Source organism: uncultured Roseibium sp., from assembly GCF_947496995.1.
Taxonomy (GTDB): domain Bacteria; phylum Pseudomonadota; class Alphaproteobacteria; order Rhizobiales; family Stappiaceae; genus Roseibium.
This window is the reverse complement of record NZ_CANMFD010000008.1, coordinates 57672-115342: the sequence shown is the minus strand read 5'-3', so window position 1 is coordinate 115342 and position 57671 is coordinate 57672. Positions and strand designations below refer to the sequence as shown.

The 57671-nt window shown below is 60.8% G+C and carries 53 protein-coding genes (2 of these 53 cut by a window edge); 26 read left to right on the top strand and 27 right to left on the bottom strand.

The genetic code is table 11. From position 1 onward, the window contains the following. The 8 genes from Q1B40_RS23580 to Q1B40_RS23545 form a co-directional block, all read right to left on the bottom strand. Positions 1-180: the 5' portion of a hypothetical protein gene (locus Q1B40_RS23580; RefSeq protein WP_299820614.1), read on the bottom strand. 360 nt of this gene lie to the left of the window's left edge; the window shows 180 of its 540 coding nt (coding positions 1-180); its start codon is at positions 178-180; its stop codon lies off the left edge, out of view. Between the two features lie 403 nt (positions 181-583). Beyond that, positions 584-1576 (bottom strand): Gfo/Idh/MocA family oxidoreductase, encoded by a 993-nt coding sequence (locus Q1B40_RS23575; protein WP_299820611.1) that lies wholly within the window; start codon positions 1574-1576, stop codon positions 584-586. After that, complete coding sequence (locus Q1B40_RS23570) at positions 1573-2484, bottom strand: sugar phosphate isomerase/epimerase (protein ID WP_299820608.1); 912 nt, start codon at positions 2482-2484, stop codon at positions 1573-1575. Before Q1B40_RS23570 ends, Q1B40_RS23575 begins: the two co-directional genes overlap by 4 nt. After that, positions 2481-3314: a carbohydrate ABC transporter permease gene (locus Q1B40_RS23565; protein ID WP_367279192.1), complete on the bottom strand. Its 834-nt coding sequence runs from the start codon at positions 3312-3314 to the stop codon at positions 2481-2483. The genes Q1B40_RS23570 and Q1B40_RS23565 overlap by 4 nt, the downstream gene beginning before the upstream one ends. After that, positions 3311-4228, bottom strand: a complete 918-nt coding sequence (locus tag Q1B40_RS23560) for a carbohydrate ABC transporter permease (RefSeq protein WP_103222915.1) — start codon at positions 4226-4228, stop codon at positions 3311-3313. Before Q1B40_RS23560 ends, Q1B40_RS23565 begins: the two co-directional genes overlap by 4 nt. A 152-nt stretch (positions 4229-4380) precedes the next feature. Then, positions 4381-5595: a sugar ABC transporter substrate-binding protein gene (locus tag Q1B40_RS23555; RefSeq protein WP_299820598.1), complete on the bottom strand. Its 1215-nt coding sequence runs from the start codon at positions 5593-5595 to the stop codon at positions 4381-4383. 29 nt (positions 5596-5624) lie between these two features. Continuing rightward, positions 5625-6596, bottom strand: coding sequence for an alpha/beta hydrolase (locus tag Q1B40_RS23550; RefSeq protein ID WP_299820595.1), 972 nt, complete (start codon positions 6594-6596; stop codon positions 5625-5627). Beyond that, entirely contained in the window at positions 6593-7333 is a 741-nt protein-coding gene (locus tag Q1B40_RS23545) for a GntR family transcriptional regulator (RefSeq protein ID WP_299820592.1), read from the bottom strand. Before Q1B40_RS23545 ends, Q1B40_RS23550 begins: the two co-directional genes overlap by 4 nt. Before the next feature lie 183 nt (positions 7334-7516). On the opposite strand from Q1B40_RS23545, the gene Q1B40_RS23540 reads away from it, so the two are divergent. Then, positions 7517-8584 carry an ABC transporter ATP-binding protein gene (locus Q1B40_RS23540; protein WP_299820589.1) on the top strand — a complete coding sequence of 356 codons (1068 nt, stop codon included), beginning with the start codon at positions 7517-7519 and terminating at the stop codon, positions 8582-8584. A 100-nt stretch (positions 8585-8684) separates the two neighbouring features. On the opposite strand, the gene Q1B40_RS23535 is transcribed toward Q1B40_RS23540, so the two are convergent. The 7 genes from Q1B40_RS23535 to Q1B40_RS23505 form a co-directional block, all read right to left on the bottom strand. Then, entirely contained in the window at positions 8685-10472 is a 1788-nt protein-coding gene (locus Q1B40_RS23535; RefSeq protein WP_299820587.1) for a gamma-glutamyltransferase family protein, read from the bottom strand. 30 nt (positions 10473-10502) lie between these two features. Beyond that, entirely contained in the window at positions 10503-11381 is an 879-nt protein-coding gene (locus Q1B40_RS23530; RefSeq protein ID WP_299820584.1) for an ABC transporter permease, read from the bottom strand. After that, positions 11378-12325, bottom strand: coding sequence for an ABC transporter permease (locus tag Q1B40_RS23525; protein WP_299820581.1), 948 nt, complete (start codon positions 12323-12325; stop codon positions 11378-11380). Before Q1B40_RS23525 ends, Q1B40_RS23530 begins: the two co-directional genes overlap by 4 nt. 62 nt (positions 12326-12387) lie before the next feature. Next, positions 12388-13893, bottom strand: coding sequence for an ABC transporter substrate-binding protein (locus Q1B40_RS23520; RefSeq protein WP_299820567.1), 1506 nt, complete (start codon positions 13891-13893; stop codon positions 12388-12390). Next, entirely contained in the window at positions 13886-15025 is a 1140-nt protein-coding gene (locus Q1B40_RS23515) for an ABC transporter ATP-binding protein (protein WP_299820564.1), read from the bottom strand. Before Q1B40_RS23515 ends, Q1B40_RS23520 begins: the two co-directional genes overlap by 8 nt. Next, on the bottom strand, positions 15022-16050 hold the full coding sequence (locus Q1B40_RS23510; protein WP_299820561.1) for an ABC transporter ATP-binding protein: 1029 nt from the start codon (positions 16048-16050) through the stop codon (positions 15022-15024). Before Q1B40_RS23510 ends, Q1B40_RS23515 begins: the two co-directional genes overlap by 4 nt. Further along, positions 16034-16756 (bottom strand): FadR/GntR family transcriptional regulator, encoded by a 723-nt coding sequence (locus Q1B40_RS23505; protein ID WP_299820558.1) that lies wholly within the window; start codon positions 16754-16756, stop codon positions 16034-16036. Before Q1B40_RS23505 ends, Q1B40_RS23510 begins: the two co-directional genes overlap by 17 nt. 689 nt (positions 16757-17445) lie before the next feature. On the opposite strand from Q1B40_RS23505, the gene Q1B40_RS23500 reads away from it, so the two are divergent. From Q1B40_RS23500 to Q1B40_RS23465, 8 genes are all read left to right on the top strand, one after another. Next, a complete protein-coding gene (locus Q1B40_RS23500; RefSeq protein WP_299820555.1) occupies positions 17446-18684 on the top strand; it encodes a transporter substrate-binding protein in 1239 nt (412 codons plus the stop codon). Further along, positions 18681-19283, top strand: a complete 603-nt coding sequence (locus Q1B40_RS23495) for an ANTAR domain-containing response regulator (protein WP_299820552.1) — start codon at positions 18681-18683, stop codon at positions 19281-19283. The genes Q1B40_RS23500 and Q1B40_RS23495 overlap by 4 nt, the downstream gene beginning before the upstream one ends. Continuing rightward, positions 19261-20163, top strand: coding sequence for an ABC transporter permease (locus Q1B40_RS23490; RefSeq protein ID WP_299820549.1), 903 nt, complete (start codon positions 19261-19263; stop codon positions 20161-20163). Before Q1B40_RS23495 ends, Q1B40_RS23490 begins: the two co-directional genes overlap by 23 nt. A 2-nt stretch (positions 20164-20165) precedes the next feature. Beyond that, entirely contained in the window at positions 20166-21086 is a 921-nt protein-coding gene (locus Q1B40_RS23485) for an ABC transporter permease (RefSeq protein WP_299820546.1), read from the top strand. 73 nt (positions 21087-21159) lie between these two features. Continuing rightward, a complete protein-coding gene (locus Q1B40_RS23480; protein WP_299820542.1) occupies positions 21160-22782 on the top strand; it encodes an ABC transporter substrate-binding protein in 1623 nt (540 codons plus the stop codon). Continuing rightward, entirely contained in the window at positions 22772-23722 is a 951-nt protein-coding gene (locus Q1B40_RS23475; protein WP_299820539.1) for an acetamidase/formamidase family protein, read from the top strand. The genes Q1B40_RS23480 and Q1B40_RS23475 overlap by 11 nt, the downstream gene beginning before the upstream one ends. Positions 23723-23789: 67 nt before the next feature. Then, on the top strand, positions 23790-25580 hold the full coding sequence (locus tag Q1B40_RS23470) for an ABC transporter ATP-binding protein (RefSeq protein ID WP_299820536.1): 1791 nt from the start codon (positions 23790-23792) through the stop codon (positions 25578-25580). A gap of 50 nt (positions 25581-25630) precedes the next feature. After that, positions 25631-26239: an HAD family phosphatase gene (locus tag Q1B40_RS23465; RefSeq protein WP_299820533.1), complete on the top strand. Its 609-nt coding sequence runs from the start codon at positions 25631-25633 to the stop codon at positions 26237-26239. A 101-nt stretch (positions 26240-26340) separates the two neighbouring features. Here the strand turns inward: Q1B40_RS23465 and Q1B40_RS23460 are convergent, their stop codons facing one another. Further along, entirely contained in the window at positions 26341-27780 is a 1440-nt protein-coding gene (locus tag Q1B40_RS23460; RefSeq protein ID WP_299820530.1) for a short-chain fatty acyl-CoA regulator family protein, read from the bottom strand. A 211-nt stretch (positions 27781-27991) separates the two neighbouring features. Here Q1B40_RS23460 and Q1B40_RS23455 point away from each other — a divergent pair, with 211 nt between their 5' ends. Next, positions 27992-28294 carry a helix-turn-helix transcriptional regulator gene (locus tag Q1B40_RS23455; protein ID WP_299820527.1) on the top strand — a complete coding sequence of 101 codons (303 nt, stop codon included), beginning with the start codon at positions 27992-27994 and terminating at the stop codon, positions 28292-28294. Between the two features lie 45 nt (positions 28295-28339). Here Q1B40_RS23455 and Q1B40_RS23450 read toward each other — a convergent pair whose 3' ends face one another. Both Q1B40_RS23450 and Q1B40_RS23445 read right to left on the bottom strand, forming a co-directional pair. Further along, a complete protein-coding gene (locus Q1B40_RS23450; protein ID WP_299820524.1) occupies positions 28340-29278 on the bottom strand; it encodes a LysR substrate-binding domain-containing protein in 939 nt (312 codons plus the stop codon). Positions 29279-29506: 228 nt separating this feature from the next. After that, positions 29507-30310, bottom strand: a complete 804-nt coding sequence (locus Q1B40_RS23445; RefSeq protein ID WP_299820519.1) for a creatininase family protein — start codon at positions 30308-30310, stop codon at positions 29507-29509. Between the two features lie 155 nt (positions 30311-30465). Here Q1B40_RS23445 and Q1B40_RS23440 point away from each other — a divergent pair, with 155 nt between their 5' ends. The 6 genes from Q1B40_RS23440 (at position 30466) to Q1B40_RS23415 (ending at position 37344) form a co-directional block, all read left to right on the top strand. Then, entirely contained in the window at positions 30466-31461 is a 996-nt protein-coding gene (locus tag Q1B40_RS23440) for a putative metalloprotease CJM1_0395 family protein (protein ID WP_299820515.1), read from the top strand. A 109-nt stretch (positions 31462-31570) separates the two neighbouring features. Continuing rightward, positions 31571-32719, top strand: coding sequence for an MFS transporter (locus Q1B40_RS23435; protein WP_299820512.1), 1149 nt, complete (start codon positions 31571-31573; stop codon positions 32717-32719). A gap of 292 nt (positions 32720-33011) precedes the next feature. Further along, on the top strand, positions 33012-33533 hold the full coding sequence (locus Q1B40_RS23430; RefSeq protein WP_299820509.1) for a MarR family transcriptional regulator: 522 nt from the start codon (positions 33012-33014) through the stop codon (positions 33531-33533). Between the two features lie 151 nt (positions 33534-33684). Continuing rightward, positions 33685-33960, top strand: coding sequence for a hypothetical protein (locus Q1B40_RS23425; RefSeq protein ID WP_299820506.1), 276 nt, complete (start codon positions 33685-33687; stop codon positions 33958-33960). 218 nt (positions 33961-34178) lie between these two features. Beyond that, entirely contained in the window at positions 34179-34733 is a 555-nt protein-coding gene (locus tag Q1B40_RS23420) for a hypothetical protein (RefSeq protein ID WP_299820503.1), read from the top strand. A gap of 13 nt (positions 34734-34746) precedes the next feature. Beyond that, entirely contained in the window at positions 34747-37344 is a 2598-nt protein-coding gene (locus Q1B40_RS23415) for an HWE histidine kinase domain-containing protein (protein WP_299820500.1), read from the top strand. Between the two features lie 46 nt (positions 37345-37390). On the opposite strand, the gene Q1B40_RS23410 is transcribed toward Q1B40_RS23415, so the two are convergent. Next, positions 37391-37735, bottom strand: coding sequence for a methylated-DNA--[protein]-cysteine S-methyltransferase (locus tag Q1B40_RS23410; RefSeq protein ID WP_299820497.1), 345 nt, complete (start codon positions 37733-37735; stop codon positions 37391-37393). A 242-nt stretch (positions 37736-37977) separates the two neighbouring features. Here Q1B40_RS23410 and Q1B40_RS23405 point away from each other — a divergent pair, with 242 nt between their 5' ends. The 4 genes from Q1B40_RS23405 (at position 37978) to Q1B40_RS23390 (ending at position 41714) form a co-directional block, all read left to right on the top strand. Further along, entirely contained in the window at positions 37978-38883 is a 906-nt protein-coding gene (locus tag Q1B40_RS23405; protein WP_299820494.1) for a DMT family transporter, read from the top strand. A gap of 264 nt (positions 38884-39147) precedes the next feature. Then, positions 39148-39792, top strand: coding sequence for a L,D-transpeptidase (locus Q1B40_RS23400; protein WP_299820491.1), 645 nt, complete (start codon positions 39148-39150; stop codon positions 39790-39792). Positions 39793-39844: 52 nt separating this feature from the next. Beyond that, complete coding sequence (locus Q1B40_RS23395) at positions 39845-40372, top strand: OmpA family protein (RefSeq protein ID WP_299820488.1); 528 nt, start codon at positions 39845-39847, stop codon at positions 40370-40372. Positions 40373-40622: 250 nt separating this feature from the next. After that, positions 40623-41714, top strand: coding sequence for a LacI family DNA-binding transcriptional regulator (locus Q1B40_RS23390; protein WP_299820485.1), 1092 nt, complete (start codon positions 40623-40625; stop codon positions 41712-41714). 77 nt (positions 41715-41791) lie between these two features. Here Q1B40_RS23390 and Q1B40_RS23385 read toward each other — a convergent pair whose 3' ends face one another. The 4 genes from Q1B40_RS23385 to Q1B40_RS23370 form a co-directional block, all read right to left on the bottom strand. Next, complete coding sequence (locus tag Q1B40_RS23385) at positions 41792-43429, bottom strand: BCCT family transporter (RefSeq protein ID WP_299820483.1); 1638 nt, start codon at positions 43427-43429, stop codon at positions 41792-41794. Positions 43430-43460: 31 nt separating this feature from the next. Next, entirely contained in the window at positions 43461-43874 is a 414-nt protein-coding gene (locus Q1B40_RS23380) for a universal stress protein (RefSeq protein WP_299820480.1), read from the bottom strand. A 244-nt stretch (positions 43875-44118) separates the two neighbouring features. Continuing rightward, a complete protein-coding gene (locus Q1B40_RS23375) occupies positions 44119-46287 on the bottom strand; it encodes a diguanylate cyclase (RefSeq protein ID WP_299820477.1) in 2169 nt (722 codons plus the stop codon). Positions 46288-46438: 151 nt separating this feature from the next. Beyond that, complete coding sequence (locus Q1B40_RS23370) at positions 46439-47617, bottom strand: pyridoxal phosphate-dependent aminotransferase (protein WP_299820474.1); 1179 nt, start codon at positions 47615-47617, stop codon at positions 46439-46441. A 230-nt stretch (positions 47618-47847) separates the two neighbouring features. Here Q1B40_RS23370 and Q1B40_RS23365 point away from each other — a divergent pair, with 230 nt between their 5' ends. The 5 genes from Q1B40_RS23365 to Q1B40_RS23345 all read left to right on the top strand — a co-directional run bounded on the left by Q1B40_RS23365 (position 47848) and on the right by Q1B40_RS23345 (position 52274). Next, on the top strand, positions 47848-48936 hold the full coding sequence (locus Q1B40_RS23365) for a GTP-binding protein (protein ID WP_299820740.1): 1089 nt from the start codon (positions 47848-47850) through the stop codon (positions 48934-48936). Between the two features lie 11 nt (positions 48937-48947). Continuing rightward, positions 48948-49925: a WD40 repeat domain-containing protein gene (locus tag Q1B40_RS23360; protein ID WP_299820471.1), complete on the top strand. Its 978-nt coding sequence runs from the start codon at positions 48948-48950 to the stop codon at positions 49923-49925. A gap of 38 nt (positions 49926-49963) precedes the next feature. After that, positions 49964-50464, top strand: a complete 501-nt coding sequence (locus Q1B40_RS23355) for a DUF2937 family protein (protein ID WP_299820468.1) — start codon at positions 49964-49966, stop codon at positions 50462-50464. Positions 50465-50613: 149 nt separating this feature from the next. Beyond that, the gene (locus Q1B40_RS23350; RefSeq protein WP_299820466.1) at positions 50614-51528 is read left to right on the top strand and encodes a LysR family transcriptional regulator; all 915 of its coding nucleotides are present in this window, start codon (positions 50614-50616) and stop codon (positions 51526-51528) included. Positions 51529-51734: 206 nt separating this feature from the next. Beyond that, positions 51735-52274: a TetR/AcrR family transcriptional regulator gene (locus tag Q1B40_RS23345; RefSeq protein WP_299820463.1), complete on the top strand. Its 540-nt coding sequence runs from the start codon at positions 51735-51737 to the stop codon at positions 52272-52274. A gap of 390 nt (positions 52275-52664) precedes the next feature. Here the strand turns inward: Q1B40_RS23345 and Q1B40_RS23340 are convergent, their stop codons facing one another. Beyond that, on the bottom strand, positions 52665-53738 hold the full coding sequence (locus Q1B40_RS23340) for a Glu/Leu/Phe/Val dehydrogenase dimerization domain-containing protein (RefSeq protein WP_299820460.1): 1074 nt from the start codon (positions 53736-53738) through the stop codon (positions 52665-52667). A gap of 230 nt (positions 53739-53968) precedes the next feature. Between Q1B40_RS23340 and Q1B40_RS23335 the strand changes: the two genes are divergently transcribed. After that, positions 53969-55897 (top strand): DUF1007 family protein, encoded by a 1929-nt coding sequence (locus Q1B40_RS23335; RefSeq protein WP_299820457.1) that lies wholly within the window; start codon positions 53969-53971, stop codon positions 55895-55897. A 177-nt stretch (positions 55898-56074) separates the two neighbouring features. Here Q1B40_RS23335 and Q1B40_RS23330 read toward each other — a convergent pair whose 3' ends face one another. The 3 genes from Q1B40_RS23330 to Q1B40_RS23320 form a co-directional block, all read right to left on the bottom strand. Then, positions 56075-56833, bottom strand: a complete 759-nt coding sequence (locus Q1B40_RS23330; protein ID WP_299820454.1) for a gamma-glutamyl-gamma-aminobutyrate hydrolase family protein — start codon at positions 56831-56833, stop codon at positions 56075-56077. A 71-nt stretch (positions 56834-56904) separates the two neighbouring features. Further along, positions 56905-57579: a response regulator transcription factor gene (locus Q1B40_RS23325; RefSeq protein ID WP_299820451.1), complete on the bottom strand. Its 675-nt coding sequence runs from the start codon at positions 57577-57579 to the stop codon at positions 56905-56907. A 7-nt stretch (positions 57580-57586) separates the two neighbouring features. Then, positions 57587-57671 carry the 3' end of a cache domain-containing protein gene (locus tag Q1B40_RS23320; protein ID WP_299820448.1) on the bottom strand. It continues 1277 nt past the right edge of the window, so the window shows 85 of its 1362 coding nt (coding positions 1278-1362); the start codon falls outside the window, past its right edge; its stop codon occupies positions 57587-57589.

Below are 57671 nucleotides of genomic sequence, written 5' to 3'. Positions count from 1 at the left end.
GCCCGGCCGCTTTCTGTCAGAAATTTGCACAAGCTCGGAATGAACCGAACTTGTATCCGGCGCAGCGGCATATATCGAGGAATGGGCAAGAGGAGCTGCCGTCATCGCGACGGACTGTCCGATCCCCGCGCCGAAGAGGCTCAAGGCCATCATTGTTGCAGTTATCTTAGAAAGCTGCATATTTTGAAAATCTCCTGTATTCAAATTTTCGCTTCATAAACCCGCATTGCCCCTTTGGAGAGTTAATAGCACCCAAAGCGGTTGGCAAAGCCTTTTGGCATTTTAGGTTAGCACTGGCCATCGTACATTGGCGCATTGCTTCCCAGGGCGGTCGTTTTGTCTCCCGAAGACGCGATCTGACCATGCGCCTGTCACCGTTTTTCTGTCGCCAGCCTATCGTTTGGCGGTCGGCCAGGGTGGGGTTTTGCCAGCCTGCGACTTGTTCGTGGAACTTCGGGTTTCTCTGGATGAGAGCGGTCTCGTCCCGGCCCGCCGCCTCCAGCACATCGAAGAACGCAGGGAGGGCGAATGCGGCGTCGGCGCGGAGCCGCCGCCGGGTGATCGAAGGCCGGGCCTCAACGGATCAAATCAGCGTGATCATCCGTTCCAGACTGGCCATCGCCCGCACACCGTCGTGAATGTCCGGAGCGGCGGAAGTTTCCTGCCGGAAGGCCGAGGCGACATCGGCAATGAGGGCATTGTAGCCCTTGTGGTCTTCATTGGCCGCTGCGGTAAAGTTTGGGGTCCAGGACAGAGTGTCGGAGGTTTCCGACAAGGTTGCAGCCGGGTCGTCGGCCTTGAACGGCGGGTCGCGGTAGCAGGCGACGTTGATGACGTTGTCGACTTCCAGGCGGATGTGGTCGCCCATGATCTGGATAGCTTCCATCGGCGTGCCCCGGGACTGGACCGTGCCCATGACGATGGTACCGATCGCCCCGTTGCGGCATTCGAAATTGAGATGAAACAGCAGGTGTCCCGGTTCCGGCTCGATCTTGCGAAGCGCCATGTCGGCAAAGTCATCGCCCGCGAACCAGGGGATGAGGTCCATGTAGTGGACGCAGTGGTGAAGATAGAAACCGGTGTAGTCGACTTCGCCGGCAAAATAGGTCGGCGCGGTCATATAGGTGCCGGTAATGCCGAGCACCTTGCCGAAGTCGCCCTTGCGCAGGACATTGCCAGCGATCCGGTTGCCGGTCGAATAGCGTTTCATGAAGCCGACCAGAACCGGCTTGCCGGTGCGCTCGGAGGCTAATGCGATCTCCTGCGCGGCGGCGGTGTTCTTCGCCGGGGGTTTTTCAAGGAACACCGGCAGGCCGCGCTCAAGGGCCGCGATGGAGGCCACGTGGTGCAGATCGGGACCGACGGCCATGCCGATGGCATCCAGGCCCTTGTGGGCGATCAGCTCGCGATAGTCGCTGTAGACGGCTTCCGCGCCATACTGCCAGGCGGCGTTGGCGGCGGCGTCCTGATTGACGTCGCAGACGGCGGCAACGTTGATGCCGTTGCGACCAAGCTGGGGCATGAGCATTTGCGTTGCGTGGCGGCCGCAGCCGATCCATCCGATATTCAATGTCATTGGGCGGCCTCCGCCATGGCGAGGCAGGAGCGGACCAGCGCGAGCCCTGCCTGCAGTTTTTCGGTTTCGTCCTCACGCGGCGCGCGCCAGTGGGCGATTGGCAGGCCGACGCGGTCGTCGTTCCTGCGGAACGGTTCCAGGGACACGGGTCCGGTGTATCCGATGTCGGCAAGCGCCTTCATGATCGCGGGCCAGTCGAGATGGCCGGTGCCCGGGAAACCGCGATGGTTTTCATTGGCCTGGAAATGCACCACGCGCGGCCCGGCGGCCCGGATGGCGTCGGGAATCGACCGCTCTTCCATGTTCATATGGAACGTGTCGAGCACGATGCCGAGGCCGGGGTTGTCGACCCTGTCGCAGACTTCGATGGCCTGACGGGTGGTAGATACGATATCGGTCTCGAACCGGTTCAAGGCTTCAAGCGCAAAGACGCAGCCTGCCTCGGCCGCAAGAGGCGCAACCGCCGCCAGGCCTTCGACGGTTCTGTCCGCCCGCGTCTGAATCTGCCCGTCGGACCACGGGACCGGGGGGCGGCCCGCGAACACCATCGGCTCACCATAGAGCGGGCCGCCGATGATCCGGGCTCCGAGTGCAGACGCCACCTCGACGCAGCGTTTCAGATAGTCGATGCCGCCTTGTCTGGAGGCCGCGTCCTCGCCGGCAATCGATCGTTGCAGATTGACCCGAGCCGCCAGCACGACGTCGAGATCCGCGTCCCGCAGGGCATCGGCGGTCTCGCGCAGATCCAGATCGTCGTCCGGCTCGGGGACCAGAAGCTCGACAAAATCGAAGCCGAGGTCGCGGATGTGGCGGAAGAGGCCCAGATCGGCGCGGGTAAAGGGCCGCACGAATTGCATGGAAATGATGCCGACGGGGTTTTTCACGTTGAGTGCCTTTAGTGTTGTCATCCCTTGACCGCGCCCTGGGTGAGGCCGCTGATCAGGCGCTTCTGGACGATCAGGAACAGGATGGTCGCGGGCATGGCGCCGATGATGCCGCCGGAGGTCAGCAGACCCCATTCGACTTCGTATTCGCCGATGAGGGTCTGGATGGCGACAGTGATCGGACGGACGTTCCGCCCGCCGAGGGTGAGGGCGTAGAGGTATTCGTTCCACGCGGTGATGAAGATGTAGATGCCGGTGGCGATGATGCCCGGTGTGCACAGCGGCAGGACAACGCGCCACAGTGCGCCGAGCCGGGTGCAGCCATCGGTCATCGCGGCCTCGTCGAGGCTTTTCGGGATGCCGTTCATGTAGCTGGTCATCATCCACACGGAGAAGGGAATGGCGACCGTCGCATTGGCGATGATGAGTGCCAGGTGGGTGTCGAGAATGCCCAGAACGCGCATCATTACGAAGAGCGGCAGGATCAGCAGCACCACCGGGAACATGTTGATGATCAGGAACTGCAGCAGCAGGTAACGCTTGCCGCGGAAGGAGAAGCGGGAAAAGGAATAGGCGGCCGTCACGCTCAGGCTGAGTCCGACGACAACGGTTCCTGCCGCGATGATGAAGGAGTGCATCAGGTTGGTCAGGAAGCCGACTGTCGCAAACAGCCGGACGTAGTTCTCGAGCGTCGCGCCGACCAGGCTCGGTCCTTCGGTGAACAGCCGGCTCTCCGACGTCAGCGAGGTAAGCAGCATCCAAAGGTAGGGACCGAGCGTGAAGGTCAGGATGAGCAGCATGGGCACATCGACGATCAGGATCCGTTTCAGAAGGGATTTGCGTCCAACCATCAGTTCACGGACCTCCCTGCACGGCGGAGATAGACGATCACGAGCCCAAGAAGCATGAGCGTGAACAGGACGGCCAGCGATGAACCGTAGCCGAAGTCCAGATTGGTGCGTGCCTTGATGAAGGCGTAGAGCGGCAGGGTGTAGGTGGCGTAGCCTGGTCCGCCGCCGGTCATGACGTAGATGACGTCGATCGAGTTGGCGACCCATATGGTTCTCAGCAGCACCGCGGTCACCAGCACGCCGGAAATGCCCGGTAGAGTGATGTGCCAGAACTGGCGCAGCGCACCGGCCCCGTCCAGGGAGGCCGCTTCATAGTAACTCTTGGGGATCGATTGCAGACCGGCAAGGATCATCACTGCGAAGAACGGAAAGCCTTGCCAGGTGAGCGTCAGGATGATGGCATAGAGCGCGGTGTCGGGATCGGCGAGCCAGGGAACCGAGGCCTTGATCAAACCCAGGCGGAGCATGAACTCGTTCAGGATTCCGTAGTTGGCGTCGTAGATCCATACCCACATGAGGGCGATCACGACGCTCGGCAGTGCCCAGGGAATGATGATCAGGGCGCGGGCGAGGGGGCGCCAGGGGAACTGCTGATTGAGAAGCAGCGCCGTGGCGAGGCCGAGCAGAAGCTGCGCGGGGATCGTCACGGCGATCCAGATGATCGTGTGCCGCAGGGAAATCCAGAAAACCTCATCCTGCAGGGCAGCGGTGAAGTTCTTCAGCCCGACAAAGGTGAAGTCCTTCGGCTTCCAGAGGATGTAGTCGTGCAGACTCATCCAGGCCGCCTGGATCATCGGGAAGAACACGATGGCCAGCGTTACAAGGACGGCGGGCGAGAGCAGTGCGTAAGGGAGCACCTTTCGCGCAAGAGCCGCCCGGCCTGGCAGTCTGTCCGCCGGTTCGTTCATGGTGAGCATGGTCGAATTTCCACTCGGTGCGGGAGGTGTCTCCCGCACGCATTTCAAGTTTTCCGTCTGCCGTTTTCAGGCAAGTTCTGTTTGTGTCCCGGCTCCAAAAAAATGGCGGGCCCGGCAAGACAACGTGCCCGGCAAGGCCCGCCTGGGAGGAGTCAGGGATTATAGAGCTTGTCGATTTCGGCGTTCATCTGCTCGGCGGTGATTTCACCGGTCAGGGCACGCTGCATGTTCACCGGCCAGACCGTGTTCACGAAGTCGGAGGTTTCCGGCACGTTCGGCAGCAGGTTGGCGAAGGGCAGTGACTGCACCGTCGCGTCCACGAAGCGCTTCTCATGCAGGGTCCAGCCTTCGCTGTCGGTCTTGGTCACCGGCAACTGGCCGGTGGCCTTGTTGAACTCCGTGTTGTTGCCGGCTGTCGACAGGAAAGAAATCCACTTCCAGGCAGCATCCTTGTTTTCCGCTGTAGAGAAGACGGCCGTGGATTCATCGCCGAAGGACGTCCAGTGGCCGCCGCCGCATTCGGGAACGGGGGTTGCGGAAACGGCGTCGCCGAGCGCTTCGACCATGCCGTTGGACGAGCCGATGTGGTGGATCGTCATCGCGGTTTTGCCGGCCTTGAACGCGCCGGTGACTTCCTTGAAGCCATCATTGGGCGCGGAGGGCGGGAAGACCTTGTCCTTTTCGAAGAGGTCGACAACCCACTGGGTACCGGCGACGCCGGCATCGCTGGTGAGGCTTCCGGCCGAGAAATCGACATTGCGGGAAAGCACGAAGCTGCCCCAGTGATCGTGACCGCCCTTGCCGCCCCGGAAGCCGAAGCCGTAGACATCCGGCTGACCGTCGCCATCGGTGTCGCGGGTCAGCTTCATGGCCACGTCGCGGAACTCGTCGCAGGTCTTCGGCACTTCAAGGCCGAGTTCCTCGATCATGTCCTGCCGGTAATAGAGGTAGAGCACCACATACTGAATGGGCAGGTAATAGGACTTGCCGTCGGAAGCCTTGGTGAGGTTGAGGAGGTTGTCCTGCAGGTCGGCCTTGCCGTCCCAGGCGTCGATGCGGTCGCCGATCGGCTCCAGGGCGCCCATTTCCACCAGGCGCGGCTGGGCAAACATCTTCACCATCGCCGCGTCCGGCGCGTTGCCGGCAACAATCGAGGTGTAGAGATTGTCGTAATAGGAATTCCAGGGAATGTTCTCGGCTTCGATCTTGATGCCGGGATTTTCCTTCTCGAACTTCGCGACCAGTTCCGACATGGGATTGTCCGCATTGTCGAAATGATACCAGAAACGGACGGTTTCATCCGCATAGGCGGTTGCCGTTCCGGCGAGCAGTCCAACGGCCAGCGCGGCCGAAATGAGTTTTGACATTGTTTCCTCCACTTTATTTATGTCTTTGTTCAAGACCCCGTAAGTTCGCGAAAAGCCCTCCCGGCTTCCGCCGCAGCCTTGCGGGCCTCTGGTAGTTCAAGGCTCATTTGCATGAAGCCGTGGACGACGCCCGGATACAGTGTGTATGGGTCGGTCCTGCCGAGGCTGCGAAGTCGGCGGACCAGGTTTTCCGTATCCGAGCGAAGAGGGTCGATGGCTGCCGCGTTCAAAAACAACGGTGGCAGCTTGCGCAATTGTTCATCCGACGCCTGGAGCGGCGATACCAGCGGCGACATCCTGTCGGCCGCACCGGCCACATACCAGTCCCAGTAGCGCATCATCTTGGCCCGGGTCAGGCCGGGGCCGTCTTTCTGGCCGAGATAGGATGCGGTTTCGAAGTTCGCGTCATAAACGCCGTAGAACAGAAGGGCCGCATCCGGCGCGGGCAATTGTTCTTCCTGCAGCATGAGCAGCAGGGCTTGCGCGAGGTTGGCGCCGGCGCTGTCTCCGGCGAGCGCGCGCGGACCCGAACATGCGGCAAGATCCGGGTTCCCGGCCGTGACTGCGGCCCAGACAGACTTGCAGTCCATGAGACCGGCGGGGAAGGGCGCTTCGGGTGCGAGGCGGTAATCGAAGGTCAGCACATGGGCTCCGGCCTCCAGAGCCAGCAACCGCGCGGCGCGATCATGGGTCGCCATGCTGCAGAAGGCCCAGCCGCCGCCATGAACGAACATGATCAGGCCGTCCGCGTTTTCCGGGCTCATCAGGCGGCATTGGATCGAGTGTCCTTCCGGGGCTTCAATCGAAAGCTCCCGGACGGACATCTCTGGCAGGTCGCTGTTCCAGCGCGTGTTGGTCTGCTCGGCAAGTTCGCGGCCCTCGGGCGCGGGCAGAAGCGTCGGATCGCCGAGGCCGGAATCTTCTTTCGCCAGCCGATCGAGAATCCATTGCATGCGTTCCGTCGGGATCAGATCGGCGTCCGTGGGCATAAGACCGGTCATGATTTTTCCGGTCCCTTTTGCGCCTCGACGGACACGATGCTCGGTCCGAAATCGACGATGGTGGTGATGTGGTGGGACAGCGCCTCGACGGCTTCTTTCCGGTTTCCCGCCGCCAGAGCGTCGATGATGGTGACATGACGTTCGGCTGTTTCGACCAGACCCCGGTTCGGTTCGGAATTGAGGATCTTGTAGCGGTGGTTGTGTATCAGGCAGCGGCGCAGAATGGGCCGGACGCTCGGCATGTCCGCGGCATTGTAAAGATTGAGGTGGAAACTGCGATCGTGCAGGGAGAGCAGATATTCGTCTCCCGCCTTTGCCGCCTTGCGCATGGCGTCCAGATCCGCTTCCAGCTCCTTGCGCAGAAGCGGACCGAAGCGGTTCAGGACACGGACGACGCCGCGGCACTCGATGTCGTGGCGGATCAGGATCAGTTCATGCGCATCCTCGCTGCGGCTGTCCGCGACGAAGGTGCCCCGGTGCGGCAGGCGCTCCACCAGACCGTCCGTCTGCAGAGACATCAGCGCTTCGCGCACGGTGCTCTGGCTGCATTCGAACCGGTCGGCGAGTTCCAGTTCGAGAATTGCCGCCCTAGGGGGCAGGTTGCCCAGCATGATATCCTTCTGGATTTCCTCGAAGATCGCGTGGCTGCGCTTGGTGGCACGGCGGGGCTGCAGCCGGGACCGTCCGGGTTTGCCGTTTTCCTGATTGTCGAAGCTTTCCGCCGCCATGCCGGTCATGTACCACTTGAATATCGATAACGTTATCGATAATGTAGCGATAATGACGCGACGATGCAAGCGCAACCGTCGCGAGGAATGAAAAGCGGCTCCGCACCGCCGATGATCTTGGGAGAATGCGCCGATGTCATTGGGCGAGAAAACGGACCGGAAACAGAAGCGCTTGTCGCGCGGGAGGAAAATTTGGCCGCTATTCAGTTAGAGCAGATCGTGAAGAACTACGGTTCCTTCCAGGCGGTGAAGGGGATCGACCTGGAGGTGCGGGATGGTGAGTTCGTGGCCTTTGTCGGTCCGTCGGGCTGCGGCAAGAGCACCTTGCTGCGCATGATCGCGGGCCTTGAGGAAATAACCGGCGGCAAACTGCAGATCGACGGGACGGTGGTCAACGATCTTGAGCCAAAGGACCGCGATATCGCCATGGTGTTTCAGGACTACGCGCTCTATCCGCACATGTCAGTCGCCGACAACATCGGCTTCGGATTGAGGATGCGGGGAATGAGCGCGGAAGAACGACGCCGGCAGGTCGAGGAGGCCGCGGATATCCTGCAGATCACCGCGCTTCTGGACAGGAAACCGGGTCAGCTTTCCGGCGGCCAGCGCCAGCGCGTGGCGATGGGGCGGGCGATTGTCCGAAGACCCAAGGTGTTCCTGTTCGACGAACCGCTTTCAAACCTCGACGCCAAGCTTCGCGTCGACATGCGCACGCAGATCAAGCGGCTGCACAGCCTCTTGAAAACCACGATGGTCTATGTGACGCACGACCAGGTGGAGGCGATGACGCTGGCTGACCGTGTCGTCATTCTCAAGGATGGCGAGGTGGTTCAGCAGGGCGCTCCGGTGGATGTCTACACCCTTCCCGAAACGCGGTTTGTCGGCGAGTTCATCGGCTCGCCGAAGATGAACATCCTGGAAGCGAAATCGGCTGTGCAGGGTGGAGAAAACGCGGCACTCATCGGCGAGATGCGCATACCGCTGGGACAAAGGCAGCTCGCCGAAGGCCGGGACATCCTGTTCGGTGTGCGCCCGGAGCACCTGATCCGCTGCGCCACTGATGAGGCCATGTTCCACACCACGGTCGATGTGCTGGAGCCGCTCGGCTCCGACACGATGGTGATCTGCATGCTGGACAATCAGGAGATCACCGCCCGGCTTGCGCCCGATCCCTCTCTCCGTCCCGGTACACGGCTCGATCTGAAGGTCAAGCCGGAGGACATCCACCTTTTCGACGCGGCAACCGGCACGCGGATCTGATCCGGGTTCCGATCCCGCTTCTCGCATGCAGCCCCCGCTCAGATCCTGAAAATGCCGATACTCTTTGGGCGCTTCGGGATCTGAGCGAATGGCACTGTCTTCAGCGGCCGACGGCGTAGGCCTGCATCAGCCGGGGGGTCGCACCCGCCTTCAGGGTTCCGTCCGCCTCGCGTTTCGCGGCGGTCAGCCTGCCGATGCTCCAGTCCCCTGAAACCTCGATCGAATGGCCCCGTGCCCTCAATTCGGCAATCGTGCTGTCGCTGAAATTGCCCTCGGCCATCAGATGGCCCGGCTGGCGCTGGCGCGGGTGGAAGGATGTCGGAAAATGGGTGGTGTGGAAGAGCGGCAGGTCGATGGCTTCCTGCAGGTTGAGCCCGTGATGGACGAGGCGCAGGAACAAGGAGAGCTGCCACTGGTCCTGCTGGTCGCCGCCCGGCGTGCCGAAGGCGAGCGTCGGCCGGCCTTCGTGGAATGCAAGGCTCGGCGTCAGCGTGGTGCGCGGGCGCTTGCCCGGTGCCAGGCTCGCAGCCAGACCTTCTTCCAGCCAGAACATCTGTGCTCTTGAATTGAGGCAGAAGCCGAGTGCCGGGATGACCGGAGACGATTGCAGCCAACCGCCCGACGGCGTCGCCGCCACCATGTTGCCCCAGCGGTCGATGATGTCGAGATGCACCGTGTCACCGCGCCGCTCCGACAGGTGCGCCATGGTCGGTTCATACAGCCCGGTTTCGGCGATCCCGGCCCGGTCGATCACCGCCATGCTTCGGGCGACCTGGTCCTCATAGCCGGGAAGCGTGCCGGGGCGCAGGTCGAAAGAGGCGCGGTCGGAGATCAGGCTGCGGCGGGCGGAATTATAATCTTCGCCCAGAAGTTGGAGAAGCGGCACGTCGATGAAGTTCGGATCGCCGTAGTAAACCTCGCGGTCTGCATAGGCGAGTTTCATGGCTTCGGTGACGTGGTGGACGAAATCGGGTCCGGCCGGATCCATCGCGCCGATGTCGATACCGCGCAGAAGGGCGAGCGATTGCAGGAGCACCGGTCCCTGACCCCAGGGGCCTGTCTTGGCGACGGTCCAGTCGTGATAGTCGTCCGTCAGAGGGTCTTCGTAGGAGGCCTGCCAGTTCGCCAGATCGTCAGGGGTGAGGACACCCTTGTGCCGACTGCCGGAGCCGTCCATGACCTCGGTGCTCTCCAGGAAAGTTCCGATCTCCTCAGCGATGAAGCCGCGGTAGAAGCAGTCCCGCGCCGCGTCGATCTGCTGTTCGCGTCCGCTTTTGCTTTCAGCCTCGTCAAGCAGACGTTTCCAGGTTGCCGCCAGAACGGGGTTGCGGAACATCTCGCCGGCCTGGGGAACGTGGCCGCCCGGAACCCAGGTCTCAAAGGATGTCGGCCATTCCTTTTCGAAAAACTCGCTGAGCCCGCCGATGGTCGAAGCCGTGCCGCGCAGCATGGGCTGGCCGTGTTCAGCGTAGTAGATCGAGGGTTCCAGAACGTCACGAAGGCTCAGCGTGCCCCGGTCGCGCAGCATGAGCATCCAGCCGTCGAATGCGCCGGGAATGACGGTCGACAACAGACCGTTGCCGGGGATGAGGGACATGCCTTCGGATTTGTAATGGGCGATGGTTGCCCCGGCCGGCGCCGGGCCTTGGCCGCAAACGACCTTTGTCTCGTTTCTTTGCGCATCGTGGAAGATGATCGGCAGATCCCCGGCGGGACCGTTCAGATGCGGTTCGAGAACCTGCAGGACGAGGCCGGTCGCGACCGCCGCGTCAAAGGCGTTGCCGCCTTTTTCCAGGATGCTCATGCCAACGGCGCTGGCAATCCAGTGGGTCGAGGTAACGACACCGAAGGAGCCGGTAATTTCGGGGCGTGTTGTGAAAGTCGTCATAATTTACTCATTCGGGTTGAAAAAACTGTCTCAAGTCTCGCGCGGGTCGAGGGCATCGCGCAGGCCGTCGCCGAGCAGGTTGAAGCCGAGCACGACGAGGAAGATCGCCGCGCCCGGCCACCAGGCCATCCACGGTGCCTGGGTCATGAAGTTCTTGGCGACGTTCAGCATCGATCCCCAACTGGGCGCGGGGGCTTGCTGGCCGAGCCCCAGGAACGAAAGGCTGGCCTCGGCGATGATCGCGGTCGCCACGGTCAGCGTGGCCTGAACGAGGATCGGGGCGAGGACATTTGGGAGAATGTAGCGGCCCATGATGGCGGTGTGGGTGAGACCGACGGCGCGGGCACCTTCCACGAAGTCCTCGGTTTTCACGGCGAGCACCTGCCCGCGTGTGAGCCTGACGAAGATCGGCACGGCGGACAGGCCGATGGCGATCATCGCGTTGGTCAGGCTCGGTCCGAGAAACGCGGCGAGCGCGATGGCCAGGATCAGAAAGGGCGTGGCGAGCAGCGCATCGGTGACCCGCGAAATCGCCTGGTCGGTCCAGCCGCCAAAATAGCCCGAGATCAGGCCGAAGGGCACGCCGACCAGCACCGCGATGAAAACGGAGACGACACCTGCCAGCAGCGAGGCCTGTGCGCCCCAGATCATGCGCGAGAGGATATCCCGGCCGATCTCGTCGGTGCCCAGCCAGTGAGCGGCAGAAGGCGCCTTGCGGACCGCGCTCCAGCTTGTGGCCAGGGGATCGTCGATCGGCAGGATCGGCGCGGCCAGCGCAATGATGATGAAGAAGGCGACGATCAGCAGACCGAACTGGGCGCTTCTGTTGACCTTCAGCTTCTTCCAGGCGCGGTTTTCTGGCTTGACGGTCTCTTCTGCCGGGTCGGCGGCTGAGATCACGGCGCTCACAGGCTGCTCCTCATGCGCGGGTTGAGAAGGAAATAAAGGACGTCGGCGACAAGATTCATCAGGATGAAGCCGGCGGCGGTGCACATGACGACCCCCTGAACCACGGCATAGTCGCGGGTGAAGACCGCATCGACGATCAATTTGCCGAAGCCGGGGATAGTGAATATCTGCTCTGTCAGAACCGCGCCGGCAAGCAACTCGCCGAAGAGGAGCGCGCTGAGGGTGACGATAGGCAGCAGCGCATTGCGGAAGGCGTGTTTCAAAATGACGGTATGTTCCAGCAGGCCCTTGGCTCTCGCGGTGCGCACATAATCGGCTTTCAGGACGCCGAGCATGGCGGAGCGGGTATGGCGCATCAGCGTTGCGGCCAGGGCGGTGCCCAGAACGAAGGCGGGCATGATCATGGTCTGGAAGGATTTCGCCGGATCTTCGAAGGGCGATACGTAGCCCGACGCCGGCAGCCAGCCCAGATGGACGGAGACCAGCATGATCAGCATGATCCCGAGCCAGAAGTTGGGGATCGAAAGGCCGGAAAGTGCGATGAAGTTGGCGATGTAGTCGACGGCTGTGCCTTTTTTGACGGCGGAGAGAATTCCGGCCGGAATACCGATCACGAAGGCGATGATCATGGCCATCACGGCGAGCTGGATGGTGACCGGCAGCTTGTCGCCGATCAGGTCCAACACCGGTTGGCGGGTCCTGAGGGAAATGCCGAGATCGCCCTGCAGCATGGCTTTCATCCAGTAGAAATACTGCATGATGATCGGATCGTTGAGACGGTACTTTTCGCGAATGAACGCGAGCATCTCGGGATCGCGTTCCTCGCCCGCCAGCACGAGTGCCGGATCGCCGGGCAGCAGTTTCTGCAGCACGAAGACGAAGATCGACACCAGGATGAGCGTCGGTATGGCGATGAGCAGCCGGCGCGCAATGTAGGACAGCATTCAGGCACTACCCGGTTTGAAGCGGACCCCGGCGAGGCGCCGGGATCCGCGGTTGGTGTGGATTATTTGAACTTGACGTTCTCGAGGCGGATCATGCCGTCCGGATAGGGGGTGAAACCTTCCATCTTGCCGGAAAGCGCCCAGATCCAGGTCGGGTGATAGAGATAGATGATCGGCAGTTCGTCGATCAGGATATCGCGTGCCGCATCGTATTTGGCCTTGCGGGCGGCCGTGTCGGTGCTCGTGCGGGCCTCATCCAGAAGCTTGTCGACTTCCGGAATACAGACCTTGGAGTCGTTGATGCCACCCTTGCAGGTCATGAACTGGTGGATGTTGCCGTCCGGGTCGACACGGCCCGACCAACCGACCTGGCTGCCCTGGTAATTGCCGGCGGACTGGTCCGCCAGAAGGCTGGCGAATTCCATCGTCTTCAGCTTGACGTTGAAGCCGGCTTCCGCAGCCATCGACTGCACCACCTGCATCATCTGGGTCTGGACCGGGTTGTTGGCGACCTGGATCTCCACATCGAGGCTGTCATAACCGGCTTCCTTCAGGAGCGCCTTGGCCTTTGCCACATCGCGGGCCGGAACCGGGTGGTCCTTGTCGTACCAGGGGCTGGTCGGCGGGAAAGGCTGGTTGCCGGGAGCGAAGGCGCCTTCGAAGACCACCTGGTTGATGGCGTCCCGATCAAGCGACAGGTTGAAGGCCTGGCGGATCTTCGGGTCGTTGCCAAAAGGATTGTCGCCCTTCTCGCCGTTGTTGATGTTGACGGTGATGCCCTGATAGCCAAGGCTGACCGCTTCCGCATAGGAGAGATCCGCATCCCCCTTGACGGAGGCGACGTCGGTGGCGGCCAGCCGCTCAAGCATGTCCAGGTCGCCGGAGCGCAGGTTTGCAAGGCGCACGGTCGTGTCCGGGATCGGAAGGAAAGTCACCGTGTCGAAGTTGATGGCGTCGGCGTTCCAGTATCCGTCGTATTTGCCGAGCACGATGCGGTCCTGCTGAACGCGTTCGACGAATTTGAACGGGCCGGAACAGACCGGATTGTTGCCGAAATCCACGCCAGCTGCTTCCGCGGCTGTGGGGGACATCATCATGCCGGAACGGTCGGCAAACTGTGCGAGCAGCGTCGCGTCTGGGGCCGTCAGGTTGAACTTGACCTGCAGCGGTCCGGAAACGTCCACGCTCTCGATGGACTTGACCTCGCTCTTGCGGCGGCTTTCCGGCATGTTTTTCGAGCGCTCGATATTCGCCTTGACGGCCTCGGCATCGAACGGCGTGCCGTCATGGAAAGTGACGCCTTCGCGCAGGTCCATGGTCAGGACCTTGCCGTCATCGGACCAGCTCCAGCCGGTCGCGAGCTGCGGAATGATCTCGAGGTCCGGTGTGATGTCGACCAGTTTGTCGCATAGCGACGCATAGACGATACGGCCGACAAACGTCCGGGACTGATCGGGATCGAGCACATCGGCATCGTCCTGAAGACCGATGCGCAGATCGGCCGCATGGGCCGCCGTTGCCAGGGTTGTCGCGCTCAGCAGCAGTGCTGCCAGGAATTGCTTACGCATTGTTGTGACTCCTCTCGGAAAGCTTGATTTGAGTTTCTGTTGCGGCCGTGACCGGCTCTTGTCGTTGACTTTTCTCGCGAAACAGCGCGAAACGCTTTTCCGCGTTTTCGCTCCTTGGAGGCTCACGGACGGAGCCTTGCGAATTCTCTGCGATTTTCTCCCAATGATGGCAGGCGACCATCCGGGCACCGCCGGCGTCGCTCAGAACCGGCTTTTCCGTGCCGCACAGGCTGGTCGCATGCGGGCAACGGGGATGAAAGCGGCAGCCTGACGGAGGGGCGAGCGGCGAGGGCACGTCGCCCGTCAAGGATACGTCCATGGACCGGCCATGGGGCGAGGCAATCGGGATCGCCCGCATAAGCGCTTGCGTATAGGGATGCAGCGGCTTGTCATAAAGCGGGTCATTGGGCGCCAGTTCGACGATTTCGCCGAGATACATCACGGCGATGCGGTCGCTCATGTGCCGGATGACGGCCAGGTCATGGGCGATGAGGACCAGCGTCAGGTCGAATTCGGCCTTCAGATCCTCCAGGAGATTTATGACCTGGGCCTGCACGGAGACATCAAGCGCGGAGACCGGTTCGTCGCCGACAATCACTTTCGGGCCGCTGGCCAAAGCCCGCGCGATGCCGATGCGCTGGCGCTGGCCACCGGAAAACTCATGCGGATAACGGTTGGCGAAAGCCGCGCGGAGGCCGACCTTCGTCAAAAGGTCCGCCACTTTCAAGCGCCGTTCCTTGCGCGACAGCGACGTGTGGACCTTCATCGGCTCCTCGATCAGCGCACCGACGGTCATGCGCGGATTGAGCGAGGAAAACGGATCCTGGAAGACGAACTGAAGATCCTTGCGCAGGCGGCGCATCTCCGGTTCTGAAAGGGACGAGATGTCATTGCCCTCATAGAGCACCGCGCCCTCGGATGCCGGCAGCAGCCGCACCAGAAGACGGGCAAGCGTGGACTTTCCGCAGCCGCTTTCCCCGACAATCGAGAAGGTTTCTCCGCGCCGGATGTCCAGAGACACTTCATTGACGGCGCTGACGGAGACAGAGCGGCCAAACAGGCCTTTGTTGCTGGTAAACCGCTTGGTGAGCGAGCGCGTCTCGATGATCCTGTCGCGGGTCGGCAGCTTCATGATCCGGCCTCCTGCAACACGGTCGCGGGGAACGCGGTTTCCAGCGGCGCGTAATGGCAGGCGGCCCGGTGGGAGGGGCCGAGTTCGTCAAGGGGCGGCGGCGAGGTCTTGCAATTCGCCTGTGCAAAGGGACATCGGGGCGTGAAGCGACATCCCGAAGGCATGTGATCGATTGTCGGCACCATGCCGCCGATCGTTGCAAGCCTGCCGGAGCGCGGGCCGACGGAAGGCACGGAGCTCATCAGCCCGATCGTATAGGGGTGCTGGGGATCGTCGAAGATGGATTCCACCGGTCCGTCCTCGACAATGTGGCCGGCGTACATGACGCAGACCCTGTCGGCGATTTCCGCGACAACGCCCAGGTCGTGGGTGATCATGACGAGAGCCGTTCCGGTTTCCTTCTGAAGCTCTTCGATCAGATCGATGATCTGGGCCTGGATGGTAACGTCCAGCGCGGTGGTCGGCTCGTCTGCAATCAACACGGCCGGATCATTGGCAAGGGCCATGGCAATCATGACCCGCTGGCGCATGCCGCCGGAAAGCTCGTGCGGGTAGTCGTCCAGGCGGCTGGAGGCGGCGGGGATCTTCACCCGGTCGAGCATCTGCAGCGCGCGTTGCAGTGCCTCGGCCCGGGTCACGTGCTTGTGGCGCAGCACGACCTCGGCAATCTGGTCGCCGATCTTGTAGGACGGATTGAGCGAGGTCATCGGTTCCTGGAAGATCATCGAGATCGTGTTGCCGCGCAGATCCGCCATGGCGCGCTGCGAGAGTTCGAGCAGATCGCGATCGCCGAACATGGCCGTGCCCGACATGATCTGTGCGACGGACCGGGGGAGCAGTCCCATGAGCGACAGGGCGGTGACCGACTTGCCGCAACCGCTCTCACCGACAATGCACAGGGTCTCGCCCGGGCGGACGGCGAAGGAGATGCCGTCGATGATGTTGGCCGGCGCGCCCTTGAAGCGCAGCGCGAGATTTTCGACGCTCAGAACCGGAGTGGCGTTCAGGTCAATGGCCTTCGACATCGGCCACCTCTGTCGCGTTCTGGTAGAGAAGGCGCTGCTGGAGGGCCAGAAGATGGCTGCGCATGGCTTTTTCCGCCGAGATCGGGTCGCGGCTCTCGATGGCCTTGATGATGTCGACGTGCTGGGACTTGTAGAGCGTCATCGCGTCGTTGGTCCGGAGCGCTTCGCGCACATGGCGCCAAGCGGCATCCTGCCGGACCCGGTCGACCACATCGAACAGCGCCAGGAAGAGTGTGTTCTTGGCGGCGCGCGCAATGGCCCGGTGGAGCGCGCTGTCCCAGAGTTCGCGGCCGTCCATGTCCTCGGCCTTGCCGAGGCGGTCGGCAACGTCGCGCATGGCGGCGATATCCGCTGCATTGGCCCGCAAAGCTGCCAGGCGGGCAAGGACAGGTTCTATCTGCAGCCGGACTTCCATCACTTCGAGCATGTTGGAATTTTCGTGCAGGGAGAGGATCTGCTTTTCCGGGTGGGCGGGTTCGCTGCCGATGAAGGTTCCGGCCCCCTGCCGCCGCCAGATCTTGCCTTCCGTTTCAAGCACTTCCAGCGCGCGCCGCACCGCCCTGCGACCGACGCCGATGGTTTCGGACAGTTCGCGCTCGGTGGGAACCTGCTCGGCTCCTTCGGCCGTCAGCTGATCGACGATGATCCTGAGCCGCTCGAGAGCCATGCTGGAATTCCGCTGCGAAGGCTTTTCCGTTTCGTTCATGCCACACCAATGTGAACCAATTTTAATTGGTGTCATTATTGTTGGGAAATCTCCGGTGCGCAACCCACCATAGTGCGGCTTTCGGCAGCGCATCTGGTTTGGTCCAGGCCGAATTCCTTGAATGAATCTCAGCTGAGTTTCTGCGGTGTTTATGAGTTATTATATTGTTATATATGAGTAAAATTTGACTATCGGGCTTCTGCTTCTTCCCCCGTTTGTTGGCAGGCCGTGGATGCTGCCTGAAATTTATGCGATGGAACAAATTTTAATCGGTCACCTAAAAACCGAAATTTTTAATGCTGGTGCGCAAGGAAATTTCGAAAATGCCAGAAAAATGTCCAAACTATTCTGGTCGGCAGGTGTCAATAGCCTATATATTTCAAGGTAATTGTTCGGTTATGAGGTTTCCGGGCAAGGGAGGCGATAACTAAATGATTGGTTCGCTTCGGATATCTCTTGTCAGGAAATGCGAATGGTCACGTTTTGAGCGTGCCGGATCTTTGGGCGTTGGGGCAATTGACAAGAGTTTTGTCTTCGGCAATCCTTCAAGGCACATAGCGGCATCCGTTCAGCCGCATGGCAACCGCGCCCCGATCTGTCGCAGCTGATACCTGCGGGTCGGGGTTTTTTTGTGCCCGGCCGTAATAGCGCGTTCCTGAAGCGGCGGACCGGTGGAGTTGAAGGTGAACATGGCTTTGAGGGAAATTCCGGTCGGCGTCCTGTTTTCGAAATCCGGATCCTATTCCGTGATCGGTCAGGAAGGCTATTGGGGTGCGCGGATCGCCATAGATGAGATCAACGCCTCCGGGCAGTTCGATTTCCGCTTTCTGAGGGTGGACGGCGAGCCTGCTGGCCTGGCTGAGAACTATGCTGTGGAGGCGGACCGGTTGATGCGTGAGGCCGGATGCCGCCACATCGTCGGCACCCAGACCTCCTCCAGCCGCAAGGAAGTCCTCCCGGTTCTGGAGCGCGGGCGCGGATTGCTCTGGTACACGACGCCCTACGAGGGCTTCGAGAGCCATGACCGGGTCGTCTATACGGGGGCCTGTCCGAACCAGGGGGTCGTTCCGCTCTTTCGCCACATCGTGCCGGAGTACGGCCGCGATGCCTTCCTGGTCGGTTCGAATTACATCTGGGGCTGGGAAACCAATCGCATCGCCCGCGAACTTCTGGCCGGTTGCGACGGCGAAGTGCTCGGCGAGAGATATGTCGCCATCGGTGACGAGAATATCGCTCATCTGATCGCGGAAATTCGCGAAAAACGACCTTCCTTCATCTTCAACAACCTGATCGGCGTCAGCAGCTACGCGTTCCTGCGCGCCATGAAAGACCTGGCCGCTGAAGATCCGGCCTTCGCGCCGAACCGCTGTCCGATCCTGAGCTGCAACCTGACCGAGGCGGAACTGCCGGTTCTGGGCGCGGCGGCCGACGGCCTGATTTCCACCTCGACCTATTTCGAAACTCTGGAAACACCTGAAAACGCGGCCCTGCGCACACGTCTTGAGGGAATGCGCGGTCCGGAGGCGGGGATATCCTCCATGTTCGTCGGGCCATATGAGGCGGTCTGGCTTCTGGCGCGGGCGATCGACGCCTGCGGAAGCGATCATCCGGACGACGTGCTGGTGGAGCTTTGCCGTCAGTCTCACAAGACCCCTCTCAGGGACATCCGCATCGATCCGCAAACCCAGCATGCCCACCTGCAGCCGTTGATCGCGGTGGTGGAAGCAGGTGGCCATTCGGGCGGCGGCGGGACTGGAAGATCGCGGTTCCGCATTATTGAGAAGACGCCCGGACCGCTGGCGCCGGATCCCTATCTCGTTCATTACGATCCGCTGGACACAGGCGTTGCAGGTCGCCCGGGAGGCTCCGCGCGAATGCCCGCTCCCGAGGCCGGCAACACCCCGAAGCTGAGGCTGGTGTCGTCATGAGCAATCTGTTCCGCACCCCCAGTTTCCGAGGCTGGTCCGCCAGCATCCTGCACAAACCGCATGCGGACCGCGACGCCGTCTGCCGTCAGCTCGACCGTCTCGGTGTGGAGATTTCGACTGCATGGCCGGAACTGCCGGCTGAGGCCGAACAGGCGGACCTTCTCATATTCGACGCCGATGCCGGCCATGACGCACAGTTTCCCTGGCCGGTCGATGCCCATCCGATGCCGATGATCGCCTTGATGGGAACCGAAGCGCCCGGACGCGTTGAATGGGCAATCCGGCGTGGGGCCATCGCCCATCTCAACAAGCCGGTCACGTCAAGTGGTGTGTATGGCGCGCTGGTCGTCGCGCAGCGGACCTTTGCCATGCGCCGTGCTTCCGAGGAACGCATCGCCACGCTGGAGGCGCGGCTTGCCTGCCGGCCGCAGGTCGCGGAGGCCATTCTTCTGCTCATGCAGCATCAGGACGGCGATGCGGAAACGGCCTACCGTCTGCTGCAGGACATGGCGATGAAGAGCCGCCAGACCATCGAGGCCGTGGCCGGGGATCTGATCGAGCGCGCGGGAGGGCAGAATGACGGCCGACGCGAAGCCTGAAATCCTCCCGGTTGCCGCTGCCGACCTGCCTCGCGGCGTGATGTGGCGGCTGGTTCGGAGAAAACTTGCGCTTTTTGCCATGATCGTGATCGGGATCATTGTCGGGGCGGCGCTGTTCGCTCCGCTGGTCGCGCCCTTCAATCCGGAGGAGCAATTCTTCGAGGGTCTGACCCTCGAAGGCGCGCCGCTGCCGCCGGGCGAGAGGTTCTGGCTCGGCACGGATCTTCTCGGCCGGGACCTGCTGTCGCGGCTGATCTACGGCGCCAGAACGTCGCTCATCATCGGGATCGTGGCGAACGGTATCGCCGTGGTCGTCGGTGCCTTCGTCGGCATTCTCGCCGGTTTCTTTCGCGGCTGGGTGGAAACGCTGCTGATGCGGTTCACCGACCTGATGATGGCCTTTCCGGCGCTTCTTCTGGCCATCACCCTGGCCGCGATCTTCCAGCCCTCGCTGTGGATCGTCGCCATGGTCATCGCCATGGTGAACTGGGTGCAGATGGCGCGTGTCGTCTACACGGAAACCAGGTCGCTTTCGGAGCGGGAATTCATTCTCGCCGAGCGGGCGATGGGAGCCGGACTGTTCCGCATCCTGTTCCGTCACATTCTTCCGCACCTTTTGTCCACCATCGTGGTCTTCGGAACGCTCGGCATTTCCACGACCGTGCTTCTGGAGGCAACGCTCAGCTATCTGGGTATCGGCGTGCAGCCGCCGACCCCTTCCTGGGGCAACATCATCTACGAGAACCAGACCTATTTCACCTCCGCGCCCTGGCTGGTGTTCTTCCCCGGCTTTGCGATTATCGCCCTGGCGCTGGGCTTCAATCTGCTGGGTGACAGCTTGCGGGAAGTGCTCGACCCGACCCAGAAGGGGAGGCACTGATCATGGGCGGTTATGTCCTGCGGCGCGTTCTGCAATCGCTGCTCATCCTGCTCGGGATTTCGTTCCTGACATTCATCCTCTTGTACCTGATCCCGGCGGATCCGGCGCGGCAGATCGCGGGCCGCAGCGCAACGGCTCAGACGGTGGAAAACATCCGCGAGCAACTGGGTCTCAATTTGCCGTTCTACCAGCAGTATTTTCGCTATCTGACGGGCCTTTTGCAGGGCGATCTCGGGCGGTCCTACCTGCAGAAGACGGAAGTCGGCGAACTGATCCGCTCACGCCTGCCTGCCACCCTCCTGCTGATGGCAGGGGCGATCATAAGTGAACTTGCCATCGGCCTGACCATGGGGATCGTTGCAGCCCTTCGTCGCAACACGGCGACGGATACGAGCCTCATGGTGCTTTCCTTCGTCGGCGTTTCCTCACCGCAATTCGTGATCGGCATCCTGCTTCTCTATGTGTTCTCCGTGCAGCTCGGCTGGTTTCCGATTGGCGGCTACGGGACGTTCCGGCACATGGTCCTGCCGTCCCTGACGCTCGGTCTGTTGGGCGCCGGCTGGTATTCGCGCATGATGCGCTCGTCGATGATCGACGTGCTGCGCCAGGATTTCATCCGCACGGCGCGGGCCAAGGGCCTGAAGCGCTGGCAGGTGCTGTTCGGCCATGCCATGCCGAACGCGCTGCTGCCGGTCATCGCGATGATCGGCATCGATATCGGCCTGTTCATGAGCGGCATTGTCGTCGTGGAAAGCGTTTTCGGCTGGCCGGGCATCGGACAGCTCGCCTGGCAGGCCATCCAGCGCGTCGACATCCCGATCATCATGGGCGTCACGCTCGTCTCCGCATTCGCGATCGTTCTCGGAAACTTCCTTGCCGACCTGATCGTGCCCCTCATTGATCCGAGGATCAAGCTGCGCTGATGCGCGGTAAGAATGCCGGGAAATCCGCCGACAGAGCGGGCCGGCGAAATCACCTGAACCTGGAGGTTTGATCATGAATAGAACACTTCTGGCAGGGGCTGCCGCCCTACTTGCCGCCACGGCTCTCACACCCGCGCAGGCGGATGACATCAAACAGGGTGGGTCGATGATCGTCACCTACAAGGACGATGTCTCCACGCTCGATCCGGCAATCGGTTACGACTGGCAGAACTGGTCGATGATCAAGAGCCTGTTTGACGGTCTGATGGACTACGAGCCGGGCACGACCAATCTGATGAACGACCTTGCCGAGGACTACTCGATTTCCGACGATGGCAAGGTCTTCACCTTCAAGCTGCGCGAAGGCGTCAAGTTCCACAATGGCCGCGAACTGACTGCGGAAGACGTCAAATACTCCCTCGACCGGGTTACCAATCCCGAAACCCAGAGCCCGGGCGCCGGTTTCTTCGGCTCCATCAAGGGCTTTGACGCCGTTGCTGCCGGCGACGCCGACAGCCTTGAAGGGGTGACGGTGGTCGATCCTTATACGGTGAAGATCGAACTCTCCCGTCCGGACGCGACGTTCCTGCACGTGATGGCGATCAACTTCTCGTCCATCGTTCCCAAGGAGGCCGTCGAGGAATGGGGTGCCGATTTCGGCAAGCATCCGGTCGGCAGCGGCGCGTTTTCGCTGGAGGAGTGGACACTCGGACAGCGCCTGGTGTTCAAGCGCAACGAGGACTACTGGCGTGCCGGTGTGCCCAAGCTCGACGAGATCACGTTCGAGGTCGGCCAGGAGCCGATTGTCGCCCTTCTGCGCCTGCAGCGCGGCGAAGCCGATATTCCGGGTGACGGTATCCCGCCGGCGAAGTTTCTCGAAGTCACCAAGGATCCGCAATACAAGGACCTGATCATCGAGGGTGGCCAGTTGCACACCGGCTATGTCACCATGAACGTGAAGATGCCGCCGTTCGACAAGCCGGAAGTGCGCAAGGCCGTCAACATGGCGATCAACAAGGATCGCATCGTGCGCATCATCAACGGCCGTGCCGTTCCGGCCAACCAGCCGCTGCCGCCGACCATGCCGGGCTACGACAACAACTACGAAGGTTACGCCTTCGATCCGGACGCCGCGAAAGCACTTCTGGCCGAGGCTGGCCTCGGTGACGGGTTCGAGACGGAACTCTATGTCTACAACACCGATCCGAACCCGCGTATCGCCCAGGCCATCCAGGCGGATCTTGCCGCTATCGGCATCAAGGCCGAAATCAAGGCACTGGCCCAGGCCAATGTCATCGCAGCCGGCGGCGAACCCGATCAGGCGCCGATGATCTGGTCCGGCGGCATGGCCTGGATCGCCGACTTTCCGGATCCGTCCAACTTCTACGGACCGATCCTCGGCTGCGCCGGCGCGGTCAAGGGCGGCTGGAACTGGTCCTGGTACTGCAACGAGGAGCTGGACGCGCTGGCAACGGCTGCCGACAGCATGACGGACCCGGCCCAGAAGGCCGAGCGCGAGGAAGCCTGGCGCAAGATCTTCATTGCGGTGATGGATGACGCGGCCTGGGCGCCGGTCTTCCACGAACAGCGTTTCACGATGCGGTCCGAGCGGCTGGGTGGTCCTGACGCCATCTTCGTCGATCCGGTCCACATTCCCGTCAACTACGATTATGTATGGGCGAAAGATGTGCAGTAACTGCAAGGCCGCTTACACCATTCACGCGGCACAGCATCACTTCGGCTGGGACAACTCGTTTGCCCCGGCCGAGACGGTGGCTCCCGGTACGGTGCTCGAATTCGAGTGCCTCGACAGTTCCGCGGGGCAACTGACGCCGGAAAGCACCGTCCAGGACGTCGCGAACCTGGATTTCGGCAAGATCAACCCGGTCAATGGCCCCATCCGTGTGGATGGGGCCGAGCCGGGCGATGCGCTGGTCGTGAAGATCCTTGAATTCAAGCCGTCCGGTTTCGGCTGGACGGCCAATATTCCCGGCTTCGGTCTGCTGGCCGACCAGTTCAAGGATCCGGCGCTGCACGTCTGGTCCTACGACAAGGACAAGCCGGTCACGTCCGCCTTCGCACCTTTCGGCAAGGTGCCGCTCAAACCCTTCGCCGGGACGATCGGCGTCGCGCCGGCAGAGGCTGGACTGCATTCCATCGTGCCCCCACGGCGTGTTGGCGGAAACATGGATATCCGCGATCTTGCCGCCGGAACGACGCTTTACCTGCCGATCGAGGTCGCGGGTGCGTTGTTTTCCATCGGCGATACCCATGCCGCCCAGGGCGATGGCGAAGTCTGTGGCACGGCCATCGAGAGCCCGATGAACACGGTGATCGAACTGGATCTGATCAAGGGCGCGGACCTGAAGATGCCGCGTTTCGAGACGCCGGGCCCTGTCACCCGGCATCTGGATGAAATGGGCTACGAGGTCACGACCGGGATCGGCACCGATCTCTTCGCGGGCGCCCAGGCGGCCGTGTCGAACATGATCGATCTGCTGTGCGCCCGCCACGGCTACAGTGCGGTCGATGCCTACATGCTGTGTTCGGTGTGCGGCGATCTGAGGATCTCGGAAATCGTCGATGCACCGAACTGGGTCGTGTCCTTCTATTTCCCGAAGGTCGTGCTCCAGTAGTCATATCCGGGCGGCGGTCATGCGGCTGCCGCCCGCCTCATGAAGCCCCGTTACCAGAGAGAACAGAGTGTCCACATCGCCAGATCCCTGTGAGTCCTCCAACGGCGTCATTCTCTCGGTCCGCGGGCTTTGCACCGACGTTGCCACGCCGATCGGAGCAAGGACCGTGGTGAACGACCTGTCCTTCGATCTGCGGCGGGGGGAAACGCTGTGCATCGCCGGTGAGTCCGGTTCCGGAAAATCCATCACGGCGCTGTCGATCATGGGTCTGCTGCCGGAAAGAATGGCCCGGGTATCGGGCGGCGAGATTCTGTTTCAGGGACTGGACCTGACGAAGATCCGCGAAGATGAATTGCGCCGCATTCGCGGCGGCGACATCGCGATGATCTTTCAGGAGCCGATGACGTCGCTGAACCCTGTTCTGACCATCGGGCGGCAATTGCGTGAGGCGATCCTTGCGCATCAGGACGTTTCGCGGTCGAAGGCGGAAAAGATCGCCCTGGCGATGCTCGAGTCGGTGCGGCTGTCGGAGCCCCGCCGCCGTCTGCGGCAATATCCGCACGAATTGTCCGGCGGCATGCGTCAGCGGGTAATGATCGCCATGGCGCTCGCCTGCAATCCGAAGATCCTCATCGCCGACGAGCCGACGACAGCCCTCGATGTGACCATCCAGGCGCAGATCCTGCAGCTCATCCGCGACCTGCAGCGCGACTTCGGCACGGCCGTCATCATGATCACCCATGACATGGGCGTGGTCGCCGAAATGGCGGACAGGGTGATTGTCATGAACAACGGCAGCATTGTGGAACGCGGCGAAGTCGCGGATGTTTTCGAGCGTCCGTCTGATCCCTATACGCGTGGGCTTCTGGATGCGGTGCCGAAGCTGGGTGCCATGATCGGCCTAGACAGCGCACCCAAGGCGGGAACACAGGCGCAGCAACCGGTTCTCGAGGTGGAGGATCTTGTCGTCCGCTTCGATCTGCGCGGCGGACTTCTCAACCGGGTCACCTCCCGCGTCCATGCGGTCGAAGGTGTTTCCCTTCACCTTGAACCCGGGGAGACCCTCGGGCTGGTCGGGGAGAGCGGCTGCGGAAAATCCACCATCGGCAAGGCGCTCCTGAACCTTGTGCCCTGGGAAGGTTCCATCCGGGTGGCGGGACGCCATGCCGGTGTCGGCGGCGCGGCGATGCAAAAACGTCTGCGCCGGGACATGCAGATGATCTTCCAGGATCCCTATGCCTCGCTCGACCCGCGCATGACTGTCGGCGACATTGTCGGCGAACCGCTTGTCATTCACGGATTGGCGAAAGGGCAGGACCTCAAGGACCGTGTCGCTTCGCTCTTCGAGCGCGTGGGGCTTCCCGCCGATGTGATGGCCCGCCATCCGCACGAGTTTTCTGGCGGACAGCGTCAGCGTATCTGCATAGCCAGGGCGCTTGCGCTATCGCCAAAGGTGATCATTGCAGACGAAAGCGTTTCCGCGCTCGACGTTTCCGTGCAGGCGCGCGTCCTGGACCTGTTGCAGGAACTGCAGGAGGACCTCGGTCTGTCCTATCTCTTCATCTCGCATGACATGGCCGTGGTGGAACAGATTTCCCACCGGATCGCCGTGATGTATCTCGGCCAGATCGTGGAGACCGGCACACGGCGACAGGTTTTCGAAAATCCGCAGCATGAATACACGCAGCGTCTTCTGAAAGCCGTGCCCATTCCGGACCCGAAAAAGCGGCGTGCCGTCTTCGATGTGCCAGCCGGCGAAATTCCCTCGCCCGTGCTGCCCCTCGGACAGTCCGTCAGCAGGGTACGCTATAATGATGTCGGCGAAAGGCATCTGGTTGCAGAAATACTTCATGATTGAACGCGTGATTTGAAAAAGCGTACAACAGCGGATCTTTGGAGACCGCTGACATGATGGCATTGGACAACCTGCTGGAGACGGCGCAGGCCCTGATCTTCGATTGCGACGGCACATTGCTTGCCACGCCGGATCTCTACGCCGGGGCCTGGCAGGCAGCGTTTGCATCCGCGGGACAGGACATGGCCGCCGGCTGGTATCACGAGCGGGCAGGCATGTCCGAACACGTACTGCTCGATGAATTCGAGGAGGAGCGACGCGTAGTGCTCGACCGGGAAAGTGTCGTTCTGGCCATGCGCTCCGCCGTGCTGCAGCGGATAGACGCGGTGCGTGAGATTTCCGCCGTGGCAGGCATCGCCCGCCGTTATGAGGGGCAAAAACCCATGGCGGTCGCTTCCGGCGGCCCAAGGGAAATTGTCACTGCGTCACTGGAAAGTGCCGGATTGATTCCGCTCTTTCATACCGTCGTGACGATGGATGATGTCGCCAATGCAAAACCTGCGCCCGATCTGTTCCTGGAAGCCGCGAACCGGCTGGGCGCGGCTCCGGCGGACTGCCTGGTCTTCGAAGACAGCCACCAGGGCATACAGGCGGCCCACAACGCCGGGATGCGTGTCATCGATGTGAATGCGCTGATTGCCGGCGAGGCCGTAACCTTCTGAAGCACTTTTTCCGTTCTTGAAGTCGCCTCCGGGTCAGGGAAAGTCTCTGATCGTTTCCGAGGCTGCATGGAAGGCGGAACAGCGCGCCGTGCCGGTTCCGGTCAGTCCGACGGAGCCACCCGGTAGGGTACGATCCCGCGCCGGCCGGGTTCGATGAAGGGATCCTTGTCGATTGCCGGGAAGGCGCGCTGGTCGCAATTGTCTCTCGGGCAGATCCGGCAGTTCACGCCGATCGGCTCGGGGGGCGAATTGCCGTCCACGGCAAGGCCGTCTGCATAGACGATCGCATCGGCGTATTTGACTTCGCAGCCGATGCCGAGCGCGTATCTGCGTTCGCCGGTCGGGTAGTCCGGCTGATGCTTGGTGACGCTGGTGGCCATGCACAGGTAGTTCACGCCGTCGGGCATCTGGGCGATCTGTGCGGTGAATTTGTTCGAGTTCTGCTCGAAGGCCTGGTGAACATTCCAGCGCGGACAGGATCCGCCGAACCTGGCGAACTGGAAGCGGGTGGCGCTGTGTCTCTTGACGACATTGCCGGCGCGGTCGATCTTGACGAAATAGAACGGCAACCCGTTCGCGCCCGGCCGTTGCAGGGTCGACAAACGGTGGCAGACCGTCTCGATGCTGGCATCCGTCTGGTTCGACAGCAATTGAATGTCGTGACGGCATCTTGTGGCGGCGCGCAGGAAATCATCGTAGGGCAGCAGCAGGGCGCCTGCGAAATAGTTCCGAAGGGCAAGTCTGGCGATGCTCTGTGCGGACTGGGTCTTGAACTTCGCCCGTTCGACTTCCCCGGAGATGATATCCTTCACGCAGAGTTCGGCGATGAATGAACCGAGGAGAAAATTCTTCGCCGATTGCGGAATGGCGCGATAGACGGAAATCCGGCGCGTGTAGTCTTCCTGGCGAATAAGCGTGCCCTGGTAGTCGGGATTTTGTTCAACCGTGATCTTGAAGCGCTGCTGCAGCCATTGGGTCAGGCTGTCGAATTTCGAGGCGCTGTTCGGCAGGCCGATTTCGTAACACAGTTTCTCCGCCGCCCTGTCGAGGGAGTCGACGTAGTTGTCGATGTAATGAAAATAGTCGCGGACCTCGTCGTAGGCGGATTTTCTGAAGGAGGCGCCGGCCTCTCCCGCGCCGCTCATGTGCACCAGCTCGTCTTCGATGGCATCGCGGTCCTGAAAGCCGCGCAGGTTGCCGTAAAGATCCATGATGGCCTTGGTGATACCGGGCGCGCGCGTCACCAGTTCGTGCAGTTCCTGCTTGCCGATGGAAGAGCTGTGGAACCTTGTGTCGGCGAAGATTTCCTGCAAGTCCCGAACGACGCGGTCGAGATCGTTTTTCTCGAAGGCTGCCAGGTCGGTTCCGAAAATGCGGTTGATGGACAGGAGGACCGAGGCCGTGACCGGCCTGTTGTTGTTTTCGATCTGGTTGACGTAAGCGGTCGACAGACCGACCTTCCTGGCGAACTCTCCCTGGGACAGACCGAACTCCGATCTGATCTGTCGCAGTGTGTGGCCTGAATAGAGTTTCTTGTTCAAGACACCGTTCCCATCCGTCTGCAGCGCTTTCGCGCGTGACCGGCTTTCCCGTAAACTCTGTTCAGGACAGCCTTTTCCGCTCCAATGCGCGGGAAGGATGCTCTAAATGCTAATTATTAGCAATATACAGTATGCGTTTTTACATTTTACAAAAGCGGTGCGGTGGTGAAAGGTCCCGGCATACAACTCAAAACCAAACCGGGAGGAAGTCATGACCGCTCATTTTGCTCTCGACGCTCGTGCTGGCCTGAAGGGTCAGGGCGAACCCGTCGCTGGAAACGCCCGCTGGCCGATCAACCTGTGCGATGCCATGACACCGCGTCAGCTTGAAGTCATGCTCTTGCTTTGCGAGGGAATGGTGAACAAGCAGATCGCCTATGAACTGGACATCTCCATAGCGACCATCAAGGTGCATATCCGCAACGCCATTACCCGGCTCGGGGCGAAAAACCGAACCAATGCCGTGGCGATTGTCGCTGCGAACAGCGCAATCTTCAGAAACGCGGCGGTCTGAGCAACCGGTCCGTATCCTGCGGGGCCGGAAACGCGGTTTCCCGCCTCACGTTCCCCGCTTGATCATCGCGGTGTGGATGCGTGTGACTTCCGAAGACAGGAAGTCGCAGAAATCCTTGGCAACGATTGAAATCGGGCGGTGGGTCGGGGTCAGGATCGACAGACTGTTCTGAATGCGCGGTCGGAAGGGCCTGAAGACGATCATCGGCGGGCCCATGCCGAGCCGGCCCATTTCCTGCGCCTTGTAGGCGGTGATCATGTCGCAGATCAGAGCGCAGAGCCCGGCCTGGACGAAATGCAGTCCAGGTAGCGCGGTCTGCAGCTCGAAGCGCTGGTTGAACTGCACCCCTGCATCTCTGAACCTGGCAAGGGTCTGTTTGTGGCTGCGATGGTCGGCGTGCAGCAACGCCAGGGGATAGCCGTCCAGTTCCGCCGGTGTAATGACTTCCCTTGAGGCCAGCGGGTCCGTCGCCGGAATGGCGCACATGCATTCCAGGTCGAAATCGATCTGGTCGAAAGAGTTGCGGGCGCGAGGCGTTTCGGCGAAGCCGATGTCAAACTGCTGAGCCGCGATCAATTCCTCGATTTCGGCGGACGTCTTGCTTGCGAGGGCGACCTTGACGCTGGGTTTGTCGGCAATGAACTGTGACAGGCTGTTGGGCAGGAAATCGGCCGCTGCTTCCGGGATGCTGGCGATGCGAAGCTGGCCGTGTTCGCGATTGGCGAGGCCGCGCAGGGTGCGCTTGGAAATCTCCAGCCGCTTCAGGATCGCCTCGGCTTCCTCCAGAAAGAACTCGGCTTCCGGCGTGGGAACCAGTCGGCCCTGTTCGCGCATGAAAAGTTTCAATTCGAGTTCGGTCTCAAGCCCGGCGATCGTCGAACTTACCGCAGGCTGCGTCCGGCCAAGCGTACGAGCTGCTTCAGAAATCGAACCGCTTCGCATGACTTCGCGAAAGGTGGCCAGTTGCCGGATTGAAAGATTCATGGTTCCTCGAGAACCGCTCCCCAATTTATATTTGGTTCAATGTGGCTCTTAATTTGAATTGGGTCAACTACTGCGCCATTGGGCTCTGATTCGGGTAGTTGTTAATTCTACTAGACTCAGTTTTACTGAAGGAATCTGTATGAAAATTGGAGGATTCAGCTTGTAATATCTTGGTGAGCGATCAATAGAAATAAACTTCCGCAACGTCTTCGGCTGTATTTTCCCGTTTTACGCGTGTGGCTTCCAGAGTCGGTCAAGATCAAAGGCATTCACGTCCTGGATCAGCTCGATAAAACCCCTGGCGGCGTGATCAAGGGATTGCCGGCCTTTTTCGGCGGTCGCTCCTGTCGCGTTGCCAAGAGCCCCTGAAGGGTTCAGGTCCTGGGCAAGCCAGCCGAACTGTGCTTTTCCGTGGCCGCGAAGATGTTTGAACTCCTTCAGGAAATTTTGCTGTTCGGAGAGGAAATCCTCCGTCAGATCCATGCGCACCAGATCGGGGTGCAAATGCAGCATCAGCGATGTTTCCACGTCGCCGCCATGAATGCCGTAAGTAAATTCTTCTTGCGGATAAAGACCCTCCGGCTGACCGAAACGGAGCCAGTTCGTCGCCGTCACGAACATGCCGTGTTTCACCCTGAGGTCCCGGGCCACGATATCGAGGACCGGCACATTGCCGCCATGGGAATTGATCAGCACCATCTTGCGAATGCCCGCCCTGGCGACGCTTTCGCCGATCTCCAGCCAGCACCGGGTGAGCGTGTCCCATGAGAGGGTCAGGGTGCCGGGCGAGTGGATATGTTCGTCCGACTTGCCGATGGCCTGAACAGGGAGGAATGTCACCGGCAGGTCGTCGGGTAGAAGCTCCACAACGCGGCGGATCTGGCCTTGTGCGATGGCGGTGTCGGTAGAGAGCGGCAAATGGGGCCCGTGCTGCTCGATCGCCGCGACCGGCAGGACCGCGATCCAGTCTTCCCGGGCCGGGTCGTTGAAATCGACCGTCGTCATTTCATGCCAGAAACGCTTGGGCAGCATCGTGATGTCCTGTCCGGGTTGGTGCCTGTGCCCTCTTTGCACAGCCCGGCGGGGCAGGCAAGAGGTGGCCGGGGTCCGGCCGATCACGCACATATGATGATCGTTTGCGGGTGCTGTTCAGACTTTACTGACGTGTTGCGTGGACAATCCGCCCCATGATCGGTGCGCTTTTGTCGAACATTCCGGCAGCCCAACTGAGAAACAGCGGTGTTGCGGGCGTTGCTGAACCTGAAGCCGGAGAAGTGTCTTCGGCTCGGGAAGAAGGCCGTGCGCGTGAGAGCCTGGCGGCTCCCGGGGCGGCGGCCCTCAGGGTAGCCAGCAGCCCGGTTCTGACGTCCGAAGCCGTTCTGGCGCTTCAGGATGCGGATGCGGCGGAAGCCAATGGAAAACGTCGCAAGGATGCTTCCCGTGAGGGGGGCGATGCGTCGGGAGATCCCAAGGCGGGCGAGGAGGAAACGTCCACCTCGGATGGCGGGGACAACGCCTTGTCCAGAGGCGGAAACGTTACGGGCAACGCGCTTGAAGCTCCCCAGGACAGTGAAGAGGATCAGGACGGCGACGGCCTGAACGAGGCGGAAGAAAAGCAGGTTGATGAGCTGTCACAGCGGGACCGGGAGGTCCGGGCTCATGAACAGGCACATGCCCGCGCCGGTGGCGCTCATGCCGGGGCGCCCAGCTACACGTTTCAGCAGGGACCGGACGGCAAACGTTATGCCGTAGGCGGCGAAGTGCAGATCGACACATCCGGGGAACGGACGCCGGAAGCAACCATCCGCAAGATGCAGACGGTCATCCGTGCTGCCACCGCCCCCGCGGACCCTTCCTCACAGGATCTGAAGGTCGCGCAACAGGCACGTGCGCAGCTGGCAGAAGCCCAGGCAGAGCGCCGCCAGATGCAGGCCGAGGAGATGGCCAGCGGTGAAGAGGGTGTTGACGGCGTATCCGCTGGAGACCGTCCGCAAGGCGATGCCGCGAGCGGAGGCTCCTCGGACGCCGAGGTGTCCCAGGAGGCGTCCCGGCAGTCTCCGGAGCGAACTTCCGACGAGGCTGGCGACCCGCGCGTCAGCGGCTCCGACGCTATTTCGGCCTACCAGTCGGCGCTCGAGCGCAGCAAGCAATCCACATCCCTTGTCGCGCCATTCGTTGCCTGACAGAACGCCGCTTGAGAAAGCCGTTCATGCGTGACACAAAGTCATTTCCCATTCCGGGCAGGTGACGCACCCAGCGCCGGTCCGCGACACTTCAAATTCTGGTCGAGTCATGCAAGCAATTGCCGCCCGCCGCGTTGTTTCGGCGATCTTTTTCATGTGCGGGTCCTCAATCGGCCTGTGGGCTTCGCGTATCCCGGACGTCAAATCCGCGACTGGGCTGGATGAAGGCGGTTTCGGCCTGCTGCTTCTCGTCATGGCCAGTGGTGCATTCGTCGCCTTTCCCTTCACCGGCATTCTCATCGACCGGCTTGGGGCGGCTCCTGCGACGAAGATTTTTTCGGTGGCGATCGTCGTCAGTTTCACCACGATCGGGTTTGCGCCCACGACCTTCCTGCTGGCCCTCGCAATGTTCGTTACAGGTTTTTGCATTGGCGCGCTGGATGTCTCCATGAACGGCTGGGGAGCCGAAGTGGAGACAAGTCTCGGAAGGCCGGTGATGACATCGTTTCACGGTCTTTACAGTCTTGGCGCGGGCGTTTCAGCGGCGGCCGGAGGTCTGGCGATCGAGATCGGGCTCAGCCTGCCGTTGCACTTCGGCCTCTGGGCGGCGATCACGGCCCCTTTCCTTATCTGGTTCTGGCGTCAGCCGTGGCCGCAGATGAATGTGAGCGCAGGGTCGGGCGACAAGGCGCCGCTCTTCGCTCTGCCGAAAGGCGCTCTTGTGCTCGCCGGGCTGATCGCGCTCGTGGGTGCGTTCGGCGAAGGCGCGATCACCGATTGGGCGGCGCTCTATCAGATCGACGATCTTGGCTACTCGGAAGCCATCGCGCCGACAGCCTTCACGGTCTTTTCCATAGCGATGGTCGTCATGCGGCTTGCCGGTGACAGGGTGATTGCAAGATACGGTCCCGTGCGGGTTGCCCGGATAAGCGGTGTCGTTGCGTTTCTCGGCTGCCTGCTTCTGGTTTCCGGCATCAATATCTGGGTCGTCTGGACAGGATGCTTCATCATGGGGATCGGTTATGCCGTCATGTTTCCGCTCGCCATGTCCCGCGCCGCGAGCGATCCGCATATGTCCAAGGGCACGGCACTGGCTGCGGTCGCCACGCTCGGCTATGGCGCGTTTCTGCTCGGTCCGCCACTGCTCGGCTTCGTCGGCGATGCCCTGTCGCTCAGAGCCTCCTTCGGCGCCGTTGCCCTGCTAACACTGGCGTTGCCGTTCCTGGCCAGTGCCCTGAAGTCCCCGCCGCAAAGATAAGACTTCTTCGACCGTAATCCGGGACTGCTTCGTGACGTCGCACAGCTTGACCGGTGGTCGTGAGACGGCTTGGGAACCGAGGGCAGGCTCAAGACAAAACCTTCGGTTTCTCACAGGCCGAAGGCTAAGCCGGGAAACCTGTTTTCCCGCGGATAATCAGCATGAACGCGGGTTGGGCCCAAATTTCGACGTCAAAATTCCCTGGTGTCATTTGACGGTTAAACAAGGCCGCTAGGGTGCGCCGCATGGGAGCTGGGATTGTTCGAATCGAATTGAAAACGGGTGTGGTCAGATGGCTTTCAATTACAAGAAAAGCATAACGTTTCGGCTGGTTCAGGCTGCCAAAGCACAGAGAGCCCGGTCCGGTGCGCACCTGATGCGGATCGGCCTGCATCCTGGACAGGAACTCGTGCTGAAGGTGCTGGCCGATGGCGACGGGCGTACAATGAGCCAGCTTGCCCTGGCGCTCGGTGTCCAGCCGCCCACCGTCACCAAGATGGTCACCCGCCTTTCCGCGCAAGGCTTCGTGCGCCGTCAGATCTCCGACACGGACGGCCGTCTCACAAGGGTATTCCTGACGGAAACCGGGCGGGAGCTGGTGGTGTCCGTGGACAAGTCCTGGAAACGGCTGGAACGAGAGGCCATGTCAGGCCTCGACGACAAGGATCGCAAGAAACTGCGCAAGCTGTTGCGCCAGGTGGAGAAGAACCTGGCGATTGCCGTTGACGACGACCCGGAGCACGAAGCCGATTTCGATACGGATGAGGAAATCGAGGACGGGAAGGGCAAGGACAAAGAGCTTACGGCTGCGTAAGTCCTGTCAAGGTTTAGGTTCCCGCACGGCATTCGTGAAAGCGGCAAGACCGTTCCTCTCCGGCCCGATGCGGCCGACAACATTACAAAACGCTCATTTGCAATTTCCGGGCACCGGAACCACCTGCTTCGCAGAAACAGGAAAAAGTTGCATGAGCGAGAATACAATGTCCCCAAGGATCAACGAAGACCGGGGTGCCCGGCGCGCGGAGGATCTGCGCCGCCGCTTCCGGCATGTCTCCGACGCCTCCTTCAGACGTGCATCCGCGAGCCGGACGCAAAACGGGCGTCTCTATTTCGGGCAGAAGCCTGCTGCTCCGTCTCCGTCATGGGGTGACGTCAAAGCGCGCCGGCCGCATCTGGACAACTTCATGATCTGGTGTGTCCTTGCCGTGATCGTGGCGGTCGCTGGATATGTCGTTTTCTAGATCCTGCACCCAAGGGTCGACTGGTTGTCTTTCCATGGAGACATTTAACAGGTAAAAGGTTTTCAAATTCTCGAAACCTGCGTATATTTTACCTGTTCTTTCGACTGAAAGACACGTTGGCGTAAAAATTTGCGCCTGCGGGAACCTTTCTGCGCGAGGTGCGTTCCCTCGGGAGGCACCAATTTAAGTATCGGGGTCATGGCGCGGGGTAAACTGGTATGACATCGGCTGCCGCTGGACGGGAAGCGGCGTTTCGGCGCTGTTTGTATCTGGGTACTCGCAATGAGCACGACGCTACGGAAGCTGTTTTCGCCCCCTTCACCGACGATCCTCTCAGCCGGCTAACTTGGTTCCTTGCCGCTCAACGCTCGGGCCTTGCCGCGATCTTCGACAGTCGCGCGAGCGACGCATGCGTGCTGTCGGGAGCGGTCGTGTCCGATCTCGTCAGGCGCCTCGATCTGGATCTTCTGGCAACCGGAACGACTGTTGCCGAGGTCACTCCGACAGGGCCTCTCGATGCACTGGCGGTAGACTACCTGATTCTCGGCTCGCGCCTCGGCACGCAAGCACTGCGTTTGCGTTTGTTTTCGGGGCATGCTTCCGACACAATTCCTGCCTATTTCCGGGCACCCGCCTTACCGCAACTTTGGAGCGCACATTGTGTTGCGCTTGATGCAATTCCTCCGGACTCCGCTCGCGCGGATCGAATTATTGAAGACGTGAAAACCGGCTTTGCGTTGTTTGGTCACGCAGCCGCCGCACAGAAAACATGACAGGGAATCGGCCTTGACCACCAATCATCCGGATCAGGACGCAGCGCAGCACGTTGACTTGACCAACTGCGACCGCGAACCGATTCACCAACTCGGACGTGTCCAGTCCTACGGTGCATTGGTTGCCGTTTCCTCCGACTGGATTATTCAGCATGCCTCGATGAACCTTCGGGAAATTCTCGATGTCCGGCATGAGGACGCTATCGGACGTCCGTTGAACGAAATCATCGTTGCCGAAGGCTTTGACCGCATTCGCGACAACCTGCGTGCCGTGGAAAACCCTCAGGGAGCCGCCAGGCTCTTTGGTGTCGTGATGCGGGAAAGCGGAAAGTCGTTCGACGTCTCCGTACATCAGTCGGGCAGCCATCTGATCGTCGAATTCGAGCCGAAGCTCAGCACACGCGGACGCGACGTGCTTTCGGAAGTCTACCCGCAGATCGCCGCTTTGCGACGCAACCGGGATCTGAACCTGCTCGCCCGCGACGCCGCGCGCAGCCTGCAGGTTCTGACCGGGTTCGACAGTGTCATGGTCTACCAGTTTCAGCCCGATCACTCCGGCAAGGTGATCGCGGAACAGCGGCTCGACGGTCAGGCGAAATACGACGGGATGATGTTTCCCGCATCCGATATTCCGGTGCAGGCACGCGCCCTCTACAAGCGCTCCCTCTTGCGGCTCATCGCAAATGTGAACGATGCCGGCAGCCAGATCAGCCCCGCCGGTGCTGTCGACGGGACGCCTCTCGACCTGTCGCTGGCGGTCACGCGGTCGGTCTCTCCCATCCATATAGAATATCTGCGCAACATGGGGGTCGAGGCCTCCATGTCCGTATCGATCATGAAGGACGGAGAGTTGTGGGGGCTGTTCGCCTGCCATCACAACAGCCCGCGATATATCGACTACGAGCGGCGCACCGCAGTGGAAATGTTCGCCCACATGTTCTCTTACGAGCTGAGCCGGTTCGAGGACGGTCAGCGCAAAACGGTCGAAGAGGACACCAGCCGGCTGCACGCCTTGCTTATGGGGCACATGGCCAACGGACGCACGCTGGCCGACAGCCTCCTTTCCGTTTCGGAAGAAATCAAGTCTGTCATCCCGCATGACGGGCTTGTCCTGTTCGAGGATGAGAGCTTCCATGCCACGGGCTCGGTGCCGAGCGAGGAGGAATTCCTTTCCATCGCGCGCTTCCTGGACCGGTCCATCGGATCCACGGTCTTCGCGACGGACTGCCTGAGCAAACTTCATGAACCGGCGGCGGATTACGCGGACCGGGTTGCCGGGCTGATGGCCATACCGATTTCCAAACGACCGCGAGATTATCTCGTCCTGACACGTCGACAGGTGGAGGAAACGGTCAATTGGGCGGGCGATCCCTCAAAGCCGGTGACCGTCGGTCCGAACGGCGCACGGCTTACGCCGCGCAAGAGCTTCGAGGTCTGGCGCGAAACCGTGTGGCGGCGCAGCGCGCCCTGGGCGCCACAGGAGGTCCATGCGGCGGACCTGTTGCGCGTGATCCTTCTGGAAGTTTTCCTGAAGGTGACGGATGCGGCCAATCTGGAACGAAAACGGGCGCATGAGCAACAGCAACTGCTGATCTCGGAACTGAACCACCGCGTGCGCAACATCCTCAATCTGATGCGCGGGCTTGTGGCGCAGTCGCGTTCTTCCGCCAGAACGCTTGAGGAATTCACCTCCAATCTGGACGGACGCATCCATTCGCTCGCTCGCGCCCACGACCAGTTGACCCTGGAACAGTGGGAGCCGGCTTCGCTGCATGCGCTGATTACCTGCGAATTCGCAGCTTATGCGGACAGCAAATCCGAGCGCCTTTCGCTGGAAGGGCCCGACGCGATGATCACACCCAATGCGTACACCACTCTGGCGCTTGTGCTGCATGAAATGGTGACGAATTCGATCAAATACGGCGCCTTGTGCGATGGCTCCGGGCGCGTGTCGGTGAAACTCACCGCGGAGAGCAGCGGCGGTCTTCTGATCGAGTGGACCGAACGCGGCGGCCCGCCGGTGCAGTCCCCAAAGCGGCGCGGTTTCGGATCCACGATTATCGAGACCTCGATCCCGCATGAACTGCGGGGCGACGCAGAGATCTCGTACAAGGTGACCGGGGTCGAAGCCAGGTTCCGACTGCCGGCAAAGGTGATCTCTCAGATTGTTGTCGCGGAGGGTCAATCCGGTGAAGACCAGTCCTCGGCTGCCTCTTCGGCAGCCTCGCAGGAATTCCGCATTGCGGGTCAGGGCCTGGTGCTGGAGGACACCCTGATCATCGCGATGGATGCGGCTGGAATGCTGGAGGATCTGGGTGCTTCGGATGTGAAGCTCGTCGCATCGGTGCATGCGGCGCTTGCCTGGCTGGAAAACAACACACCGGCATTCGCGCTTCTTGATGTGAACCTTGGAGAGGAGCAGTCCGTGCCGGTGGCCGAAAAGCTTCACGCCGAGGGTGTGCCCTTCGTGCTTGCCACGGGCTATGGTGAGGCGCCGGAACTTCTCGAGGCCTACCCGCCCTGTGTGCTGTTGCAAAAGCCGTTTTCCGCCAATTCGCTTTCGGATGCTCTGTCCCGGGTGTTTGCCGATCAGGCACGAGAGCCCGCATAGCTTCTCCCCGCTGCGCCATCCTGGCGCCGTGTAACGGGTACCGGTGTCAGATCAGAAACGGAAATCCGCCCTCCAGCTTCAGGAGAGCGATTTTGGTTTCTGTGCCTCCGTCGCCGGAATAGCCGCCCAGTCCGTTTGCGGACAGGATGCGGTGGCAGGGGATGACGATGGGGATGGGATTGGCCCCGCAGGCCTGGCCGATCGGCTGGCCGTAGGTGTCGAGTTCCTGGGCCAGATCGCCGTAGGTTCTTGTCTGCCCGTAGGGGATCGCCAGCATTGCCTTGAATACGGCCTGATGCAGCTCGCCGCCCTTGGGGGCAAGCGGCAGGTCGAAATCCTTCAGGCGGCCATCGAGATAGGCCAGAATCTGCCGGCCGGCCTCTTTCAGCAAAGATGTTTCTTCTTGGCCTTGAGGCCCATTCCATTGTATCTGGGTGATTGCGCCGTCAGTTTCATGAATCGTCAGGCGCCCCAGCCATGTTTGAATTTCTGCGACAGGCATTTCCGTCTCCGCGTGGCCTGCGGACAACGTAGGGCACGGCCGGACTTGCCTCAACCGGTGAATTTCGGCCGGAAGCATCCGGTTTCGTATCCTTTCATCAATCGATGAATTCAGGGAAAGGCCCGCTGCCGATGGCGCAGGACAATCAGAAACATTTCGTGACCGGGGGGCACGTGCCCGTCGTGCCTCTGGTGGGGATAAGCCTCATCGTTCTGGCCTGCCTGTGTTTCGCCGTGCTGGATGCCATCGCCAAATATCTTTCGGCGAGCCTGCCGACCCTGCAGATCGTCTGGATCCGTTTTCTCAGTCATACCGTCATCGCGATTGTGCTGTTCCGTGTGTGGAAGACACCCTCGCTTCTGAAAACGGGACGTCCGGTGCTGCAGCTCGTGCGCGCGGCCTGCCTGCTCTCCACGACAATCCTGAATTTCTTTGCCGTGCGATATCTGCAGCTCGCCGAAACCATGTCGATCATGTTCGCCGCGCCTTTCGTGATCACCGCTCTTGCCGGACCGCTGCTGGGGGAATGGGCCGGGATCCGGCGCTGGTGCGCGATCATCGTCGGTTTCATCGGCGTTCTGGTTGTCACCCAGCCGGGCGTGGGGGGCATGCACTGGGCAGCGATCTATTCGGTCGCCGCCATGTGCACCTACGCGCTGTACGCGCTTTTGACCCGGCAATTGACCGCGACCGACAGTTCCGCGGGCATGCTGATCATTTCCGGCCTCGTTGCGGCTGTCGCCATGACCCCGGTGGGCCTGTCGGTCTGGGAAACGCCGAAGGACCTCTGGACCTGGGTTTTGCTGCTGGCGACCGGAGCGCTGGGCGCTGGCGGGCATTACGTCTTCATCATGGCGCACCGGATCGCCCCGGCTCCGGTCCTGGCGCCCTTCATCTACAGTCAGATCGTCTGGATGATTGCGCTGGGCTATCTGATCTTCGCAGATGTTCCCACCCTCAGCACGCTTGTGGGAGCCGCCATCGTGGTCGGGTCCGGCCTCTACATCCTTTACCGGGAACGGGTGAAGGGCATCTAGGCTGTCGATATCGGCAAGTTGTTGCGGGCGCCCATTTCCGTCCGTTTCCGGGAAGTATGTTTGCGGAGACGATGGGCTTTCTTAACTGTGATTGCGTTCTGAAACGACGGCCTGAAAGCAGATTTTCAGTCCTGTGCGAGACGTCGGCAGTACGACGGTCCGGCGTCCAAAGGTTGACGGGCTCGATGACTTCCAGTCTTATTGGCCCATCGCGTTGAAACGCCGATAAGAATTTGTCACCAGCCTGTTTTCAGGAGGAATGGGATGGAACTCAACCGCCGTATGTTGCTGGGAGGGGCCGCAGCCACCGCCGGCAGTCTTCTCATGCCGCAGGTCGCACAGGCCAATGCCGCCGCGAATGCCTATTTCAATGGTTATGAGGAAGATGCCGGTTACCAATTCCGGCGCACCAATTTCAATCGTATCGATCCCGTCTGGCGGCGCCAGATGGTCAAATATTTCAGCCCCGAACCGCCGGGCACCGTTGTCGTGGATACCTCCAATCATTTCCTCTACTGGATCTGGGAGAACAACACCGCGCTGCGCTATGGCGTGGGGGTCGGCCGCGAAGGTTTCAAGTGGTATGGCCGTGCGCGCATCGACAGGAAGGCGCTCTGGCCGCGCTGGGTCCCGCCCCCGGAAATGCTGCAACGTCAGCCGGACCTGCCGCGTCTGGTCGAAGGCGGGGCGGCGAACAATCCGCTGGGGCCGCGGGCGCTGTATCTATACCGCGACGGATCGGATCTCGGCTACCGGCTGCATGGGACGCTTGAGCCCTGGAGCATCGGGCATGACGTCTCCAGCGGCTGCGTACGGATGTTCCCGGAAGATGTGATCGACCTGTATCAGCGTTGCCCCAAGGGGACAGCGGTTCTGGTGCTCGAACATCTCGGCGCCGGTGCCGGCTGACACCGGCACCTTGAAAAAAACATGTAACTGACTGACAGGATTGGGGGCTTTCTTGGGAAATCGGATTGGCCATTTCGGCCGGGGCGTATTCGTCGCTCTTCTTTGCGTGATGGGGCTGGCTGCCTGCAACAGTGCCGGCGGGCTTGTCTCGCCGGATGTAACCAATGCTCCGGCGGCCGGGTTTGCCGATATCTCTCCCGGTTCCGAGGAAGAGTTCATCATCAATGTCGGGCGCCGGATCTATTTCGCGGATGGATCGGCGGTCGTCACCGATGAAGCCCGGATCACGATCACGAAACAGGCGAGCTGGCTGAAGCAAAACAAGAAGTGGCTGGTCAAGATCCAGGGCCATGCCGATGACTCGGGAAGCGAGGCCGCCCAGAAAACCCTTTCGACGAAAAGGGCGAATGCCGTCATGGCCGAGCTCGTCAAGATGGGCGTCAGCCCCAAGCGGATGTGGGTCAAGGGCTATGGTGTGGAGCGTCCGGTCACCGATTGCGATGCCGTGGCCTGCAAGTCGCAAAACCGGCGGGTGGTCGTCAATCTGAGAGAAGAATTCGACGATTCCGCGCCGCAGTGACGCCGGTTCATGTATATCCGCGTGAGCTCATCCAAAAGCGGGAAAGGTGATCGGTCCGGAGGTGCCGTTTATCTTCCCGCCATTCAAGGAACCGGCAACATACTGGCAGCATTCCGGCCCGGGGTGTGGACTCATGAGTGAAGATGAAACGGCTTTAGGTCGCGCCCTAGACTAAAATATGCGTTTACCTCTTCGCGCGGGAGCTATAACGGTCTTTGCAGATATTCTGCGGCCATTGAGAAAATAGTGAATGTCTGAAGACAACGGATCAAAGTCTCCCACGCCGGGTTTGCCGCAAAAACCCGGTAAGCGGCTCACGCTCGGGCATATCGCCGACCATCTCGGAATTTCGACCGCCACGGTTTCCCTTGCCTTGCGAGACAGTCCTCTTGTCGCCGAGGAGACGCGGGTGAAGGTCAAGCAGACCGCGGAAGAGATCGGCTATATTTATAACCGGTCGGCGGCCTCCTTGCGGACCTCCCGCAGCCAGATTGTCGGCGTGGCCGTTCACGACATTCTCAATCCCTATTTTGCCGAGGTGTTTTCCGCGCTCGAGGATGCGCTCGAAGAACAGGGGCAGATGATATTCATCTGCAACCACCGCGACGACGTTGTTCGCCAGCGGGCTTTCGTGAACACGCTGCTGCAACACCGGGCTGACGGTCTGATCCTGTGCCCGTCTGTGGGCACGTCCGCCGAGGAGATCAACCGTCTCGTGGATCAGGGCATTCCGGTGACGCTGGTCGCGCGCGAAGTGCCCGGTGTCTGGGCGCCGTGTGTGCGCGGAGATGATCTTGCCGGGACTTCCCTCGTCACCAAACACCTGATCGATCAGGGGCACACGAATATTGCCATGGTCGGCGGACGGCGGGACAGCTCCACCGGACGGCTTCGAAACGCCGGCTGGCGTAAAGCTCTGAGCGAGGCCGGGATAGATCCCGACAAGCAGCTCGATCTGCCCGAACTGATGACCCAGGCCGATGGCCGGGCGGCGGTCCCTGAAATCCTCAAGGCAAAGGTCCGTCCGACGGCGATTGTCGCCTTCAACGATCTGGTGGCGTTCGGCATGATGACGACCCTTCGCAGGGCAGGTATCGAGCCGGGGCCGGACATGGCGATAACGGGATACGATGATATTGACGGTGCCGATGCCCGCACGCCGGCCCTGACGACCATCCGCAATCAGCCGGACAAGATCGGACGCCTGGCCGCCCTGACCCTGTTGCGGCAGATCGCCGGGGAGCGGGTCCCGAACACGCCAATCGTGATCGAACCGGAACTGAAGATCCGCGAAAGCTCGCCGCCTCCCGGTGTGCGTCTCGCGCCGAGGCTGGCTGAATAGATCCAGGGGGCGAAAGTCAGTATGAAACAGAACGGGCGGCAGTGCCGCCCGTTTTTTGTTTGCAGTGATCCTGTGATCTAGCGGGGCTCGTCCCAGAGACCCTTGAAGATGGCGTAACAGGCCAGCAGGAGCACAATGGTGAACGGGAACCCGGTCGAAACCGCCATCGCCTGCAGCGCGCCGAGCCCTCCACCGATGAGCAGGGCAATTGCCACCAGTCCTTCGAATGTGCACCAGAAGACGCGCTGGGACATCGGCGCATCGACCTTGCCACCGGCGGTGATCGTATCGATGACCAGCGAACCTGAGTCCGAGGACGTCACGAAAAAGACGATCACGAGGATAATGGCGATGAACGACGTGATCGATGCCATCGGCAGGTCCGCCAGCATGCCGAACAGCGACAGTTCGGGACTGTAGCTGGCAATCACATATTCGCGCACCTGGCTGCCGCTGTCCGTCAGCACCTGCTCGATTGCGGTTCCGCCGAAGGCTGTCATCCACAGAACGGAGACTATGGTCGGAATGATCAGGACGCAGGTCACGAATTCACGCACCGTCCGGCCACGGCTGACACGGGCGATAAACATGCCGACGAAGGGGGACCAGGAGATCCACCAGGCCCAGTAGAACGAAGTCCAACCCTGACGGAAACCGTCATCCTCCCGGCCGAAGGGCATGGAGAGCGGGATAACTTCACGGGCATAGGCGCCAAGGTTGGAGAAGAAGCTGGAAACGAGCGTTCCGGTCGGGCCGGCGACGATCACGAAAACCAGCAACAGCGCCGCGATCAGCATGTTGATCTCGGAAAGCACTTTGACGCCGCCGTCGAGGCCGCGCAAAACGGAGATCAGTGCAACCGCGGTGATGCCGATGATCAGGATCACCTGGGCCGTGATGCTGATCGGAATACCGAAGACGAATTCCAGGCCGGCATTGGCCTGCTGGGCACCGAAGCCAAGGGACGTGGCGAGGCCGAACAGCGTTGCGAAGACGGCCAGGATATCGATGATGTGGCCCGGCCAGCCCCAGGTGCGTTCCCCGAAGATCGGGTAGAACACCGAGCGCATGGTGAGCGGCAGTCCCTTGTTGAAGGAAAACAGGGCGAGAGCGAGTGCAACCACGGCATAGATCGCCCAGGGATGGAGTCCCCAGTGGAAGATGGTGGCGGCCATGCCCATCGCCTTTGCAGCGGCCACGTTTTCCGGGATGATGTTTCCATCCGCGTCGAAAGGCGAGGCGACGCCGAGAGGTTCGGAGAACGCCATGTGATAGACCGGCTCGAGGACGCCGAAGAACATCAGGCCAATGCCCATTCCGGCGGCGAAAAGCATCGCGAACCAGCCGAAATAGGAATAGTCCGGATCCGCTTCCTTGCCACCGATGCGGACGTTTCCGAACGGCGTCACGATGAGCACCAGGCAGACGATGACGAAAACATTGGCCGAGAGGATGAAGAACCAGTCGAGGCCGGATGTCAGCCATTTGCGCAAGGCGTCGAATAGCGGGCCGACTTCCGTCTGGAAGGCGAGGGTCAGAAAGACAAAGGCAACGACCGTCAGACCAGAAATGAGGAAAACCGGGTTGTGGACGTCGAGGTTGAACGGGCCGACGCTGGTTTCGATGTTGTCCTGGCCGATCTCGTAGTTCGTGTCGATGATGCCGGCGGCTCCCTCCGGGTCGGGGATGCCCTGGCTGGAATCGTTGTCGCTCATGAGCGCGGTCCTTGTTGTTCGAGAGTTCCGGTTACCTGACGAGGAAGACGGATACGTCCGCATGTGTCGCGATCCGGCCGCCATTGGAGGGCCAGACATGATCGGACAGGTTGGGAATATGCGTTTGCATCACGACCAGATCGGCCCCGCTCTCATGGATGGCCGTCAGCAGTGCGTGTTCCATATCCGCGGTTGGATCATGGGAAAACACGGCGTGACCTGAAGCAGTGATGCCGTGTTTGTCGGCCTGCGTGGCGGCAAAGGAGTCGAGCTTTGCCCGGAACTCTTCCGGGGTGTGCGCGAGTGCGCCGGGTGCCGCGGACGTGACCGCGGCGAAGACAACGGGAATGTCGTCCATTTTCGCAAGGTAAGCGGCAGCGGAAACTGACTTTTCAAGTCTATCCGCATGGCTCAGGTCGATTGGAATGAGTATTTTTTTAAACAAACGTCCCTCCTCGTTTTGTCAAGGTAAGAATAGATGGAAATCTTGCCCTTCCTTGTGGTCGGCGGAGGTGCCGTTCTTTCAAAAACGTTTTTCTTTTAACTTGGTTCCCGCCGTCCCTGAATAACTATCCTACTGTGGCATATGCCAGGAGGATCGTCAAAGAACGACAAAAAGGCTCCCCCGACCGACAGGAAAGGGCGATTGGTGGCAGGTTGAAATCTTGTGACGGGGAGCTTGCGGACAATCAGTCCGGTGTCTGAGCCGGTTCGGATCCGAAGACGATGCACTTGTTGCGGCCGGAGGTCTTCGCCTGGTAAAGCGCGGTGTCTGCCTTCTGCATCAACGTGGAAAACTCGATGTCTTCACGGGCGGCGACGGCGAGACCCATGCTGCAGGTGATCGTCTGGTCGACATCTTCCATCTGGCAGTCGGTCAGGATTGTCCGGCGCAGTCTTTCACAGACCAGCAAGGCTTCGTTCTCCTGCGTCTCATGCAGGATGAGACAGAATTCCTCGCCTCCGACGCGGCCGAATACGTCCACAGCCCGTAGTGCGTTGCTGATGGATCTGGAAAATTTTACCAGCACCTCGTCCCCTGCAGCGTGCCCGAACTGGTCGTTGATCTGCTTGAAATTATCGATGTCCAGCATCACGGCGGTGAAGGGCTGTTTCGATCTGCGGAAGCGCTGAATTTCCGTGTTGGCGCGTTCCAGAAAGGCGCGCCGATTGAGGATCTGCGTCAGGTCGTCGATGCTTGCGACCCGCTCCAGGTTGATCTTGGCGTCCATCAGTGCCTGGTGGTCGCGCTGGCGGGCGATCTCGTGACCTATCCAGTCGGCGAATTGGCGGACGATCTGAATGTCAGCTGCGGTGAAATCGCGTTTTCTGGGGCTGGGAGCGGAGAAGTTGATGGTGCCGTAAGGGACACCATCGACGATGAGCGGCGCACCGATATAGGTCTCCAGCTCAAACAACTTGTAACAGGGATGCTCGGCGAATTCCGATTGCGCGGCATTCACCGTCGCAAGCGGCTCGTTGGCCTTGAGTGTCAGCGCGCAATAGGTGTCGCCAAGGGGAAAGGTTACACCGGAGACAAGTTCGTCTGCAGGACAATGGGTATATGCGAGTGTGTAACGATCTTCGGCGATGTCGCTGATGATGCCGAACGGCAGTTCGAAGTGTTCGCAGCCGAGTCGCAGGATTTCCGCAATCTTTTCCTCGTGACCGAGTTCGCGGGTCGATGTGATGGCATAGAGCTCGGCCAGGGTCCGTTCGGTTTTCTTGCGGTCGGTGATGTCGTTGACCAGCACAACGAGTCCATCGACCCCGCCCTGGTCGTTGACACGCGGATTGCAATCCAGGTGACATTCGCGCCGGACACCGTCCGGAAAATTCAGGCTGACTTCCGAGGCAACCTTTTGACCCTGGAGCGCCTGACGGAAGATCGGCAGCAGCACCTCGCGTTCCTTCCAGGGCAGCCGGTCGCGCAACGACGTTCCGATCAGTTCCTCGGGCGACCCGTCGAACCATTCACAGCCGGTCTTGTTGATGAAAACGCACACTCCGTCGGTATCGATTTCGGTAATGCTCGCTGAAACATTGTCAGCCATGAGCGACAGGTTCTTGTAGGCGCTTTCCGCGCGAGCTCTGGCTTCCTTCAGTTCGGTGATGTCGGCGCGAATTCCAGCCGTGCCGCCGCTTCGGGTGCGGGTTTCCGAAATCCGCAGCCAGCGCCCGTCCGCCAGGTTCTGCTCGATAACGGAGCCGTCCGCTTCGCGGTGTTTGACCAGGCGCTGCTCCAGCCATTCATCTTTGCTCAGGCCGCCGGTGTTGTACTGGTCGCGCGTCAGGCCGAAACGCAGGATGTCTTCAAACCGGCTTCCCGGAACGATTGCCGCGGTGGAATGCTCGTAGATATCCCGGTAATTGTCATTGCAGATGATGAGACGGTCGTCGCAGTCGTAGATGGCAAAGCCTTCCGAAATCGCTTCAAGCGCGTCTTCGAGCGTCAGGGCGACGTCGCTGAGCCTCTTTTCCAGCGCCTTGCGCTCGCTGATGTCGCGAACAACGAACAGATAGCCGGACAGATTGTTTGCCGCATCGAATATCGGTGCGCTGATGACTTCCACGGAAGTCGTGGTGCCGTCGCTGCGGATCACTTCGAACGCATAGGCTTTTTTCCGGGGACGCGGGTCCTCGGGAGAACGATACAGTTCACCGACTTCCTCGAACTGCGCGGGGTCGGCGAAAAACTGTTTCGTCATGGCGCCGGCAAGCTCGGCGGGCTCGACACGCAGCAACCGCGCCAAGGCTGTATTGGCATACACGATAACCCGGTCCGGGTTGGTCACCAGAACACATTCGTTCAGATCGCCGAACGATTGTTCCAGGTCCAGTGTAATGCTTTCAGCCATCTCCATCCCGTCAAATTCCGCTTCTGTCGGTTCTCCATTATTAAAGACAGAAACTTTAATAAACAGGATACGTAAAGCTGCTTATTGGAACAGAAATTTAGTTTACTTTTCCAAAGATGATTATTTCATTGTCATTAATGTCAGTGTCCAATTATTTTACAGATCTCTGTAGAAACGTTTCAATTTTCTCAAGGGCAGTTTTGATATTCTGTGTGGAATTGGCATAGGAAAGCCGGATGTAACCTTCGCCGAGTACACCGAAATCCGGTCCGCCGATCACGGCGACACCGGCGTCTTCCAATAAAGCGGAGGCCAACTTCTTGGCCTGCCAGCCGGTGTTCTTGATATTGGGATAGGCATAAAAAGCGCCGAGCGGTGTCCGGCAGGAAATTCCCTCGATCGCGTTCAGCCCATCGACGACCACACGGCGGCGGGCATCGAATTCCGTGACCATGGCACGAACGGCATCCTGCGGTCCGGTCAGGGCGGCCAGTCCGGCATATTGCGCCGGCGCATTGACGCAGGACCAGGCGTTGACCGCAAGTTTTCGCGCCTTGTCGATCAGAGCATCCGGCCATAGGGAAAAGCCCATGCGCCAGCCGGTCATCGAGTAGGTTTTCGACCAGCCGTCCAGCAGGATCAGGCGGTCGCGCAGGCTGTCGAATTCCAGCAGGGAAACATGTTCCATGCCGTCATAGGTCATTTGCGAATAGATCTCGTCGGAAAGCACGGCCACATCCGGAAAACGCTCGAGGCCGGCGACAAGCTTTTCTATTTCGCTGCGGGGCGTGACGCCGCCCGTCGGGTTGGCGGGGGAGTTGAGGATGAGCAGGCGTGTGTTTTCCGTGATCAGGGAGAGCGTCTCATCGGCGGAAAAGGCGAACTCGTTTTCCTCGCGGATCGGGACCGGTATCGGGCGGGCGCCGGTGAATTCGATCATTGACCGGTAAATGGGAAAGCCCGGGTCGGGATAGAGAATATCTGCTCCCGGCTCGCCGAACATCAGAATGGCCATGAACATGGTGACCTTGCCGCCCGGCACGATGACGACGTTGCCGGGGTTGGTTTCCGTGCCGTGGCGACGAAGCAGGTCCGCTGACACGGCTTCGCGCAAGGGAGCGATGCCGGTTGCTGCCGTATAGCCGTGCTGCCCGTCGCGCAGAGCCTTGATAGCAGCCTCGACGATGTGTTCGGGTGTCCTGAAGTCGGGCTGGCCGATGCCGAGATTGATGATTTCGCGGCCCTGCCCGGCGAGCTCGTTGGCTCTGGCCAGAACAGCAAAGGCGTTTTCCTCGCCAATCCGGTCAAATCCGGAAATCGTATGGAGCATCGAAACCTCCCCCTTATTTTCTGTTTCTCTGCGCAAAGGGTATTCGCCGAAGCCGGCTCTGGAAAGGCAGGAATGACGGCAAACGGTTCGCTGCAGGGCGGGCGCATGTCAGCCGGCACGGGAAAATGCAGACCCGCACTCCCAATGCGCCTTCGTTATGCTTATATTCCCGGCAAAGCAGCCTGCCTTCAGCAGGCGAATTGGAAATCCTCTTGCCAGGAACATGCATGATGTCTGCGACCCAGGACGCCCGGACACAGATCCCCGTTACCGTTCTGACGGGGTATCTCGGTGCCGGAAAAACCACTCTTCTCAACCGGATACTCACCGAAAACCACGGTCAGCGCTATGCGGTGATCGTCAATGAATTCGGCGAAGTGGGGATCGACAACGATCTTCTTGTCGAGTCCGACGAAGAGATCTTCGAAATGAACAACGGCTGCATCTGCTGCACGGTCCGCGGGGACCTGATCCGCACTGTGCAGAACCTGATGAAGCGCAAGGGAGCTTTCGACGCGATCATCGTGGAGACGACGGGTGTCGCGGATCCGGCGCCGGTCGCCCAGACGTTTTTCATGGATGATGACGTCAGGGCCTCGGCGCGGCTTGACGCGGTCGTCGCGGTTGTCGATGCCAGGCATGTCCTGCAGCGTCTCGAGGACACGGAAGAGGCTGAAGATCAGGTGGCCTTCGCCGATGTCATCCTGATCAACAAGACGGACCTGGTTTCGCCTGAAGAACTGGCAAATGTCGAGGCGCGTGTCCGGTCCATCAACCCTTATGCGGTTCTCCACCGCAGCGAGCGCTGCGAGATCGATATCGCCAAGGTGCTCGACCGTGGCGCTTTCGATCTCGACCGCATTCTTTCCCTGGATCCGCATTTCCTGGAACACGGCCATCATGCCGACGAGTGCGGTCCGGACTGCGATCACGATCATCATGATCACGCTCACGGGCACGACCACGGGCATGGACATCACGATCATGGGCATGACCATGGCCACCACCACGAGGGTGACCCGCATTCGGTCAAAAGTATCTCCCTGAGGGCGGGAGATATCAATCCGGACATGTTCTTTCCGTGGATCAACCAGGTCACCCAGGCGCAGGGGCCGAACATTCTGCGTCTGAAAGGCATTCTGGCGTTCAAGGACGATCCGCAGCGTTATGTCATCCAGGGTGTGCACATGATCGTCGAGGGAGATCATCAGCGCGACTGGAAGGCGGACGAGCCGCGCGAAAGCCGGCTGGTCTTTATCGGCCGCGATCTCAACTGGGATGTGCTGAAAGACAGTTTTCAGGCCTGCGTGGCGGAATAAGGAATCAAGATTTGCCGACAGTTGCACCAGTGGATGTGGACGGTTTTGTCGTCCGCGTCGGTTTCCTGAAGAATTGCGCTTATTTCGCCTCCGGAGAAGGCGGGATTGTCCTGTCAGGGTCGGGAGAACATACGCTTCAGCCACACAAGGCGGGCTTGCTTGCGGCGGTGCCTGCCAGGGACGGCACTGCGCTGATCACCTCCGGTGACGATGGCTGCATCTACCTGAGCGGCACGGACGGGACTTCGGAACTTCTGGCGGAGCGGCCACGCAAATGGATCGACCTGATCGCGTCCGGCCCGTCCGGTGCGGTGGCCTTCGCCAGCGGACGGACGGCCTGGGTGCGTCTTGCCGACGGCCGCGAAAAGGAGTTCGCGCACGAACGGGCGGTCGGAGGGCTTGCATTCGCGCCCAAGGGCATGCGCCTCGCGGTTTCCCGTTATGACGGGGCGACGCTGTGGTGGGCCGGTACGGACGGTGCGCCGGTGGAGTTGAGCTGGAAAGGCGCGCATCTTGGCACCAGCTTTTCGCCGGACGGAAAATATCTTGTCACGGCCATGCAGGAAAATGCCCTGCACGGCTGGCGGCTGACGGACGGTCAGGACATGCGCATGACCGGCTATCCGGCCAAGGTCAAATCGTTCAGCTGGTCAGTCAAGGGCCGCTATCTGGCGACCTCCGGAGCCAATGCCGCGATCCTGTGGCCGTTCTTCGGAAAGACGGGCCCGATGGGGCAGACACCTCTCCAGCTCGGCATGCGCGGCGACAATCTGGTCAGTGCCGTGGCCTGTCATCCCAGGGAGGATGTCGCCGCGGTCGGCTATCAGGACGGCATGGTGCTCATGTGCCGGTTCGAGGACAATGCGGAAGTGCTGCTGCGGCGACCCGGAAAGGGACCGGTCTCCACACTGGACTGGGATGCGGACGGCACCCGGCTTGCTTTCGGTACGGAAGCAGGCGAAGCCGGGATTGTCAGTCTGGAGGACTGACTTCAGCCGGACTGATCGGTTCGGGAACAGGAGCGAAGATGGCACGGGTGATGATGTTGATGGTCATGCTGCTCAGCGGCACGGCAACGTCTCAGCTGCCGGAATTCTCTCAGCAGTACCGCCAGCGCCTCGGTGGGGCCATCGATGCGCTTGAAGAGATCCTGGCGGACTTCCGCAGGGATGCCGCCGATCACGGGTTGACCCCGGTTGAAGCCATTGCACGCCAGAAGGCCTCCGGCGATCCGTTCATCAGGTCGCGGGGCGAAAGCATGGTCCAGGCGGAAATCCGGCTGAGCCGCCTGAAGCTGCAGCAGGAGGAATTGCTGACTGCGGGGCCCGTAGAGCGGATGGTGGTTTTCGCGCGTGGTTTCGATCCGCAACTGGCCAGGGCGACGGCTGAGGATTATGAACCCGCCGTGCCGGTCACGATTGCCGGCTTTACCAGCGCCGGGATCGGAGCTTTCGCAGGCTTCCTGATCATGCGCCTTCTGACCGGTCTTGCGCGGCTCGGCCGCCGGCGCAGGCCCAGGGGCGCGTAGATCGCCGTGAGGCCAAGAGACGGTCGGTTAAGGGCGGGTGGCTGAAAGGCCCGCTTCCCTCTGGACAACTTCTTTGACCGCCGAACGGTAAATACGCTAAGCAGTTTTTTCGCAGTGCCACAGTTCACACCCAGCGGGAAGGATATTGGATGGACGCGATCACCCGGATGCGGTGTTTCATTCAAGTTGTCGATTCAAACGGCTTTTCCGCCGCTGCCCGGGAGATGGGGCGCTCCAAGGCTCTGGTTTCCAAATATGTCGGCGAGCTTGAGGACGAATTGGGCGTCCGGCTGCTCAACCGGACCACGCGGCAGGTTTCGCTGACCGAAGTCGGAGGCGCCTATTACAAGGAGGCAGCCGATATCCTGCAGCGGATCGACGATCTGCAGGCCTCCGTCCAGTCGTCGCACAAGGAAGTCAGGGGGCGGCTGCGGGTGTCGGCGCCCCGATCGATGGGCGACGAGATGCTCAACAAGGCGATGATGCAGTTCCTGCTGCAGTATCCGGACGTCACTCTGGATCTCAGGCTGGAGGACCGCTTCGTCGACCTCGTCGAAGAGGGCTTCGATCTGGCCGTTCGCGTGACCCAGATGGACGATTCCAGCCTGATTGCCCGCAAGATCGCCCCATTCCGCTCCGTCCTGTGCGCCACGCCCGAGGCGATCGAGAGATTCGGGGCACCGCAGGTTCCTGCGGATCTTCTCAGCCGTCCGTGCATCATCGATACCAATCACCGGTTCAAGCAGAACTGGATCTTTTACGACAAGGGCGAGCGGCTGAGCGTGGCCGTGAAAGGGCCTCTGGAGGTCAACAGCGCAGCGGCGGCCCGGGAGGCGGCGCTGTGTGGACTTGGATTTCTCAGAACGCCATTGTTCTTCGTCAACGAGGACCTTCGGAAGGGGAACCTGGTCACCCTCCTCGATGAATTCGAAGAGCCCATGCGGGGCATTTATGCCGTTTACCCGCACCGGCGGCATCTGAGCGGCAAGGTGCGGGCCCTGGTCGATTTTCTCGTGGCGTGGTATGGGCCGGGGCGGTCTCCCTGTGAGCCGGACGGCAGCTAGAAAATCCGTTTTTCCGTTACGCCTTCGCACAAAGCAATTTGTAAGAAAGTGATATTTCACGCAGACAAGAGAATGATGACTTGCGGATAAGTTGTTTTTTGTGTGATTGAACCGGTAAGTAGATTGATCTCCAGTAGTTTTATTAAAGTTGAAAAATAACTTTGGAACAACTTGCAAATTCGAAACTCGCGTTAGAGACTTGTTTCATGAAGGAATCCCAGGAGCAAATTGCGTCTCGACTGGAACAGGTGTTCTGGAGCCGAGGTTTCGCGGAGCCAAGCGTTCCGGAGCTGCGCGCCGGTGCCGGTGTCAGCATGCGCACCCTTTACCGGCATTTTCCTTCCCGCGAAGCCATGATCCTTGGCGCGCTGGAGCACCGTCACCGCCGTTATCTCAGTTATGTGCGCGAAGGCGTCACCACGCCGGGACTGGCGGCGGCGGAACAACTGTTCGACAAGCTCGGCGGCTGGATGCGGATAACCGACGGCAAGGAATGTTTTTTCCGTCAGGCCCTTGCGGCGAACCCGGACAGCCTGGACATCGAGGCGACGGTCAAACGCCACAAGGCAGAGCTGCTGAAGTTCTTCGGAGAGCTCAGCGGGCAGGCAAAGTTCGGGTCGACCCTCTATCTGCTGCATGAGGGTGTCACCTCCTGCTATGCGGAAATGGGAGAAGTTGCCGTCGAGGACGCCAAACAGCTGGTGCGCCAGATGTTCAAGGCGGATATCGACAAAAGGCTCCTATAAGTCCCCGGAAGCCGCCGTCAGTCCGATTACAAACCTGTCGTTCTGTCGTTCGACGTCAACTCTGTTGAGTGAACTCAGAAGCTGAATACTATCCTCGGCTGTCACCCCGGCCAAGCGCAGCGCTGAGCCGGGGCCCACTCGTTCGCAGAGGCTCTCTTGGGTGTCTCCAAGGACGCTTCACACACAGTCCCTGGAACAAACAACAAGGCGCGCAGGGCCGAAGCGGGTAGCGACTGCCGATGAACAATCGCCCTTGCTTCAGCAAGCGGCACTGCGAGTAGGCCCCGAGTCTCCGCTTCGCTGCGCCCGGGGTGACAACCGGAAGGGATGGGCTTTATCAGCAGTTTTACGGCGGCATGAGCCGCCGTTTTTATTTCCCGAATGCCGCCGTCAGTCCTTTGCGGACTGGGCCAGTCTTTCCTCGGCCATGGCGTCCGCGATGGCTTCAGGTGTCGTTTCTTCCGCCGAGGCCCGCTCGAAGATGGCCGCAAGCGTATCGCCGATCGCAATGGTCTTTTCACGCACGAGCGCGTCATCGCCGCCCGGTGTTGCCAGCGCGATGGAAATGACGCCACCTGCATTGATTGCATAGTCCGGGGCGTAAAGAATGCCGCGTTTCTTCAGTGCCACACCGTCCCCGGGTGTCTGAAGCTGGTTGTTGGCTGCTCCGGCGACGATCCGCGCCTGGATCTGCGGAACGGTTGTGGCGTTAAGGCCCGCTCCCAGGGCGCAGGGAACGAAGATGTCGGCTTCGACCATGTGGGCCTGCGCCGGGTCGGCGGTCGCTGCCCCGAATGCCTCGACCGCGCGAAGAACGGCGGGCGCATGGATATCGGAAACGATCAGTCCGGCGCCGGCCTCATGCAGCCTGCAGGCAACATCGAAACCGACATGGCCGAGGCCCTGGACGGATACGGTTCTGCCCTCGAGATTGTCGGTGCCGAACACATGGCGCACAGAGGCGCGGATCCCCTCGAAAACGCCGAGCGCGGTGTAGGGGGAAGGGTCCCCAAGTCCGGTTGCGCTCGTGCCGCGCACATGTTTCGTCTGGCGCGCGACGGCTTCCATGTCCTGCGGCGAGACACCGACATCTTCCGCGGTGATATAGGTTCCCGACAGCCGATCCACGTGGCGGCCGAACGCTTCCATCATTCCAGCAGTCTTGTCCTTGCGCGGGTCGGCGATGATCACCGCCTTGCCGCCGCCAAGGTCAAGGCCTGCGAGCGCGTTCTTGTACGTCATACCGCGGGACAGGCGCAGGGCATCGGTCAGGGCATCGAACGGGTTGCCGTAGGGCCAGACGCGGCAGCCGCCGAGCGCGGGGCCCAGGGTCGTGTCGTGAACCGCGATGATGGCGCTCAGGCCGGTGTCCCTGTCCCTGACAAACACAACGTTTTCGTGGTCGTCCATTTCGGGATGATCAAAAACGGCGCTGTGACGGATCGTGGAATGTAAGGCGTTCATGGCAGGATTGTCCGGCTGGTTAAGAATGCAAATATTTTAGGCTTGTCTTGAGGAATAATGTCTTTTTTGTCCTCACTAATTCGAATAAATAGGATCAAATGTTCCGCTTTCTTGATAAATGGCCGAAAATTGTTCCAGGAAGATATTGCGCCGCACTCAGGTGCCTTTTTCCTGCCGTCTTCTCTGGTCTAGGTCTTGTGGCGTGACGTCCGATCAAACAGGTGATTCCGGTGCATTTTTGTCCAGCCCCCTTCCTCAAAGTCGTTGGTTCGGTTGTCCGCCGGATCCTGATCGGGGCCGGGTTCCTGTCGGTTTTGCTGACCGGCGTCTCAGCGCATCCGCATGTGTTCGTGGAAGCCAGATCCCGGCTGGTCTTTGACGATCAGGGCCAGGCGGTTGCGGTCAACCATATCTTCCGGTTCGACGACGCCTTTTCGGCATTCGCGATCCAGGGCTTCGACACAAATGGAGACGGTGTCTATTCGCGCGAGGAATTGAGCGAGCTGGCGCAGGTCAATGTGGAGAGCATGGCCGACTTCGGCTATTTCACGTTCGGCGACAACACCCGGATCGAGTTCGATTTCACCGCTCCTTCAGACTATTGGCTGGAAGTCGAGGCGGTGCCGCTGCGGGACTACTGGGCGATGAAGCCGGAAGATTTCGAGGCGATGGAGGAGGACGTCCGCATGAACGGCGGATCGATGCCGCAAAGCGTCGATCTTCTGGAATTGCATTTCACGCTGCCGCTCAAGGAACCGAGCGACGCGGCGAATCCGATCACGCTCGACGTCTATGATCCGACTTTTTATGTCGATTTCCGGTTCGGGAGCGAGGACAGCGCAGTGGGCACGGTCAATGCCCCCGGCACCTGCCAGGTGACCCGCAAGGAACCGCCGCCTCTGGACGATGCGACGGCATACGCTCTTGCGCAGATCGGCGCAGACCAGCGGGACCTTCCGCCGGAGTTGCAGTCGGCGGCCGCGACACAGGTCAACCAGATGATCGTCAACTGCGCCACCGCCCCGGTATCCGGTGAGATCGGGGAGGTCTCTGTGGAGGTGGCTGATGGTGGCGCGACAGTGGCTGATAACGGCGCAGCTTCTCAAGCAGGCAGCGTGTCATCCCGGGCAGAGGCTGTCGTCAGTTCGGCAGAGACAACTGTTGCCGTGATCGATCCTGCCGCGCAGACGGGTGTTCAGAGCGGATTTCTGAACACGGTCTTCGGGACGATTGCCGTCAAGCAGAAGGAATTCTATCAGGCGCTGGTGGCAAGCCTCAGATCGTTCCGCAACAATCCGAACGCCGTATGGTTGCTCATGGGGCTGTCTTTCGCCTATGGCATTTTCCACGCGGCAGGTCCCGGGCACGGAAAGGCGATCATCACCTCCTATGTGGTCGCCAACAACGAGACCTTGCGCAAGGGTGTTGTCCTGTCCTTCGCCTCCGCCTTCGCCCAGGCGGTGACGGCCATCGTTCTCGTCGGCGGACTGGCCGTGGTATTCAACCTCACAAGTCTCGCCATTCAGGATACCGCCCGCTGGTTCGAGATCGGCTCCTATCTGATGATCACTGCGCTCGGCGGCTGGCTGCTCTGGCAAAAGGCCGTCCGGCCACTGTTGAACGTTGTCGCTTCTCGGCTGGCAAGCGATCAGCTTGCCTATGCGGGGGCGGAGGTCCATGACCATGGCCATCACCACCATCATCATCACGGGCACGGGCACGGGCATGGGCACGGGCATGGGCATGATGATCACCATCACTCGGTGGGGGCGGACGGCGTTTGCGCCACCTGCGGCCATGCCCATGCGCCGACACCGGACATGCTCAGCGGGCGTATCACGCTGGCGCGGGCGGCTTCCATTGTCCTGGCGGTCGGTCTGCGCCCCTGTACCGGAGCGCTGATCGTGCTGGTTTTCGCCCTGTCTCAAGGCATGATCGCTGCGGGTATCGCCTCCACACTGGCGATGGCCGTCGGCACCGGCATCACGGTGTCCCTTCTCGCCGGGCTGGCCGTCGGTGCGAAGGACCTGGCGGTGCGGCTTTTCGGCGAGGGCAGCCCGATGTCCGGCCGGATCCACAGGACCATAGAGATCCTGGGAGCGGCGATTGTCTTTCTACTTGGCGTGACCTTGCTGATCGCGACGGTCGGCTGGGGGTAGGGCAGGCTCTATGAGTGCCTGTTGCGCCGACCACACCGCGCTGTCCCGGACCTGATCCGGGACTTGCGCTATTGGTCCCGGATCAAGTCCGGGACGGCGTGGAGGGAAAAGGCGGTATCATGCCATCCAGCAAAAAGTCAGGATCTGTTTGACAGCAAACAGCGCTTCAATCCGTCTTCAAAGACCGAGACGTTTTTGCCGGTAGGCGCGCACGGCATCGCCGAAGGCCGCGAACAGCTTCTTTGACGGTCCGTCCGTCGCAACCCAGTATTCCGGGTGCCACTGGGTGGCGAGCACATAGCCGGGGCTGTCCGTGAGAGAGACCGCCTCGATGGTGCCGTCTTCCGCCAGGGCTTCGACGGTCAGGCCGTTGCCGAGTTCGCCGAGCGCCTGCCGGTGAAGGGAATTGACCTCGAAGGGTTCCGCACCGAGCACCTGTTCCAGGCTTCCGCCTGAAGTGACTTCAACCGGATGGGCAATGCGGAAACGTTCTTCCTGATGCTCGGAGACCGGTGCGCGGTGGTCCTTGCGCCCCTCTATCGCCTGGATTTCCGTCAGGAGCGTACCGCCGAGGGCGACGTTCAGCTCCTGCATGCCGCGGCAGATCGCAAAGACCGGGACGCCGCGGTCGACGGCACGCTTGAGAAGCGGCATTGTCGTCGCATCGCGGTCCGGGTCGTAGGGGCCGTTTTCCTCCGTCGGTTCCCGGCCGTAGAGCTGCGGATTGACATTCGAGCGGGAGCCGGTGGCCAGAACGCCGTCGACCTGGTCCAGCGCGGCATCCAGATCGAGATCCGGCCCGAGCGACGGGAGGATCATCGGAATGGCATCAGAGCCTTTCAGAACGGCCTGAAGATAGGTCGAGACCGCAGCGTGCCAGTTGTAGCCGTCAAGGGCTTTGACATCTGCGGTAACCAGGACGAGCGGTTTGGTCATTTTGGGGCCTGTCGTGCGCGCATCGAGACTGTTGGCAAGGTGTTTGGTGGAGATGTTCTAGGTCACAGAGTCTAATCCAGCAATCCAAGATCCTGCGCAACCTTGTAAAGCTGCGCCGCATTCTTGTTGCCGACTTTTTCCCTGAGATTCAGACGATGGGATTCGACCGTACGGACACTGATGCCGAGTTTCTTGGCGACTTCCTTGTTCGGCTGGCCGGCGGCGATGGCGGTCAGTACCTGGCGTTCACGCTCCGTCAGGCCATAGGGATCTTCCACCGGGGCGGACGTGGTCGCGCCGACAAGGGTGGGTCCGACCGCAGCGGAGAAATAATATCCGCCGGTGGCCACGCTGGTGATGGCGGTGATCATCTCGGCGGAGGAGATGTCCTTCAGGATGTAGCCACGGGCACCGGCCTGCACCACGCCGCGCACGTATTCCGGATTGTCATAAACCGACAGGATCAGGACCGCCGTGTCGGGCAGGATCTTGCGCACCTGTCTTGCGGCCTCCAGCCCGTTCATCACGGGCATGGAGACATCCATGAGGAGAACGTCGGGGCGCAGATCCTCGGCAAGGTTCACAGCTTCAAGCCCGTTGGTTGCCTCTCCGACCACTTCAAGGTCCGGCACCTTCTGCAGCCGGGCGCGAATGCCGTCGCGGACCAGTTCGTGGTCATCGGCGAGCAGGACCCTGACGGGTTTGCCGGTCTGCTGTTGTACGGGGGAAGGTGAATGCACTGTCATCTTCGGATCATGCCGCCTTTGCCAGTTGTTTGTCGAGCGGCATCTGGACCCATATCCGGGTGCCTCCGGAGGATCTGCGGTTCAGGGTCAGG

Excerpts from the sequence above, each read along its gene's own strand:
- Q1B40_RS23575 (WP_299820611.1), bottom strand. The coding sequence starts at position 1,576 with ATGACATTGAATATCGGATGGATCGGCTGCGGCCGCCACGCAACGCAA.
- Q1B40_RS23570 (WP_299820608.1), bottom strand. The coding sequence starts at position 2,484 with ATGACAACACTAAAGGCACTCAACGTGAAAAACCCCGTCGGCATCATT.
- Q1B40_RS23560 (WP_103222915.1), bottom strand. The coding sequence starts at position 4,228 with ATGCTCACCATGAACGAACCGGCGGACAGACTGCCAGGCCGGGCGGCT.
- Q1B40_RS23555 (WP_299820598.1), bottom strand. The coding sequence starts at position 5,595 with ATGTCAAAACTCATTTCGGCCGCGCTGGCCGTTGGACTGCTCGCCGGA.
- Q1B40_RS23550 (WP_299820595.1), bottom strand. The coding sequence starts at position 6,596 with ATGACCGGTCTTATGCCCACGGACGCCGATCTGATCCCGACGGAACGC.
- Q1B40_RS23545 (WP_299820592.1), bottom strand. The coding sequence starts at position 7,333 with ATGACCGGCATGGCGGCGGAAAGCTTCGACAATCAGGAAAACGGCAAA.
- Q1B40_RS23535 (WP_299820587.1), bottom strand. The coding sequence starts at position 10,472 with ATGACGACTTTCACAACACGCCCCGAAATTACCGGCTCCTTCGGTGTC.
- Q1B40_RS23525 (WP_299820581.1), bottom strand. The coding sequence starts at position 12,325 with ATGCTGTCCTACATTGCGCGCCGGCTGCTCATCGCCATACCGACGCTC.
- Q1B40_RS23520 (WP_299820567.1), bottom strand. The coding sequence starts at position 13,893 with ATGCGTAAGCAATTCCTGGCAGCACTGCTGCTGAGCGCGACAACCCTG.
- Q1B40_RS23515 (WP_299820564.1), bottom strand. The coding sequence starts at position 15,025 with ATGAAGCTGCCGACCCGCGACAGGATCATCGAGACGCGCTCGCTCACC.
- Q1B40_RS23510 (WP_299820561.1), bottom strand. The coding sequence starts at position 16,050 with ATGTCGAAGGCCATTGACCTGAACGCCACTCCGGTTCTGAGCGTCGAA.
- Q1B40_RS23505 (WP_299820558.1), bottom strand. The coding sequence starts at position 16,756 with ATGAACGAAACGGAAAAGCCTTCGCAGCGGAATTCCAGCATGGCTCTC.
- Q1B40_RS23500 (WP_299820555.1), top strand. The coding sequence starts at position 17,446 with ATGGCTTTGAGGGAAATTCCGGTCGGCGTCCTGTTTTCGAAATCCGGA.
- Q1B40_RS23495 (WP_299820552.1), top strand. The coding sequence starts at position 18,681 with ATGAGCAATCTGTTCCGCACCCCCAGTTTCCGAGGCTGGTCCGCCAGC.
- Q1B40_RS23490 (WP_299820549.1), top strand. The coding sequence starts at position 19,261 with ATGACGGCCGACGCGAAGCCTGAAATCCTCCCGGTTGCCGCTGCCGAC.
- Q1B40_RS23485 (WP_299820546.1), top strand. The coding sequence starts at position 20,166 with ATGGGCGGTTATGTCCTGCGGCGCGTTCTGCAATCGCTGCTCATCCTG.
- Q1B40_RS23480 (WP_299820542.1), top strand. The coding sequence starts at position 21,160 with ATGAATAGAACACTTCTGGCAGGGGCTGCCGCCCTACTTGCCGCCACG.
- Q1B40_RS23475 (WP_299820539.1), top strand. The coding sequence starts at position 22,772 with ATGTGCAGTAACTGCAAGGCCGCTTACACCATTCACGCGGCACAGCAT.
- Q1B40_RS23465 (WP_299820533.1), top strand. The coding sequence starts at position 25,631 with ATGATGGCATTGGACAACCTGCTGGAGACGGCGCAGGCCCTGATCTTC.
- Q1B40_RS23455 (WP_299820527.1), top strand. The coding sequence starts at position 27,992 with ATGACCGCTCATTTTGCTCTCGACGCTCGTGCTGGCCTGAAGGGTCAG.
- Q1B40_RS23450 (WP_299820524.1), bottom strand. The coding sequence starts at position 29,278 with ATGAATCTTTCAATCCGGCAACTGGCCACCTTTCGCGAAGTCATGCGA.
- Q1B40_RS23445 (WP_299820519.1), bottom strand. The coding sequence starts at position 30,310 with ATGCTGCCCAAGCGTTTCTGGCATGAAATGACGACGGTCGATTTCAAC.
- Q1B40_RS23440 (WP_299820515.1), top strand. The coding sequence starts at position 30,466 with ATGATCGGTGCGCTTTTGTCGAACATTCCGGCAGCCCAACTGAGAAAC.
- Q1B40_RS23435 (WP_299820512.1), top strand. The coding sequence starts at position 31,571 with ATGCAAGCAATTGCCGCCCGCCGCGTTGTTTCGGCGATCTTTTTCATG.
- Q1B40_RS23430 (WP_299820509.1), top strand. The coding sequence starts at position 33,012 with ATGGCTTTCAATTACAAGAAAAGCATAACGTTTCGGCTGGTTCAGGCT.
- Q1B40_RS23425 (WP_299820506.1), top strand. The coding sequence starts at position 33,685 with ATGAGCGAGAATACAATGTCCCCAAGGATCAACGAAGACCGGGGTGCC.
- Q1B40_RS23420 (WP_299820503.1), top strand. The coding sequence starts at position 34,179 with ATGACATCGGCTGCCGCTGGACGGGAAGCGGCGTTTCGGCGCTGTTTG.
- Q1B40_RS23405 (WP_299820494.1), top strand. The coding sequence starts at position 37,978 with ATGGCGCAGGACAATCAGAAACATTTCGTGACCGGGGGGCACGTGCCC.
- Q1B40_RS23400 (WP_299820491.1), top strand. The coding sequence starts at position 39,148 with ATGGAACTCAACCGCCGTATGTTGCTGGGAGGGGCCGCAGCCACCGCC.
- Q1B40_RS23390 (WP_299820485.1), top strand. The coding sequence starts at position 40,623 with ATGTCTGAAGACAACGGATCAAAGTCTCCCACGCCGGGTTTGCCGCAA.
- Q1B40_RS23385 (WP_299820483.1), bottom strand. The coding sequence starts at position 43,429 with ATGAGCGACAACGATTCCAGCCAGGGCATCCCCGACCCGGAGGGAGCC.
- Q1B40_RS23375 (WP_299820477.1), bottom strand. The coding sequence starts at position 46,287 with ATGGCTGAAAGCATTACACTGGACCTGGAACAATCGTTCGGCGATCTG.
- Q1B40_RS23370 (WP_299820474.1), bottom strand. The coding sequence starts at position 47,617 with ATGCTCCATACGATTTCCGGATTTGACCGGATTGGCGAGGAAAACGCC.
- Q1B40_RS23365 (WP_299820740.1), top strand. The coding sequence starts at position 47,848 with ATGTCTGCGACCCAGGACGCCCGGACACAGATCCCCGTTACCGTTCTG.
- Q1B40_RS23355 (WP_299820468.1), top strand. The coding sequence starts at position 49,964 with ATGGCACGGGTGATGATGTTGATGGTCATGCTGCTCAGCGGCACGGCA.
- Q1B40_RS23350 (WP_299820466.1), top strand. The coding sequence starts at position 50,614 with ATGGACGCGATCACCCGGATGCGGTGTTTCATTCAAGTTGTCGATTCA.
- Q1B40_RS23345 (WP_299820463.1), top strand. The coding sequence starts at position 51,735 with ATGAAGGAATCCCAGGAGCAAATTGCGTCTCGACTGGAACAGGTGTTC.
- Q1B40_RS23340 (WP_299820460.1), bottom strand. The coding sequence starts at position 53,738 with ATGAACGCCTTACATTCCACGATCCGTCACAGCGCCGTTTTTGATCAT.
- Q1B40_RS23330 (WP_299820454.1), bottom strand. The coding sequence starts at position 56,833 with ATGACCAAACCGCTCGTCCTGGTTACCGCAGATGTCAAAGCCCTTGAC.
- Q1B40_RS23325 (WP_299820451.1), bottom strand. The coding sequence starts at position 57,579 with ATGACAGTGCATTCACCTTCCCCCGTACAACAGCAGACCGGCAAACCC.